This window comes from Aquisalimonas sp. APHAB1-3, from assembly GCF_048323695.1.
In the GTDB taxonomy this organism is placed as follows: Bacteria; Pseudomonadota; Gammaproteobacteria; order Nitrococcales; family Aquisalimonadaceae; genus Aquisalimonas.
The window spans coordinates 111,090-165,876 of record NZ_JBLWFT010000003.1 but is presented as its reverse complement, the minus strand read 5'-3'; the positions used below and the strand labels follow the sequence as shown (position 1 = coordinate 165,876).

The 54,787-nt window shown below is 67.4% G+C and carries 54 protein-coding genes (2 of these 54 only partly in view); 32 read left to right on the top strand and 22 right to left on the bottom strand.

The annotated features are described in order from the left end of the window. The 5 genes from ACNSTU_RS07725 to ACNSTU_RS07705 all read left to right on the top strand — a co-directional run. Window positions 1–239, top strand: the 3' portion of a protein-coding gene (locus tag ACNSTU_RS07725; RefSeq protein WP_290630659.1) for a DUF1499 domain-containing protein. Its footprint begins 532 nt before the window's first position; the window shows 239 of its 771 coding nt (coding positions 533–771); its start codon lies beyond the left edge, outside the window; its stop codon occupies window positions 237–239. Next, complete coding sequence (locus tag ACNSTU_RS07720; RefSeq protein WP_290630661.1) at window positions 239–1,033, top strand: metallophosphoesterase; 795 nt, start codon at window positions 239–241, stop codon at window positions 1,031–1,033. Before ACNSTU_RS07725 ends, ACNSTU_RS07720 begins: the two co-directional genes overlap by 1 nt. A 38-nt stretch (window positions 1,034–1,071) precedes the next feature. After that, a complete protein-coding gene (locus ACNSTU_RS07715; RefSeq protein ID WP_290630663.1) occupies window positions 1,072–1,377 on the top strand; it encodes an MTH1187 family thiamine-binding protein in 306 nt (101 codons plus the stop codon). After that, window positions 1,374–2,627 carry a DUF445 domain-containing protein gene (locus tag ACNSTU_RS07710; protein ID WP_290630665.1) on the top strand — a complete coding sequence of 418 codons (1,254 nt, stop codon included), beginning with the start codon at window positions 1,374–1,376 and terminating at the stop codon, window positions 2,625–2,627. The genes ACNSTU_RS07715 and ACNSTU_RS07710 overlap by 4 nt, the downstream gene beginning before the upstream one ends. Before the next feature lie 108 nt (window positions 2,628–2,735). Continuing rightward, a complete protein-coding gene (locus ACNSTU_RS07705) occupies window positions 2,736–3,566 on the top strand; it encodes an ion transporter (protein ID WP_290630667.1) in 831 nt (276 codons plus the stop codon). 35 nt (window positions 3,567–3,601) lie between these two features. Here the strand turns inward: ACNSTU_RS07705 and ACNSTU_RS07700 are convergent, their stop codons facing one another. The 7 genes from ACNSTU_RS07700 to ACNSTU_RS07670 form a co-directional block, all read right to left on the bottom strand. Beyond that, entirely contained in the window at window positions 3,602–4,537 is a 936-nt protein-coding gene (locus ACNSTU_RS07700) for a metal ABC transporter permease (RefSeq protein WP_290630668.1), read from the bottom strand. A gap of 5 nt (window positions 4,538–4,542) precedes the next feature. Then, the gene (locus tag ACNSTU_RS07695) at window positions 4,543–5,361 is read right to left on the bottom strand and encodes a metal ABC transporter ATP-binding protein (protein WP_290630670.1); all 819 of its coding nucleotides are present in this window, start codon (window positions 5,359–5,361) and stop codon (window positions 4,543–4,545) included. Between the two features lie 5 nt (window positions 5,362–5,366). Continuing rightward, window positions 5,367–6,266, bottom strand: a complete 900-nt coding sequence (locus tag ACNSTU_RS07690; RefSeq protein WP_290630672.1) for a metal ABC transporter substrate-binding protein — start codon at window positions 6,264–6,266, stop codon at window positions 5,367–5,369. A 96-nt stretch (window positions 6,267–6,362) separates the two neighbouring features. Then, complete coding sequence (locus ACNSTU_RS07685) at window positions 6,363–8,033, bottom strand: TolC family protein (RefSeq protein ID WP_290630674.1); 1,671 nt, start codon at window positions 8,031–8,033, stop codon at window positions 6,363–6,365. Next, window positions 8,030–11,098 (bottom strand): efflux RND transporter permease subunit, encoded by a 3,069-nt coding sequence (locus ACNSTU_RS07680; protein ID WP_290630676.1) that lies wholly within the window; start codon window positions 11,096–11,098, stop codon window positions 8,030–8,032. The genes ACNSTU_RS07685 and ACNSTU_RS07680 overlap by 4 nt, the downstream gene beginning before the upstream one ends. Then, window positions 11,095–12,282 carry an efflux RND transporter periplasmic adaptor subunit gene (locus tag ACNSTU_RS07675; RefSeq protein WP_290630678.1) on the bottom strand — a complete coding sequence of 396 codons (1,188 nt, stop codon included), beginning with the start codon at window positions 12,280–12,282 and terminating at the stop codon, window positions 11,095–11,097. The genes ACNSTU_RS07680 and ACNSTU_RS07675 overlap by 4 nt, the downstream gene beginning before the upstream one ends. 144 nt (window positions 12,283–12,426) lie before the next feature. Then, window positions 12,427–12,891, bottom strand: a complete 465-nt coding sequence (locus tag ACNSTU_RS07670) for a ProQ/FinO family protein (protein WP_290630679.1) — start codon at window positions 12,889–12,891, stop codon at window positions 12,427–12,429. Window positions 12,892–13,080: 189 nt separating this feature from the next. Here ACNSTU_RS07670 and ACNSTU_RS07665 point away from each other — a divergent pair, with 189 nt between their 5' ends. The 3 genes from ACNSTU_RS07665 (at window position 13,081) to ACNSTU_RS07655 (ending at window position 14,790) form a co-directional block, all read left to right on the top strand. Further along, a complete protein-coding gene (locus ACNSTU_RS07665) occupies window positions 13,081–13,764 on the top strand; it encodes a zinc metallopeptidase (RefSeq protein WP_290630681.1) in 684 nt (227 codons plus the stop codon). Window positions 13,765–13,841: 77 nt separating this feature from the next. Then, window positions 13,842–14,366 carry a macro domain-containing protein gene (locus ACNSTU_RS07660; RefSeq protein ID WP_290630683.1) on the top strand — a complete coding sequence of 175 codons (525 nt, stop codon included), beginning with the start codon at window positions 13,842–13,844 and terminating at the stop codon, window positions 14,364–14,366. 73 nt (window positions 14,367–14,439) lie between these two features. After that, a complete protein-coding gene (locus ACNSTU_RS07655) occupies window positions 14,440–14,790 on the top strand; it encodes a hypothetical protein (protein WP_290630685.1) in 351 nt (116 codons plus the stop codon). Here ACNSTU_RS07655 and ACNSTU_RS07650 read toward each other — a convergent pair whose 3' ends face one another. Beyond that, entirely contained in the window at window positions 14,791–16,101 is a 1,311-nt protein-coding gene (locus tag ACNSTU_RS07650; protein WP_290630687.1) for a hypothetical protein, read from the bottom strand. 240 nt (window positions 16,102–16,341) lie between these two features. Between ACNSTU_RS07650 and ACNSTU_RS07645 the strand changes: the two genes are divergently transcribed. The 10 genes from ACNSTU_RS07645 to ACNSTU_RS07600 all read left to right on the top strand — a co-directional run bounded on the left by ACNSTU_RS07645 (window position 16,342) and on the right by ACNSTU_RS07600 (window position 25,801). Further along, a complete protein-coding gene (locus tag ACNSTU_RS07645; RefSeq protein ID WP_290630689.1) occupies window positions 16,342–17,370 on the top strand; it encodes a metal-dependent hydrolase in 1,029 nt (342 codons plus the stop codon). Between the two features lie 75 nt (window positions 17,371–17,445). Beyond that, window positions 17,446–18,078 (top strand): TetR/AcrR family transcriptional regulator, encoded by a 633-nt coding sequence (locus ACNSTU_RS07640; RefSeq protein WP_290630691.1) that lies wholly within the window; start codon window positions 17,446–17,448, stop codon window positions 18,076–18,078. Then, window positions 18,075–18,839 (top strand): enoyl-CoA hydratase/isomerase family protein, encoded by a 765-nt coding sequence (locus ACNSTU_RS07635; RefSeq protein WP_290630693.1) that lies wholly within the window; start codon window positions 18,075–18,077, stop codon window positions 18,837–18,839. The genes ACNSTU_RS07640 and ACNSTU_RS07635 overlap by 4 nt, the downstream gene beginning before the upstream one ends. A 47-nt stretch (window positions 18,840–18,886) precedes the next feature. After that, a complete protein-coding gene (locus tag ACNSTU_RS07630) occupies window positions 18,887–20,407 on the top strand; it encodes an AMP-binding protein (RefSeq protein WP_290630695.1) in 1,521 nt (506 codons plus the stop codon). Further along, window positions 20,394–20,795 carry a MaoC/PaaZ C-terminal domain-containing protein gene (locus ACNSTU_RS07625; RefSeq protein WP_290630697.1) on the top strand — a complete coding sequence of 134 codons (402 nt, stop codon included), beginning with the start codon at window positions 20,394–20,396 and terminating at the stop codon, window positions 20,793–20,795. Before ACNSTU_RS07630 ends, ACNSTU_RS07625 begins: the two co-directional genes overlap by 14 nt. Next, on the top strand, window positions 20,792–21,172 hold the full coding sequence (locus ACNSTU_RS07620; RefSeq protein WP_290630699.1) for a hypothetical protein: 381 nt from the start codon (window positions 20,792–20,794) through the stop codon (window positions 21,170–21,172). Before ACNSTU_RS07625 ends, ACNSTU_RS07620 begins: the two co-directional genes overlap by 4 nt. A 68-nt stretch (window positions 21,173–21,240) precedes the next feature. Next, a complete protein-coding gene (locus ACNSTU_RS07615) occupies window positions 21,241–21,429 on the top strand; it encodes a hypothetical protein (protein WP_290630701.1) in 189 nt (62 codons plus the stop codon). After that, complete coding sequence (locus ACNSTU_RS07610; RefSeq protein WP_290630703.1) at window positions 21,429–22,088, top strand: ABC transporter ATP-binding protein; 660 nt, start codon at window positions 21,429–21,431, stop codon at window positions 22,086–22,088. The genes ACNSTU_RS07615 and ACNSTU_RS07610 overlap by 1 nt, the downstream gene beginning before the upstream one ends. After that, window positions 22,088–24,622, top strand: a complete 2,535-nt coding sequence (locus ACNSTU_RS07605; RefSeq protein ID WP_290630705.1) for an FtsX-like permease family protein — start codon at window positions 22,088–22,090, stop codon at window positions 24,620–24,622. The genes ACNSTU_RS07610 and ACNSTU_RS07605 overlap by 1 nt, the downstream gene beginning before the upstream one ends. A 3-nt stretch (window positions 24,623–24,625) precedes the next feature. Further along, window positions 24,626–25,801, top strand: coding sequence for a lipocalin-like domain-containing protein (locus ACNSTU_RS07600; RefSeq protein ID WP_290630707.1), 1,176 nt, complete (start codon window positions 24,626–24,628; stop codon window positions 25,799–25,801). Here the strand turns inward: ACNSTU_RS07600 and ACNSTU_RS07595 are convergent. The 3 genes from ACNSTU_RS07595 to ACNSTU_RS07585 all read right to left on the bottom strand — a co-directional run bounded on the left by ACNSTU_RS07595 (window position 25,798) and on the right by ACNSTU_RS07585 (window position 29,250). Continuing rightward, window positions 25,798–26,385: a TetR/AcrR family transcriptional regulator gene (locus ACNSTU_RS07595; RefSeq protein WP_290630709.1), complete on the bottom strand. Its 588-nt coding sequence runs from the start codon at window positions 26,383–26,385 to the stop codon at window positions 25,798–25,800. The genes ACNSTU_RS07600 and ACNSTU_RS07595 overlap by 4 nt on opposite strands. A 221-nt stretch (window positions 26,386–26,606) precedes the next feature. Next, entirely contained in the window at window positions 26,607–28,184 is a 1,578-nt protein-coding gene (gene gshA, locus ACNSTU_RS07590; RefSeq protein ID WP_290630711.1) for a glutamate--cysteine ligase, read from the bottom strand. Between the two features lie 67 nt (window positions 28,185–28,251). Next, a complete protein-coding gene (locus ACNSTU_RS07585) occupies window positions 28,252–29,250 on the bottom strand; it encodes an NAD(P)H-quinone oxidoreductase (RefSeq protein ID WP_290630713.1) in 999 nt (332 codons plus the stop codon). Between the two features lie 200 nt (window positions 29,251–29,450). Here ACNSTU_RS07585 and ACNSTU_RS07580 point away from each other — a divergent pair, with 200 nt between their 5' ends. Then, window positions 29,451–30,035 (top strand): GNAT family N-acetyltransferase, encoded by a 585-nt coding sequence (locus tag ACNSTU_RS07580; protein WP_290630715.1) that lies wholly within the window; start codon window positions 29,451–29,453, stop codon window positions 30,033–30,035. Between the two features lie 21 nt (window positions 30,036–30,056). Here ACNSTU_RS07580 and sufT read toward each other — a convergent pair whose 3' ends face one another. After that, window positions 30,057–30,608, bottom strand: coding sequence for a putative Fe-S cluster assembly protein SufT (gene sufT / locus ACNSTU_RS07575; protein ID WP_290630717.1), 552 nt, complete (start codon window positions 30,606–30,608; stop codon window positions 30,057–30,059). Between the two features lie 102 nt (window positions 30,609–30,710). Continuing rightward, the gene (locus tag ACNSTU_RS07570) at window positions 30,711–31,763 is read right to left on the bottom strand and encodes a saccharopine dehydrogenase family protein (protein WP_290630719.1); all 1,053 of its coding nucleotides are present in this window, start codon (window positions 31,761–31,763) and stop codon (window positions 30,711–30,713) included. A gap of 113 nt (window positions 31,764–31,876) precedes the next feature. On the opposite strand from ACNSTU_RS07570, the gene ACNSTU_RS07565 reads away from it, so the two are divergent. The 4 genes from ACNSTU_RS07565 (at window position 31,877) to ACNSTU_RS07550 (ending at window position 36,217) form a co-directional block, all read left to right on the top strand. Beyond that, window positions 31,877–33,052, top strand: coding sequence for an isocitrate/isopropylmalate dehydrogenase family protein (locus ACNSTU_RS07565; RefSeq protein ID WP_290637066.1), 1,176 nt, complete (start codon window positions 31,877–31,879; stop codon window positions 33,050–33,052). Window positions 33,053–33,166: 114 nt separating this feature from the next. After that, entirely contained in the window at window positions 33,167–34,432 is a 1,266-nt protein-coding gene (locus tag ACNSTU_RS07560) for an aspartate aminotransferase family protein (protein ID WP_290630723.1), read from the top strand. Window positions 34,433–34,557: 125 nt separating this feature from the next. Further along, a complete protein-coding gene (locus ACNSTU_RS07555; RefSeq protein ID WP_290630725.1) occupies window positions 34,558–35,226 on the top strand; it encodes a class I SAM-dependent methyltransferase in 669 nt (222 codons plus the stop codon). Window positions 35,227–35,284: 58 nt separating this feature from the next. After that, window positions 35,285–36,217, top strand: a complete 933-nt coding sequence (locus tag ACNSTU_RS07550; RefSeq protein ID WP_290630727.1) for an AEC family transporter — start codon at window positions 35,285–35,287, stop codon at window positions 36,215–36,217. Window positions 36,218–36,298: 81 nt separating this feature from the next. Here the strand turns inward: ACNSTU_RS07550 and ACNSTU_RS07545 are convergent, their stop codons facing one another. Both ACNSTU_RS07545 and ACNSTU_RS07540 read right to left on the bottom strand, forming a co-directional pair. After that, entirely contained in the window at window positions 36,299–37,750 is a 1,452-nt protein-coding gene (locus ACNSTU_RS07545) for an NAD-dependent succinate-semialdehyde dehydrogenase (protein WP_290630729.1), read from the bottom strand. Window positions 37,751–37,907: 157 nt separating this feature from the next. Beyond that, window positions 37,908–38,885: a D-2-hydroxyacid dehydrogenase gene (locus ACNSTU_RS07540; RefSeq protein ID WP_290630731.1), complete on the bottom strand. Its 978-nt coding sequence runs from the start codon at window positions 38,883–38,885 to the stop codon at window positions 37,908–37,910. 278 nt (window positions 38,886–39,163) lie between these two features. Between ACNSTU_RS07540 and ACNSTU_RS07535 the strand changes: the two genes are divergently transcribed. Both ACNSTU_RS07535 and ACNSTU_RS07530 read left to right on the top strand, forming a co-directional pair. Next, the gene (locus tag ACNSTU_RS07535; protein ID WP_290630733.1) at window positions 39,164–40,375 is read left to right on the top strand and encodes a pyridoxal phosphate-dependent aminotransferase; all 1,212 of its coding nucleotides are present in this window, start codon (window positions 39,164–39,166) and stop codon (window positions 40,373–40,375) included. Between the two features lie 134 nt (window positions 40,376–40,509). Beyond that, window positions 40,510–41,295, top strand: coding sequence for an enoyl-CoA hydratase (locus ACNSTU_RS07530; RefSeq protein ID WP_290630735.1), 786 nt, complete (start codon window positions 40,510–40,512; stop codon window positions 41,293–41,295). A 189-nt stretch (window positions 41,296–41,484) separates the two neighbouring features. On the opposite strand, the gene ACNSTU_RS07525 is transcribed toward ACNSTU_RS07530, so the two are convergent. Beyond that, complete coding sequence (locus ACNSTU_RS07525; protein WP_290630737.1) at window positions 41,485–42,273, bottom strand: enoyl-CoA hydratase; 789 nt, start codon at window positions 42,271–42,273, stop codon at window positions 41,485–41,487. A gap of 195 nt (window positions 42,274–42,468) precedes the next feature. On the opposite strand from ACNSTU_RS07525, the gene ACNSTU_RS07520 reads away from it, so the two are divergent. The 4 genes from ACNSTU_RS07520 to ACNSTU_RS07505 all read left to right on the top strand — a co-directional run bounded on the left by ACNSTU_RS07520 (window position 42,469) and on the right by ACNSTU_RS07505 (window position 46,662). After that, on the top strand, window positions 42,469–42,942 hold the full coding sequence (locus ACNSTU_RS07520; RefSeq protein WP_366213281.1) for a CoA-binding protein: 474 nt from the start codon (window positions 42,469–42,471) through the stop codon (window positions 42,940–42,942). 12 nt (window positions 42,943–42,954) lie between these two features. Then, window positions 42,955–44,232 (top strand): O-acetylhomoserine aminocarboxypropyltransferase/cysteine synthase family protein, encoded by a 1,278-nt coding sequence (locus tag ACNSTU_RS07515; protein ID WP_290630739.1) that lies wholly within the window; start codon window positions 42,955–42,957, stop codon window positions 44,230–44,232. 123 nt (window positions 44,233–44,355) lie between these two features. Further along, entirely contained in the window at window positions 44,356–45,762 is a 1,407-nt protein-coding gene (locus tag ACNSTU_RS07510; protein WP_290630741.1) for a DUF945 family protein, read from the top strand. 30 nt (window positions 45,763–45,792) lie between these two features. Beyond that, entirely contained in the window at window positions 45,793–46,662 is an 870-nt protein-coding gene (locus tag ACNSTU_RS07505; protein ID WP_290630743.1) for an SDR family oxidoreductase, read from the top strand. Between the two features lie 49 nt (window positions 46,663–46,711). Here ACNSTU_RS07505 and ACNSTU_RS07500 read toward each other — a convergent pair whose 3' ends face one another. Further along, window positions 46,712–48,208, bottom strand: coding sequence for a methyl-accepting chemotaxis protein (locus tag ACNSTU_RS07500; protein WP_290630744.1), 1,497 nt, complete (start codon window positions 48,206–48,208; stop codon window positions 46,712–46,714). 168 nt (window positions 48,209–48,376) lie between these two features. Here ACNSTU_RS07500 and ACNSTU_RS07495 point away from each other — a divergent pair, with 168 nt between their 5' ends. Then, entirely contained in the window at window positions 48,377–49,540 is a 1,164-nt protein-coding gene (locus tag ACNSTU_RS07495; protein ID WP_290637065.1) for an FAD-dependent oxidoreductase, read from the top strand. 4 nt (window positions 49,541–49,544) lie between these two features. On the opposite strand, the gene ACNSTU_RS07490 is transcribed toward ACNSTU_RS07495, so the two are convergent. Beyond that, window positions 49,545–49,988, bottom strand: a complete 444-nt coding sequence (locus ACNSTU_RS07490) for a CBS domain-containing protein (RefSeq protein WP_290630749.1) — start codon at window positions 49,986–49,988, stop codon at window positions 49,545–49,547. 135 nt (window positions 49,989–50,123) lie between these two features. Here ACNSTU_RS07490 and ACNSTU_RS07485 point away from each other — a divergent pair, with 135 nt between their 5' ends. Beyond that, window positions 50,124–50,777 (top strand): HAD-IA family hydrolase, encoded by a 654-nt coding sequence (locus tag ACNSTU_RS07485; RefSeq protein ID WP_290630750.1) that lies wholly within the window; start codon window positions 50,124–50,126, stop codon window positions 50,775–50,777. An 18-nt stretch (window positions 50,778–50,795) separates the two neighbouring features. Here ACNSTU_RS07485 and ACNSTU_RS07480 read toward each other — a convergent pair whose 3' ends face one another. After that, window positions 50,796–51,350 (bottom strand): PaaI family thioesterase, encoded by a 555-nt coding sequence (locus ACNSTU_RS07480; RefSeq protein WP_290630752.1) that lies wholly within the window; start codon window positions 51,348–51,350, stop codon window positions 50,796–50,798. A 115-nt stretch (window positions 51,351–51,465) separates the two neighbouring features. On the opposite strand from ACNSTU_RS07480, the gene ACNSTU_RS07475 reads away from it, so the two are divergent. Next, window positions 51,466–53,094 carry a long-chain fatty acid--CoA ligase gene (locus ACNSTU_RS07475; protein ID WP_290630754.1) on the top strand — a complete coding sequence of 543 codons (1,629 nt, stop codon included), beginning with the start codon at window positions 51,466–51,468 and terminating at the stop codon, window positions 53,092–53,094. A 192-nt stretch (window positions 53,095–53,286) separates the two neighbouring features. Here ACNSTU_RS07475 and ACNSTU_RS07470 read toward each other — a convergent pair whose 3' ends face one another. The 3 genes in view from ACNSTU_RS07470 to nthA are tightly spaced (each overlapping or abutting the next) and all read right to left on the bottom strand, a layout consistent with a single transcriptional unit that may run on beyond the window. Beyond that, window positions 53,287–53,649 carry a nitrile hydratase accessory protein gene (locus tag ACNSTU_RS07470; RefSeq protein ID WP_290630756.1) on the bottom strand — a complete coding sequence of 121 codons (363 nt, stop codon included), beginning with the start codon at window positions 53,647–53,649 and terminating at the stop codon, window positions 53,287–53,289. Beyond that, window positions 53,639–54,289: a nitrile hydratase subunit beta gene (nthB, locus tag ACNSTU_RS07465; RefSeq protein ID WP_290630761.1), complete on the bottom strand. Its 651-nt coding sequence runs from the start codon at window positions 54,287–54,289 to the stop codon at window positions 53,639–53,641. The genes ACNSTU_RS07470 and nthB overlap by 11 nt, the downstream gene beginning before the upstream one ends. Next, window positions 54,286–54,787, bottom strand: the 3' portion of a protein-coding gene (gene nthA, locus ACNSTU_RS07460) for a nitrile hydratase subunit alpha (protein ID WP_290630763.1). It continues 134 nt past the right edge of the window; 502 of the gene's 636 nt are visible here — the last part of the coding sequence; its start codon lies beyond the right edge, outside the window; it ends in the stop codon at window positions 54,286–54,288. The genes nthB and nthA overlap by 4 nt, the downstream gene beginning before the upstream one ends.

Sequence of the window (54,787 nt, the reverse complement as noted above, 5' to 3'; positions counted from 1 at the left end):
TGATGCAGTGGCGCATCGAGGCGGCCGACCGCGATGACGGCCGCATCGAGGCAGTGGCGACCACCGCCTGGTTCGGCTTCCAGGACGACGTGGTCGTCCGGTTGCGGGAGGGGGATGACGCGGTCACCGTGGATGTGCGTTCCGCATCGCGCATTGGCCGTGGTGATCTGGGCGCGAACGCCGAGCGTATTCGCGAGTATCTCGCGGCGCTGGATGCCCGCTTTGCGGGAGACGACTGATGCGGATTCAGGTGGTCAGCGATCTCCACAACGAAGTGGTGCGCCATTACTCCGGTGAGGAGCCGCCGGGGCTGCCTGATGTGGGGGCGGATGTGCTGGTCCTTGCCGGCGATATCGACAATGGCACCGAGGGGCTGCGCTGGGCGGCCGAGCAGTCGCGGGTACTGGATATCCCGTGCATCTACGTGGCGGGCAATCACGAATTCTACGGCAACCACTACCCGGATCTGCTGGACGCGCTGCGCGACGAGGCGCAGGGGACCGGGGTCCAGGTTCTCGAGCGGGATGCCGTCACCCTCGGCGGGGTGCGCTTTCTGGGGGCGACCCTGTGGACGGACTTTGCCGGCGACGGCCGGTTTCCGCCCTCGCGGGTCATGCCGGCGGTGGGGCAGTACATGCCCGACTACCAGCGCATCCAGGTCAACGGCGAAGACGACCCGCTGACCCCGGAGATGACCCGCGTCTGCCACCGGCAGACCCGCGCCTGGCTCTACGAGGAGCTGACGTCGGAGACCGCGCAGCCGACTGTGGTGGTGACCCATGCCGCGCCGCTGCTGGACTGCGCCCACCCCGAGTATGGCCTGAACGAGATCGCCACGGCCTTCGTCAGCGATCTGCATCCGCTGTTGGCGGAAGGCGCGCCCACCGCCTGGATCTATGGGCATACACACGCCAACGTGGACCTCTACCATTGCGGCGTGCACGTATTGAGCAACCAGCGCGGCTATCCGGACGAGACCGTGCCGGGCGCACCGTTCGACCCGACACGGGTGATCGAGATCAACGGCGCGTGACCGCCCGGGAAGTCGCGCGTGATTCGGAGGGTTCCGCCATGCATGTGCATGTAGAACTGTGTGTCATCCCGATCGGCACCGATCCGTCGCTGGGGGCGTACATCGCCGCCTGCCAGGAGGAGCTGGAGGCGGCCGGACTCGCCGTCGAGCTGCACGCCTACGGCACCAACATCGAGGGCGAGTGGGATACCGTGTTCGCGGCCGTCAGGCGCTGTCATGAACGGCTCCACGCCATGGGCGCGCCGCGGCTGTTCACCAGCCTCAAGGTCGGCACGCGCACCGACAGGGAGCAGAGCCTGGGCGACAAGGTCGCCAGCGTCCAGAGGCACCGGGCCGGCGAATGACGGCCACCGAAGACGACACCGTGCAGCGGGATGTCCTGCGGCGGCATCGCCGCGTGGCCACAGCGTCCCTGGTCGGGGCGGCCGGCGTCTACTTCGGCACCCAGTTTGTGGAGCAGCCGGACCAGTGGGTGCTGCTGGTGCGTGCGGGGGCGGAAGCGGGCCTGATCGGCGGTATCGCCGACTGGTTCGCGGTCACCGCACTGTTCCGGCGGCCACTTGGGTTGCCCATTCCACATACCGCCATTCTGCCACGCAACAAGGAGCGGCTGGGGCGCGGTCTGGGCCGTTTCGTGTCGCGGAACTTCCTGGATCAGGACGTGGTGATGGCGCGGCTGCGTTCGGCCGATCCGTCGCTGCATCTCGGACGCTGGCTCGCCCGCCCGGAGAACGCGGACCTGGTCGCCGATCGGTTGCTGGTGCTGGCGCCGGACATCATCAACGCCTTCGAGGATCAGGAGGTCCGCGGCTTCTACCGTGACGCCCTGGCCGGACACGTCCGTCGACTGGATCTGGTGCCTGTCGTTGCGCGGTTGCTGGAGCTGTTCCTGGAAAGCCGGGACCACCAGCGGCTGTTCGATCGTTCCCTGCATCTCGCCCGGGGCCTGCTCAATCGCAATCGCGAGACCATCCGCGCCCAGGTCAGTGCGCGCAGCCGCTGGTGGGTGCCGCGGCGGTTCGACCAGCGCCTCGCCGATGCCATCATGGAAGGCGTGGAGGAGTGGCTGGGTGAGCTCGCCCAGCACGACCATCCCGTGCGCCAGGATTTCGATCGCACCGTCCACGACCTGATCGGTCAGATGCGCACCTCCGGCTCCGTGCGCGAACGACTGGACGGCATACGCGACGCCATTCTCGCCAGCGAGGAGTTGCAGGGGCTGATGGAGCAGCTCTGGGGTGACCTGCGGCAGGCGCTGCTGGACGGCGTGACCGCGGGGGACAGCGGGTTCCGGCAGTCGCTGGTGGGCAGCCTGCAGCGGTTTGGTGATACCCTGCAGGCCGATCCCGAAGCGCGTGCCCGCCTGGACGAACGGCTGGAAGCGCTGCTGCGGGAGCTGGTGCTGCCTTTCCGGGACAGTATTGGCACCTTCATCGCGGATGTGGTTCGCGACTGGCCCACGGACAGCCTGGTGGACCGGCTGGAGCTGGCAGTGGGGCGTGATCTGCAGTTCATACGGATCAACGGCACACTGGTCGGCGCGCTGGTGGGCATGGCGCTGTTTCTGGTCACCGGTGCCCTGTTCGGTTTCTGACCGATCCCTGACACAAAGCGTCGCCGCGCCACGGTGAACCACGATCCGCGAGCCCCGGCTCGTTCGTATCCCGCCAGCGGCTGACCGATTTCGAGCGAGAGGTTCGCAATGGAGTACACATCAACGCCGGGGCTGCGCCAGCGCGTCGGGCAGTGGGTGGAAAGCCGCCCCGTTCAGAACTTCATCATCGTCCTGATCTGCTTCAATGCCATCACGCTGGGGCTGGAGACGTTCGAGATCGTGCAGCACTACGCGGCGGGCCCGCTGCTCATCATCGAGCGGGCGGTGCTGACGGTGTTCGTCATCGAGATCGGGCTGAAGCTGTTCGCCTTCGACTACCGGTTTTTCCGGGAAGGCTGGAACGTCTTCGACTTCGTCATCGTCGCCATCTCGCTGCTTCCCGACTCCGGGCCGTTCTCGGTGCTGCGTGCCCTGCGCATCCTCCGCGTGCTGAGGCTGGTGGCCAAGGTGGGGCGGCTGCGCATGATCGTGGAGTCGCTGCTGAAAGCGATCCCGAGCATTGGCTGGATCGCTTTTCTGCTGGGGCTGGTGTTCTACATCTTCGGCGTCATGGGCACCAAGCTGTTCGGGGAGAGCTTCCCCGAGGACTTCGGCCACCTGGGGCTGACGCTGTTCTCGCTGTTCCAGGTGATGACCCTGGAGAGCTGGTCCGAAGAGATCGCCCGGCCGGTGATGGCGGTCTACCCGCTGGCGTGGCTCTATTTCGTGGTCTTCATCCTGCTGTCGGCGTTCACGGTGCTCAACCTCTTCATCGGTATCATCGTCAACACCATGCAGGAGCGGCACATGGAAGAGGCGGACGCCAAGCATCAGCAGACCGAGGCCAAGGCGCACGAGGAGCGTGAGCGGATGCTCCGCCTGATCGAGGAGTTGCACGAAAAGGTAGAGCGGCTGGAGAACCGGCTGGGGAGGCGCTGACCAATTCCCATGGGGAAGCGCTGACCGCGGCGGGGTCAGTGGGCCCGGCGGATCGCCGCGTCCCGGAACCAGCGCCGCAGCAGTCCGTGGCGTGGTGAGAATACCAGCGCCAGCAGGAACAGCGTCGAGGCTACCACCACGATGCTGCCGCCGGAGGCGAGATTGAAGTAGTAGGCCAGGTACAGGCCGATGATCGCCGAGAACACGCCCACACCGATGGCGATGGCGAGCATCACCGGCAGGCGGTCGGTGAGCAGGTGAGCGGTGGCGCCCGGGGTGGCCAGCATCGCCACCACGAGGATGATGCCCACCGTCTCCAGGCTCGCCACGATGGTCAGCGTCAGCAGCAGGATCAGGCCGTAGTGGATGCGGCCGGAGTGGAAGCCGAGCGCCCGCGTCTGGACGGGGTCGAAGGTGTAGAGCAGCAGCTCCTTGTAGAACAGAGCCACCGCCGCCACGGCGATCAGGCCCGCGATGATGGTCAGCAGCAGCGCCGCGGGCTGGACCCCCAGGACGTTGCCGAACAGGATGTGCATCAGGTGCGTGCTGGAGGCGATCTGGCTGATGATGACCACGCCGATGGCGAACGCCGCGGTGAACATCACGCCCATGGCCGCGTCCGCCTTCAGGCGCGTGTGCCGCTCGATGGCGCCGATTCCGAGAGACGTGAGCGCGCCGGTTATGAACGCGCCGATGAAAAAGGGCCACCCCACCAGGTAGGCGATGGCGACGCCGGGCAGGACGGCGTGGGAGATGGCGTCGCCGAGCAGTGACCACCGCTTGAGCACGATGAAGCACGACAGCAGCCCGCAGGTCGCGCCCACCACGATGGCGGTGAGCAGGGCGCGCTGCATGAACGCGTACTGGAACGGCTCGGCGATGCTCTCGGGCAGCAGGCCCACCACGCCCATCAGCCCGCCCAGCAGGACGTCCACCACGTTACGGCTGAACGCATCGAATCCCTCCACCATGGCGCTCAGGCGTCCTCCTCGTCAGCGGCAGGCGTCTGCGTCAGCCAGTTGGGCGCCGCGGTGCGTGTGAGCATGTCGTCGCGCAGCATCTCCGCCGGCGGGCCGATATCGATCACCGAGCGGTTCAGCAGCAGCACCTGGTCCGCGTACTTCATGGTGTTCACCAGATCGTGGGTGACCATCACGATGGTCTGTCCGCGTTCGCGCTGGCGGCGCAGCACGTCCAGAATCAGGCGGCGACTGTCCTTGTCCAGTCCCACCAGGGGCTCGTCCAGCAGCACCAGTGGTGCCTCCTGGGTGAGCATGCGCGCCAGCAGGACGCGCTTTTTCTGACCCCCCGAGAGCTGTCCGATGGGGCGTCTGGCCAGGTGATCCATGCGCACCTCGGCCAGGGCGCGTGCACAGATCTCCCGGTGCCGGTCGGCACTCAGCCGCGCGGGCAGGAACCGGCGCCACAGGGCGTCCCGGCGCATGTGCCCGTAGCGACCGGTCATGACCGTATCCCACACGGAGATGGGGAAATCCCACTCTAGGTTCTCGTGCTGCGGCATGTAGGCCACTTCACTGCGCCGCCGGCACGCCTCCGGGTCGCCACCGAAGAGCTTCACGTCCCCGCGCACCGGTGTCAGGGAACCGGCCAGGATGGTCAGCAGCGTGGTCTTGCCCGAGCCGTTCGGGCCGATGACGGTGTGCCACTGCCCGGCGCCCAGTTCGAAGGAGACGTTGTCCAGCACCGGTGCACCGTCATAGGCCGCGGTCAGCCCCGATACGGACACGGCGCTGTCCGCCTGCGCTGACTGATACGGGGCGGGGTTCGCGGCCATGGCAGTCAGGGGGCCAGCCGGTCCGCAAGCATGCGCGCGTTGTGGCGCAGCATGGCGGGGTAATCGGGTGCATCGCCGTCGGCCGCGCTCAGGGAGTCCACGTACAGCGGCCCGTGGTAGGGGACGCCGGTGTCACCCGAGATGCTGCGCACGTGGCGGTCGGAAATGGTGCTCTCCCAAAATAGTGCTTTCGGCTGGCGCTCCTGAATGACGTCGGTCACCCGGGCGACCTGTCGCGGGGTGCCTTCCTCCTCGGAGTTGGTGCCCCAGATGCCATCGTGGTGGAAATCGAACGCATCGGCGAAGTAGAGAAAGGCCGCTTCGCTAGTGATGAGCGTGCGCTGATCATCGGGGATGACGGCCAGAATGGTCTCGATTTCGTTGAAAAGAGCGTCCATCTCCTCGGCAAACGCGTCGGCCCGCGACTGGAACCGGTCGGCGTGTTCCGGGGCCCGGTCGCCCAGGGCATCGGCGATGGCCTGACCGTATGCGGCGGCGGCGCGTGGGTCCATCCACAGGTGTGGGTCCGGATCCCCTTCCAGGTCGCCGGTGACGATGCCCAGGGTCTCCCGGCCGCTCTCTTCGGCAACCGGGACCACCGGCGTGCCGTCCTGGATGGTAGCCCGAACCTGACGCATCCACTGCTCCAGGTTGTAGCCGTTGTAGAAGATCACGTCGGCCTCTTCCAGGGCCGCGAAGTTGCGGGCGTTCAGCTCCCATTCGTGCACTTCGGCACCGACCGGCGTGAGGCTGGTGAGCTCGATGGCGTCACCGCCGATGCGGTCGGTGATGTCCGCGAGAATCGAGAAGGTGGCAACGACCTTGAGGCGCTCGTCAGGGGCGGCCTGCGCCGGAAGGATAACAAGCAGCAGACCGAACAGCGCAGCAATGGTGAGACGACGCATGGCTCTTCCTTTAGATTGAGTCTAATTCTCACTTATTATGACAGGCACACGCGTCTGGAAGTCAATGCGCGGGATGAGCGGGTACGCCGCCGCGCGTTAGTGGATCAGCACTTCCTCGTCGCCGGGCATGCCGATCCCCCGCCGGAGCAGCAGGGTGCCGCTCTGCCGGTGCAGTTCGGTGACCGCCTGGCGCCAGGAGATGGCGGCTTCCACTTCCTCCAGCTGGCTCTCCAGCAGGTCGCGCTGCGCCTGAGCGACCACCAGCGCGGTGGTCTCGCCCACCTCGAAGCGGGCCTGCTCGGCGCGCAGGACTTCCTCCTGCAGGCGCCGGGTGACGGCAACGGCGTCCACCTGCTCGCGGGTGCGCTCCACCTCCAGCCAGGCATTGCGCACGTCCAGGTCCACCAGTTGCCGCAGATTGGCCACCGCTTCGCCGGCCCGTTCGCGGTTGAACAGGGCGCGGTCGCGCTGGGCAGTCTCCGCCCGACGGAACACCGGCGTCTCCACCTGGATGCCGGCGCGGAAGTCGTACCCCGGGCCGTCCACGTCGCGCCAGGAGTCACCGAAGCTGTCGGCGTAACCGGTCTTGCCGAGGGTGACGAAGAAGTCCAGCCGCGGCAGCATGCCGTCGCGGGTGCGCACTACCTCCAGCTCGCCGCGCCGGATCTGCAGGCGGGCTTCGTTGAGGTCCGGGCGCAGGCCGCGGCCGAGCTGGACGTGCTCGCGGACCTCGCCAAGCGGCAGGGGCACCACGTCCGGTTCGTCCTCAGCCTCCAGCGCCGTATCCCAGGTGGCGCCGGGCGGGTTCATGAGGCGCAGCAGGGACAGGCGCGCGCTCTCCCGCTGGCTGCGTACATCGATCAACCCCTGGCGGCGCAGGGCCACTTCCGCCTGGGCCGCGGTCTCGTCGGTTTCCGGCCGGTCGCCCACGCTGATGCGCCGCCGGGTCTCCTCCAGCTGCTGTTCCGCCACATCCAGCGCTTCCTCGAAGATCGCCACCTGCTCCTCGGCGAGCACGTAGCTCCAGTAGGCGTTCTCCACCTCGGCCACCAGGGCTTCGGCAAAGCCGCGCAGCTCGTAGACGCTGGCGAGGGTGTCGATCTCCGCCTGGCGCAGGTTGGCGAGGTTGGAGTCGATGCGCCCACCCTGAAGCAGGGCCTGGGTGAGGGTGATGCCAAGGCGGCTTGCGTACTGTTCCTCGACTCCGGACCGGTCGGCGCGGTCACTACGCACGGACAGTTCCAGATCGGTGCCGGTGGGAAGCGACTGGCGCAGCCCGCCCTCGATGCGCTCGGTCTCCGTGCGTCGTTCCTCAGGGGGCTCGGCCAGTTCCTGGAATTGCTGCACGACCCGGTCGCGGCCGATGCTCATCTCGCCGAAGATCACCGGGTCGAAGACGGCGCGCTCCACCGCCTCGAAGGTGCCGGCGATGGCGGGCTGGAGCTGCTCCGAGGCCAGCGAGCGGTTGTTCTCCAGGGTCAGGAGGACGGCGTCCTCCACGGACAGGGACAGGGGCACGTCGTCCACCGGCTCGGGGCCCGTCCAGTCCAGCGGCAGGGACAGATCCAGCTCGGCGCCGGTTGCCTCCCGGGGCGGGTCACGGTCCAGCTGGTCCACGGTTCCATCCGGGGCCGTGACACCCGGATCAACCGGCCGGGCATCGATGAGCGCCCGCGCAGCGTCGCCGGGTTGATCCGCCGATAGCATGGGTACGGCCAGTGCGGTTGCAGCGAGCAGGGCGGCCGGCAGTGCGGTGGATGGCCTCATGGGCGATGCTCCCGATGGAACAGGGTGTAGAGCACGGGAATGACGAACAGCGCGATGGCGGTGGAACTCAGCAGTCCGCCGATGACGGCACGGGCCATGGGCGCCTGGGCTTCGCCGCCTTCACCGATACCCAGCGCCAGGGGCAGTAGGGCGAGAATGGTGGTCAGCGACGTCATGAGAATGGGCCGCAGGCGCCGCCGCGCCGCTTCCCGCACCGCGGCGCCCACGGCGAAGCCGTCGTGGGTCCGCAGGCGCGCGCTCTGGTCCACCAGCAGGATGGCGTTGTTCACGGCGATGCCCACCAGCATGATACAGCCGATCAGCGACTGGGTGTTCAGTGTGGTGCCGGTGGCGAGCAGCAGGCCCACTACGCCGATGGCGGCCATGGGGACGGCGCCCATGACGATCAGCGGGTCCCGGAACGATTCATACAGGCTCGCCAGCACCATGTAGACCAGGGCGATGGCCAGCAGCATGGACAGGCCTAGTTCGGAGAACGCCGCCTCCTGCTCCTCGTAATCGCCCGCGAAGGTGATGTCCACGCCGCGCGGCAGGGGCATGTCGGCCAGGGCCGCGCGGGCATCCGCCACCACCGACCCTAGGTCGCGTTCCGAGACGTTGGCGGAGACGGTGTTCAGGCGCTGCTGTTCCTTGCGGAAGATCTGGATCGGCCCCTCCGAAGGCTCCAGGGTGACGACGTTGCGCAGCGCGATGTTGCCGCCGTCGGGGCCCGGGATGCTCAGGGCCAGCAGGTCGTCGGTGCTCATGCGCCGGGCGTCCTGAAGCTGGACGCGGATCGGGTGTTCGCTGCCGCCGTCACGGAACTGGCCGGTGGTGCTTCCGCCCAGGGCCGTTTCGATGGTGCGGGCCACGCGGCCGACACTCAGGCCCAGGTCTGCCGCGCGTTCGCGGTTGACCCGCACCAGTTCCTGGGGCGTGCCGTCTTCCCGGGCCAGGGCGATGTCGGTGATGCCCGCCACATCCTCCAGGCGGTCGGCTACCTCCCGGGCCACGGCGTCCAGGGTCTCCAGCTCGAACCCCTGGATGTCGATCTCCAGCTGCTCCTCGCCGCCTCCGCCCAGGCGCCTGAACACCATGCCCTGGCTGGCACGCACGCGCACCGTGGCGCCGGCGGTGTCGGTGAGGCGGCGGCGCAGGTCAGTGGCGATGTCTTCACTGCTGCGGCTGCGCTCCGCCAGGGGGACGAGGCTCATGGTGATGTCGGCCCGGGCCGGGGAGCTGGCGCGGAAGGTGGACGAGCCCACGCTCACGACCGTGTTCTCGATCTCCGGTACGGCCGCATGGATGATCGCCTCGGCCCGCTGGACCTGTTCGTCGATCACCTCCAGGCGGGTGCCCGGCTCCATTTCGAAGCTCACGCGCACCTCGCCGTCGTCGGTGGCAGGCATGAACTCCGTGCCGAGGCGCGGCACCACCGCGATGGCGGCAGCGAACAGGATGACGGCGCCCAGCAGCACTGCGGCGCGGTTGCCGAGCACCCACTCCAGGGTGCGCAGGTAGCCGCGTTCGAGGCCCGCGATCAGGCGCCCGCAGCCGTTGGCCAGGGGCGCGAAGATCCCCGGCGCCGTTGCCAGTTCCACCCACGGGCGGGCCATGAGCATGGGCACCAGGGTCAGGGCCACCAGCAGGGAGCAGAACAGGGCGAACGCCACCACGAAGGCCAGCTGCCGGAACAGTACGCCGGCCAGCTCCTGGGCGAAGAACATGGGCAGAAAGATGGCCAGCGTGGTGAGCGTGCTGGCGATGATGGCGGCAGCCACATCACCCGTGCCGGCGACGGCCGCGGCGCTCTGCGCCTCGCCCAGATCGCGGCGGCGGCGTGTGATGTTCTCGATGACCACGATGGCGTTGTCCACCATCAGGCCGACCCCCAGCGCCAGCCCGCCCAGGGTCATGAGGTTGAGGGTGAAGCCGCCGAAGTAGATCAGCGCGAAGGTCGTGATCACGGAGACCGGGATGGCGGTGGCCGCCACCAGCGTGGACGGGATGTTGCGCAGGAAGAACAGCAGCACCAGCACCGCCAGGCTGCCGCCGTAGAGGATGGAGCGGCTGACGTTGTCGATGGAGCGCTGGATGAACACGGCGTTGTCCACTGCCGGCACGATCTGGAGCTGCGGGTAGTCCCGTCCCAGACGCTCGATTTCGGCGTTGACGTTGCGCGCCACCTCCACGGTGTTGGCGTCCGACTGCTTGCGCACGGCCAGCCGCAGGCCGGGATCGTCGTTGATGCGGATGATGCGCGTCACCCGCTGGTGGGTGTCCTGCACGTCGGCCACCTGACCGATGGTCACCGGGGCGCCGTTGCGCACGTCGATTACCGTCGCCGTGATGTCGTCCAGGCTGCGAAATTCCCCCGGTGTCCGGATGCGGATCTCGAACAGCCCGTCCATGATGTCGCCGCCCGGGACGATCACGTTGGCGTCGCGGATGGCGTCGCGCACGTCCTGCAGGTCCAGCCCCAGGGCCTGCATCCGCTCCGGCTGCACGTCCACCCGGATCTCCCGCTCCAGTCCGCCCCAGACGTCCACCGCGGCCACGCCGCTCTGGCGCTCCAGTCGCGGCCGGATCCGGTCGTCCACCAGTTGCCGCAGCTCGATGGGGTCGAGTGGCGCGGCGACACCGATCAGGAGAATCGGCGTGTCGGCGGCGTCGAACTTGCGCACCCGCGGCCGGTCGGCATCATCGGGCAGGGCGTTGATGATGCGCTCCAGGCGGTCGCGGATGTCGTTGGAGGCCTCTTCCAGATTCGTGCCCCAGCCGAAGGCGATACGCACATTGCTGCTGCCCTCGGTGGAGGTGGAGCTGATCTCTTCGACCCCTTCCACGGCACCGACGGCTTCTTCCACCGGGCGGGTGATGAGCTGCTCGACCTCCTCGGGCCCGGCATTGGGGTACTCGGTGGTGACCGTGATGGTGGGGTAGGTGATATCCGGCAGCAGGTCGATGGGCAGCCGGCTCAGGGCCATCACGCCGATGGTCACACTGATCAGCGTGACCATGAGCGTGAGTACCGGGCGCCGGACGGTGAAACCGGCCAGGTTCACGGAGTGTGCTCCGCCGTCGCCGCGGGCTCTTCAGCGACCTGTACCGGCGTGCCGTCGGTCAGCAGATGCCGACCCAGGGTGACCACGCGGCCATCCAGGTCCGGGTCCTGCACCTCCACCCACTGACCGTCACGCACCCCCGTGGTGACCGGCACGAACCGGGCGCGGTAGCGGTCGTCGTCCCGTTCCAGGCGGAACACTCCCCGGGTGCCGTCGCGCTCCAGCAGCGCGCCGGCCGGTACGGTGGTCGCCTGCTCCCGTGAACCGGTGATGACCCGGGCATCCACGAACATGCCCGGGCGCAGGCGGTGGTCGGGGTTCGGGATCTCGATCTCCACCCGCGCCTGCCGGGAATCCTCGCCGAATACCGGGGCGATGCGCGCCACTCGGCCCTCGAACGTCTCATCGGGGTGGGCGTCGCTGCGCAGCAGAACCGTCTGCCCCCGCTGCAGTCGCGCATACTCGCGCTCCGTGGCGAACACGACGCCGCGCAGGGGATCGAGATCCACCAGTGTGAGAATCGGTTCGTTGGCCTGGACAATGGTGCCGGGGTCGGCGAGCCGCTCGGCGACCAGCCGCGTGGCGCCGTCGCCGACCCGGTCGGCGCGGATGCGCGAGTAGCCCAGGCGGATCTCCGCGGCCCGCACCGCGGCCTCGCGCTGGCTGACCTGGGCCTGGGCCAGTTCCAGGCGGGCGCGTTCCGCTTGCAGTTCGGTCTCCGCCGCTTCCAGTTCCGACTCGGAGGCGACGCGCTGCTCACGCAGCTCGCGGGTCCGGCGCAGGCGTCGCTCCGCCGCCGCAAGCGCAGCCTCCGCCTCGTTGGTGCTGGCCCGGGCGACCAGCAACTCGGCGCGCACCTGGGCCAGTTCCTGGCGGAATTCCTCGTCGTCCAGCTCGGCGAGAATCTCCCCCGATTCCACCACGTCGCCGAGGTCCACGTGCAGATAATCCAGCCGCCCCGTTATCCGGGGAGCGATGCCGACGCGGGTGGCGGCCATCAGGGAGCCACTGAACCGGGCACGTTCGGTGAGGTCGCGCTGTTCGACCGCCACCACCTCGACGGGCACGCCGCGGGCTTCGCCCGGTGTCCTGGCGGGGGAGTCGTCGCCGCCCGTGTACCAGATCAGTGCACCCAGTGCGAGACCGAGAGCAAGCACGACGCCCACCGATCCGAATTGCTTCATTGACCACCCATGCCTGTGGAATCGTCGCCGTCTTAAGAAAGGAAGTCACCGGTACGACGCTGGCCCCCGGAAGCCCGCCGACCACCGGGCTCGCGATTTGACCGCGCTCGCGGCCATGTGTTCACCCCCGGATCGGCGTGGCGCTCAGGCGTTGAACTTGCGTGCCAGCGCCTCAAGTTTCTGCTGCTTGCGTTCCTCGGCCGTCGGCTTGCGTGGCTTCGCCGCCCTGGCGTGCTGTTTGCGTTTGGCAGCCCGGCGCTGCTTCTGTTCGTCCCGCCGCTCGCGGGCGTAATTGACCGCTTCATCGCTGACTTCGCCCGCATCGCTGCCATCCAGATGAATGCGGTTGCGGCGTGCAATGGTGGCGTCCAGGTAGGCAGGGGAGCGCGTGTACAGAGCCAGGGCCTGGCGCACCAGCCAGCCCGGGGTGTCCTGTGTCTCGGGGTTGTGGGCCAGAGCCTCGCGCAGCGACTTCTGAATGCCGATGGCCAGGGGGCGAATCTGCTCCCGGTCTCTGGTGAAGCAGTCGGGGTACTGTTCGATGAGGTGGTCGAGGAAGGCGCGCGTGCGCTCGGCCCGCTGCCGTTTCTGGGTTTCACTGGTCGCCATGCGTGTGTCCTGTTGCCCGGGGCTGCCCTGCCAGCACGGCGCGATCCTGATGCGCCCGTCCACTGACGTACACTGCTGCTGGCGGGTATGCTACTAACCTTCTCAGGCGTATTGCCAGCGTGCAAGTCGGGCGCTGGAGCGCGTCATCGGCCCTTGAGTGAGTGTCCATAGCGTCCGGATGAGTCCCTGATGATCCCTCTGCTGGTGCTCGGCGCCATCATTGTTGTTGCCGCGGGTATGCCCGGACTGTGGGTGCGCCGGGTGATGCAGCGTTATCGCACGCCTGATTCCCGCTACCGCATGACCGGTGCGGAGCTGGCCCGCGACCTGCTGCAGCGCCTGGAGCTGCCCCAGGTACAGGTGGAGCAGACGACCCGGGGCGACCATTACGATCCGCTGCAGCGGCGTATCAGGCTGAGCGAGGAGAACTACGCGGGGCGGTCGCTGACCGCGGTGACCGTGGCGGCGCACGAGGTTGGTCACGCCGTCCAGGATGCCATCGGTTACCGGCCGCTGCACTGGCGTACACACATGGTGCGCTGGGCCACTGCCGGGCAGCGCCTTGGGGCCGGGTTACTCCTCGGGTTGCCGCTGATCCTGGCGGTAAGCCGGTCGCCCGCACTGCTGCTGCCAGCTGCGGCCCTCGGGGTGGCGGGTCTTGCCATGGGCGTGCTGGTTCATCTGGTGACGCTGCCCACGGAATTCGACGCCAGCTTCCGCCGGGCCATGCCGTTGCTGGAGGCAGGGTATCTACATCCCGAGGATCGCCCCCACGCACGCCGGATTCTGCAGGCGGCCGCGCTGACTTACGTGGCCGCGGCCGCCATGAGCATGCTGAACGTCTGGCTATGGCTGCGGCTGCTGCGCCCGTGAGCATCTTGCCCACGACAGCGTGACAGCGGGTTGTTATTCTGAGCACGCGCAAGTGCGGTCACGAGAGGGTGCCGGCCATGGTCGATGACACAACGCGAATCGAGACCGTTACCGGCGACATTACCCGGCAGGATGATCTGGATGCCGTGGTGAATGCCGCCAACGCCCAGTTGATGCCCGGTGGCGGAGTGGCCGGGGCGATTCACCGTGCGGCGGGGGCGGAGCTCATGGACGCATGTCGACCGCTGGCGCCCATTTCGCCCGGGCAGGCGGTGGTGACGCCGGCCTTCGGCATGCCCAATCGCTGGATCATCCACTGTCTTGGGCCCCGTTTCGGAATCGACGAACCGGCGGACACGCTGCTGGCGGACTGCTATCGGAATGCCCTGAAACTGACCGCGCAATATGATATCCAGTCCGTTGGATTTCCGGCGCTGTCCACCGGCGCGTTCGGTTATCCGTTCCGCGAGGCTGCGGTCGTCGCGGTGCAGGCCGTTGAGGATATGCTGGAGACCCTCAGCGAGCCGCCGCGGCTGATCCGGTTCGTCTTCTTCTCGGAGGTGGATCAGCACGCATTCGATGACGTGCTGAGAGCGGGATGAAACGGCGGTGCCCCGGGGTGGCCGGGCTGGTATAATCCCGCGTCGTTTCTCCGCAGCAGTGGAAGGTCTGCAAATGGCTTACGTACAGGCATTCGGCACCGTCGTCGGCGGCTACTTCCGGCAACTGGGAGTGCTGCGCGTGGCGCTACTGATCGGTTCGGTCTTCGTCATGATTATGGCGCCCGGCGGCGATGTTCGCACTGTCTACGAAGGCATGGGGTTCGTGGAGACGGTGGTGATGCCCACCCTGGCCCCGCTGTTCCTGGTCGGCCTGCTGCTGGATGCCCTCATGTCCCGCGTCTGGATGAGCGACAGCACCCCCGATGAGATCGCCCGCCTGCGGGTCATCATTCGCTCCGAACTGCTCGTGGCGCTGGTGCTCGTCATTGCCTACGCGCCGTTCTTCATGAGTATCGCCGCCTGATCAGTTCGCTCCCGTCCACATGGCGAGCAGCGTGAGCGACACGGCGCAAAGGCCCAGCATCCACGCCGTGTAGCCGAGGTTCCAGCGGGTGATGCGGGTGCCGTCGACGCCGTAGCGCCCCTGGAACGCGAGGGTGAGCCCGGAGAGCGGGCTGACGCACACGCCGAGCGCCCATCCCGCGAGAAAGGTGGCGGCCAGCAGGCTGTGGTCCGGATTGAGCGGCTCCAGCATGGTGCCGAACGTCGCCACACTGATCACCGGGTGGACGCCGACCATGGCCAGTCCGATCATGGCGACCAGCGTCAGCCATGCCTCCACTGCGCCGAATGCCTGGAAGGGCAGCCACCCCTGCGTCGTTGCCAGTACACTGCCCAGTCCCGCCGCAAGCACGCCCGCTGCCAGGAACAGTGACAGTTCGTTGCCCATGCTCGGGAGGTTTTCTTCCACCTGTTGTTTCAGCGCCCGCCGTCCTGACCGCCCTCGGGGAATCAGGGCCGCCATGGTGATCATGGGGCCCAGCAGCGTAATCAGGGCGATGACCGAGACCTCCGGGTAAAAGGCGTGAACCACCAGAACGGTGACCGCCAGTAGACCGGGCAGTGCCAGGCTGTCGTAACGGATGGGGTAACCCTGGAACCGGTGATCCACCTTGCGCCCTTCCAGGAGATAGGTGCCCAGCAGCGCCGCCGTGGCCAGCGGCAGCCCGGTCGCGATCAGGTGGCCGATGCTGGCGTCCGGCGCGAACGCCAGTGCGGCGGCCATGGACGCGAAGAAGGGCGACCAGAACGCTGCAACGGAGAAGCTGCGAGTGAGCAGAATGGTGAGCCGGCGGTCCATGCTCTGATCCCGGGTCAGGCGGTCACCCACGATGAAGACGGTGGACAGATTGATCACCGAGCCGAAGAGCTGCACCCCGATCTGCGTGTTGCGGTAGGCATCGGGGCCCGTGGGCAGGGCCGTGGTGGCGGCGCGACGGGGCATTGCCACCAGCTGCAGAAAGCTGACGCCGATCAGCAGCGAGATCAGGCCGGTATTTGCGGCCACGGCGCGCTGCCACTGGATGGCCTCCCCCTGGAACAGCCCCCAGAGCATGCCGCCCGCGCCGAGCGCCATCAGCGCGCCGCTCTGCCAGCGCGAGCGCCGGGCTATGTCCGGCAGCACCAGCAGGCATGCGATCCAGGCAGTGATGCCGGCAGCCATGCGCCATTCCGCCGCCGTCATGGCAGTGACCACCGTGAACACGGCGGTACAGGCCAGCAGCCAGCCTGCCAGACGGCGGCGGCGGAATGGTTCGGGATGTGGAACGGACATGGGGGCTCCTGTTGCCGCGGCGATTATACCGCCGGTAGCAAGGGTCGTGGGCCTCATGGACAATAGCGTCGACACCGATCGATGGAGGGGATGTCGATGCTGCTGGATACCGCGACACTGGATGCGAACGCATACGACCGGGCCGCGCTCCTGAAGGGGGGTGGGCTGGCGGGGGCGCTTCGGGCGCCGGGCAACGTGTTCAGGTTACCTGCGGCGATTGTCGTGGCGGCTGGAGGCTGAATGGATACCGTCTCCCACCTGTTGATTGGTGGCGCCATTGGCCAGCTCGCTCTGGGGCGTCGTGCAGGCAACGTGGCGGTGGCCTGGGGCGCGGCCGTTGCGCTGGTGCCGGATGTGGATGTCCCTATCGGTGAGCTGATGGGAGACGCCGCGGCACTCACTTTCCACCGCGGCATTACCCATTCCCTGCTGTTCGTGACCCTGCTGGCGCCGTTGCTCGGCTGGCTGCTGGCGCGTATCCATCGGAGCCGCGGCGTGGGCTGGCAGGGGTGGTCGCTGATGGTCTGGCTGGTGTTGCTGAGCCACCTGGTCATCGACGCCTTCACGTCCTACGGCATTCAACTGTTCCTGCCGTTCAGCGACCATGCGGTGGCGCTCGCCAGCATCTCGGTGATCGATCCGCTCTACACTCTGCCGTTGCTGCTCGCCGTGCCGGCGTTGGTGTTCTTCCGCGAGCACTCCCGCTGGCGGAGTGTGCTCGCCTGGGTGGGCGTGGCGTTGTCCAGTGCATACCTGGTGTTCACGCTCGCCCACAAGTGGTGGGTGACCACCGTGTTCGAGACGGGTCTTGAGCGGGCCGGCATCGAACACGAGCGCCTGTTCGTCAAGCCGACGGTGTTCAACAACGTGCTCTGGCGCGGGATCGCCGAGGTCGACGACGGCTACTGGGTCGGTTTCCACTCGCGTCTGGATGACGGTCCGCCGGAGACATTCATTCACTTTGAACGGCGCGCGGAGCTGCTGGCGCCCTATCGTGACGCGCCGGTGGTTCAGGATCTGCTGCAGGTCTCCGAGGGCTACTACCAGATGGCGGAACACGACGGGGAACTTCTGTTCCGGGACCTGCGCTACGGGCAGGCCTTCGAGTGGATCGGGGACGATCGGCCGCACGTGTTCACCTACCGCATCATCGCCCCGGAGGGCCCCGACGGCCCGGTGGACATCGAAACCCTGAGCCTGGAAGTGGAGGGCGACCGGGATCGCGCCACCGCCAGGGCCCTGTGGGAGCGCCTGCAGGGGCGAGACTGATTCGCCCCTGCAGTCTTGACCTGCGGGTCTGTTGTTAATAAATTAATGACAATTGAGTCATGTTTCGGAACTGCCATGTCGGACCCGTCCCTGCCACGCGATTCCGTCCCCCGCACCCGCCGTGGTGCACAGACCCGTTCCCGCCTGCTGCGGGCAGCCGAAGAGGCGTTTGGCTCCCGCGGCTACCACAGGGCCGGCATCAGTGACATCACGCTGGCGGCGGGGGTGGCCCAGGGCACGTTCTACTCCTACTTCCGCAACAAGGAAGAGGTGCTGCGGGAACTGGTGCGGAACATGGGGCGCGATCTGCGTGCGCATCTGGCGGCGGAGGTCTCCGACGCCCGGGATCGTCTCGATGCCGAGGCGCGGGGTCTGCGGGCCTTCCTGGCCTACGTGGCCGGCCACCCCTGGATGTACCGGGTGCTGCAGGAAGCGCAGTTCGTGGACGAGTCCATCTACCGCGAGTACTACGAAGCCTTCGGCGATAGCTACCTGCGCCTGCTGGATGTGGCCGAAGCCGGGGGCGAGGTCCGCCCCGGGGATAACCGCATCCGTGTCTGGGCATTGATGGGCATGGCCCATTTCCTCGGGCTGCGCTACGGGCTCTGGGAGCGGGATGTGCCTCTGGACCGTGTCGTGGATACGGTGCGCGATCTGCTCCAGCACGGCCTGGTAACCGGCGAGGAGAACGAGGAGAACAAGGGATGAACGATCCCCTGGTAATCACGACCCACGCCGAAGGCGTGGTCCGGTTGACCCTGAACAGGCCCGAGCGCCACAACGCCCTGGTGCCGGAACTGCTGGAGGCACTCTCCGAGGCGTTGGCGCAGGCACCGGCGCATGCGCCCCGGGCAATCGTGATCGCGGCCAACGGCAAGTCGTTCTCCACGGGCGGTGACGTGGCCGGGTTCTACACCGTTCCCCGGGCGCAACGGGTGGAGTACGCCCGGCGCGTGGTGGGCGCGCTGAACGGCGTCATCCTCCAGCTTCTGCGTCTGCCGGTGCCCACCATCGCCGCGGTGCACGGCATGGTCACCGGCGGCTCCCTGGGACTGGTGCTCGCCAGCGACCTGGTGGTCGCCGGGCCGCGTGCGAGCTTCTCGCCCTGGTACACCCATGTGGGCTTCAGCCCCGATGGCGGCTGGACAGCGCTGCTGCCTGAGCGGATCGGACGCGCCCGGGCGCTGGAGCTGCAGCTCTGCAACGGCGCGCTGGACGCCGACACGGCGGCGGCGCTGGGGCTGGTCCAGCGGCTGGCCCCCCACGAGGGCGTTGTGGATACCGCCCTGACGCTGGCAGACGAACTGGAGAGCCGCTGGCCGGGGAGCGTGCGCCGGACTCTGGCACTGACGCGACCCGATCTGGCCGCCGTCGAGCGCCGGCTGGAGGCCGAACTGATCAATTTCCTCGAACAGATCGGCAGTGACGAGGCGGAACAGGGGATGGCTGCCTTTCTTGGCAAGGGGTGAGGGACAAAGACACCCCGGGGGAATTCAGCAACGCGGAGGGCAAGGCCATGGACATGTTCGACCTGCTCGCGCACCGGGCCCGGGTGACACCCGAGGCGCTGGCGGTGGAAGATCTGACCGACGGTACCCGTTACACCTACGCCCAGCTCAACGAACGGGCCGCCCGCGTTGCCGCAGCGGCGACCGGAACCTGGGGGCTCGATGCCGGCGACCGCCTCGCCTACCTGGGGCACAACCGCGCCGAGTTCTTTGCTCTGCTGTTCGGCTGCGCCAAGGCGGGCGTCATTCTCGTGCCGTTGAACTGGCGGCTTGCCGTGCCCGAGCTGGACGGTCTGCTGGACGACGCCACGCCCGCCGCGCTCATCCATGGTGCCGAGTTCGCCGACGCCGCCGCATCCCTTGCCGGCAGCCGCCCGGCGCTGGTCAGCGTGGGCATGGAGGGGGGTGTCACCGGCGCGCGGGTGTACGAAGACGACGTGGCGGCGGTGACGCCCGATCCCGGGCCCCATGCGCCCCGGTCCCCGGATACGCCCTGGTATCTGCTGTATACCTCCGGCACCACCGGACGGCCGAAAGGCGTGATCCAGACCTTCCGCATGATGATGGCGAATTACTGGAACATCGGCATTCCCGTGGAACTGCGGCAGGACGATGTGCTGCTCAACGTCCTGCCCATGTTCCACACCGCCGGGATCAACCTGTATTCCAGCGCCGTCTTCCTGGTGGGCGGGGCCGTGCTGGTGCAGCGCAGTTTCGAGCCGGAGCAGGCCCTGGACGTGCTGGAGCGGCGGGCCACCGTCTTCTTCGGTGTCCCGGCCGTCTACCAGATGCTCATCGAGCAGTCCGGTTTCAGCGGTGAACGGCTCGGGCACGTGCGCTCCTGGGGCTGTGGCGGCGCACCGCTGGCGCTGTCGGTGGCCGAACGCTACGTCGCCCACGGCATCTACGTGCGCACCGGCTTCGGCATGACCGAGACTGGCCCTACCGTGTTCCTGCTGGACGAGGAGCGCGTGCTCGACAAGACCGGCTCCGTCGGGCGGCCCCAGCTGCTGGCGGAGACCCGTATCGTCGACCGTGACGGCAATGACGTGCCGCCCGGCGAGCCGGGCGAGCTGCTGATCCGCGGGCCGGGCGTCACACCGGGTTACTGGCAGCGCCCGGACGCCACCGCGGAGACCATCGAGGCCGACGGCTGGCTGCACAGCGGCGACGTGGCCCGCTGTGACTCGGACGGCTACTACTTCATCGTCGATCGCTGGAAAGACATGTTCATCTCCGGCGGCGAGAACGTCTACCCCGCGGAGGTGGAGCAGGTGCTGCTGCAGCACGACGCCGTGGCCGACGTGGCCGTCGTGGGCATGCCGGATGAGCGCTGGGGCGAAGTGGGCTGCGCGTACGTCTGCCTCGGCGACGGCGGCGCAGCCGATGCCGACGCCCTGCGCGACTGGTGCCGCGAGCGGCTCGCCGGCTACAAGGTGCCAAAGGTGTTCACCATCCGCGATGCGCTGCCGCGCAATGCCCTGGGCAAGGTTCGGAAACAGGAGTTGCGCGACGATGCACGCCGCTGAACTGCAGTCCGTTCATGAAGAGCGGGTCTTCACCCAGGTCGACTTCAAGCGCTTCGGCGACATCTCCGGCGATCGCAACCCCATCCACGTGGACCCGGCCTTCTCCGCCGAGACCGCGTTCGGGGCCACCGTGGCGCACGGCATGCTGCTGTTCAGTGCGGTGCATGGCCTGGTCGCACGTAGCTGGCCTGGCGCGCGGCTGCTGCAACAGGATCTCATGTTCCCGGCCCCGACCTATGCCGATGAACCCGTGATCATCGCCCTGGAGCCCCTATGGCAGGAGGATGGCTGTTGCTGGCGCGTCGCCACGCGGGTGGAGAAGGCGGACGGGCGCCGCGGGCTCGATGGTCAGTGCCTGGTCGGGTTCGGCGGGGAGGAGCAGTCATGAGCGCCGCACTCGACGCGTTCCACCGGCTCGCCGTGGGTGACACCGCCTCTCTGGTGCGTACCTACTCCGCCGAGGATGTCCGGCAATGGGCGGCGCTGGCGCGTGCCCCGGAGCCGGCAGACGGCGTTCCGGAGCCCCTGCTGGCGGGCCTGTTCTCCTGTCTGCTGGGCGAGACCCTCCCGGGGCACGGGACCAACTACCTGAAGCAGCACCTGGAAGTGGTCAGTCCGGCGCGGGTGGGGGAGGCCATCACGGCCCGGGTTGCCATCACCCGGCTGCGCCCGGACAAGGCGCTGGTGAACCTGGACACCGAGTGCACCGGCGCCGATGGTCGTGTGGTGTGCCGGGGCGATGCACTGGTGCTGTTCAAGCGGTGACCGGCGCTCCCCCAAGCGACGCCGGCTCAGGCACAATGGGGCTTCCAGCAAGGTGATGGAGCCCCACCATGGCCGATGTGATTCCATTGCAGCGGCGTCAGCGCCGGCAGCGCAAACGCGAAGGTGACACCCTCTGTCGTGCGGGGCGCCACCGCTGGGAAGTGGTGACCGAGTCCCGCTTCGATGTGCGTGAAGGGCGCCTGGTGACCGTGCTGCGCTGTTCGCGCTGCGGCCGGGAACGGACCGAGCGGCGCTGATGATCGTCCTGGATCAGGTCTCCCGGGCGTTCACCGAGGGCGGTCGGTCGCGGGTCGTGCTGGACCGCTTCTCCGAGACGGTCGCCACCGGCGAGCGGCTTGCGGTGGTCGGGCGCAGTGGTGTCGGCAAGTCGACCCTGCTGAACCTGCTCGGTGGCATGGACGTGCCCGATGCCGGCCGGGTGCACATCGGTGATGCCGAGCTCACCGCCATGAACGAGCGCGAGCGCACCCTGCTGCGCCGCCACCGGATCGGCTTCGTGTTCCAGTTCTTCAATCTCATTCCCACCCTGACCGTCATTGAGAACCTGCTCATGCCGCTGGAGATGACCGGCGGTGTTGATGCGGCCGGCCGCCAGCGGGCGCGGGGCCTCCTTGAGCGTGTCGGGCTGGGGGATCGTGAAGGGGCGTTCCCCGATGCCCTCTCCGGCGGTGAACAGCAGCGCATCGCCATTGCCCGGGCGCTGGTGCATCAGCCGGATGTGCTGCTGGCCGACGAGCCTACCGGCACCCTCGACGAAGACACCGCCGAAGAGGTCCTGGCACTGCTGGACGAACTCACCGGCCAGGGGCGGGTTACCGTGGTGCTCGTGACCCACAGCATGGCCGTGGCCCGCCGCATGGACCGTGTGCTCAGACTCGGGGGCGGCGCTGGCTGATGGCGTTGCTGTTGCCGCGCTCCCTGCTGCTCCGCGCGAGCCTGCGCTACCTCTGGCGCCACCCCTGGCAGCTCGGGTTGGCGCTGCTGGGCGTGGCCATCGGCGTTGCCGTGGTGGTGGCCGTGGATCTGGCCAACCAGAGCGCCTCGCGGGCATTCACCCTGTCTACCGAGGCACTCACCGGCCAGTCCACCCATCAAGTGGTGGCCGGCCCGGAAGGCATCCCCGAGGACTGGTACGTGGGGCTGCGGCGCGAGCACGGGCTGCGGCCTTCGGCGCCGGTGGTGGAAGGGTTCGTGCGTCTGCCGGAGCGGGACGACCACAGCCTGCGGGTGCTCGGCGTGGATGTCTTCGCCGAGGCGGGCATGCGCCCCGCCATCGGCGCCATCACCGGCCGCGTGCCGGTGGGGGAGCTGCTGGCCTACCCGGACGGCGCGGTGATGCTGGCGTCGGACCTCGCCCGCCTGGGGCTGGAGCCGGGGGACCCGCTCACCGTCCGCCACCGCGGGCGCGATCACACCCTGCGCGTGCTGGAGGGGATGACGCCGCAGCGCGAGCTGGATGCCACCGGCCTGCGCGATGTCCTGATCATGGATGTTGCGGCGGCCCAGGAACTGCTGAGCCGTGAGGGGCGCCTGGACCGGGTGGATTTCGTGCTGGACGAGCGCCGTCTGGCGGTGCTGTCCGAGCTGCTGCCGGATGGCGCGCGGCTGGTGGAAGCCGATCAGCGCGCCGCCTCCCTGGCGCAGATGACCGATGCCTTTCAGCTCAACCTGCAGGCGTTCAGCCTGCTGGCCCTGGTGGTGGGTGCATTCCTGATCTACAACACCATGACCTTCTCGGTGGTCCAGCGCCGGCAGCTGCTGGGCATGCTTCGCGCCACCGGCACCACCCGCGGTGAAGTCTTCCGGGTGATTCTGCTGGAGGCCGCGGTCATAGGGGGTGTCGGCACGACCGCCGGGTTGCTGCTGGGGCTTGCCCTCGCCACCGTCCTGGTGGATCTGGTGACCCGCACCATCGACGACCTCTACTTCGCGCTGGCCATCCGGGAACTCAGCGTCGATCCCGCATCGTTGTTGCGCGGGGCCGCGCTCGGCATCGGCATGACCATTGTCGCGGCGCTCGCCCCGGCGCGGGAAGCGACCGCCATCCCGCCCCGGGCGGCGCTGAGCCGTTCGTTTCTCGAGCATCGCCGCCGCCGCTGGCTGCCGCTGCTGACTGTTGCCGGGGTGGTGCTGGGGGCGCTCGGCGTGGTGCTGCTGGCGGCCACCGGGGAGCGGCTGACGCCGGCCTTTGCCGGGCTGTTCGCGCTCATTCTGGGCATGGCCCTGCTGGTGCCGCCGCTGCTGTCCCTGAGCGTGCGCCTGCTGGCACCGGTGCTGGGGGCCACGGCCGGGTATCTCGGGCGCATGACCGCACGCGGCGTGGGCGCAAGCCTCTCGCGCACGGGCGTGGCGGCAGCCGCGCTTACGGTAGCGGTGTCCGCTGTGATCGGCGTCGGTGTCATGGTGGACAGCTTCCGCACCACCTTCGCGGACTGGCTGGATGCCACACTGCACGCGGACGTCTATGTCTCGGTGCCGGGCGGCGGTGCCATGGAGCCGGACCAGCGTCAGCGCCTCGAAGGCGTGGAGGGTGTCGACTTCGTCACCCGGTCGCGCTTCGTGCGCGTGGGTGCCGGTGACCACGATGCCCGACTGCGGGTGTTCGATATTCCGACGCCCGCCGAGGAGGGCTTCCGGTTCCGGGCCGGTGATCCCGACAGGGCATGGCGAGCGTACCGTGACGCCGGCGCCGTTTTCGTCACTGAGCCGTACGCCTGGCACCACGGCATTGCCGTCGGCGACACCGTCACCCTCAGCACCGCCCGCGGCGAGCGCCCCTTCCCGGTGGCCGCCGTGCTCTACGATTACGGCACCTCCGAGGGGGCGGTTATCATGGGGCGCCAGACATACGACAACCACTGGGATGATCCGGCCGTGGACAGCCTCGGCGTTTATGCCGGTGACGGTGTTTCCACGGAGGGGTTGCGGGAGCGGCTGCAGTCTGCGGCAGCAGAGGGCGAGCAGCTGTTGCAGTTCCAGTCCAACCGGGAGATCCGTACGCTGTCCCTGGAGATCTTCGATCAGACGTTCACGATAACTCAGGTGTTGCGGATGCTGGCGGTTCTCGTGGCGGTCACCGGCGTGTTGAGCGCGCTGCTGGCGCTGTCGCTGGAGCGGGCCCGGGAGTATGCCGTCCTCCGCGCGGTTGGTGTCACGCCGCGCGAGCTCGGCGGTCTGGTCACTGCGCAGAACGCCCTGGTGGGCGTGCTCAGCGGCCTGTTCGCCATGCCGCTGGGGCTGGGTCTGGCGGCGGCGCTGATCCTTGTGATCAATCAGCGCTCCTTCGGCTGGTCCATGGACCTGGCCGTCGACCCCTGGATACTGTTACAGGCCCTCGGGCTGGCTCTGGTGGCGGCGCTGGTGGCCGGGCTCTATCCGGCCTGGCGCATGGCCCGCACCACGCCGGCCCTGGCGATGAAAGAGGACTGATCCATGGCAACGGACCCGGAACACCGGCCCATCGGGCGCCGCATGCGCTGGCAACTTGGCATCACCGTCGCCGCGGTACTGGTGGTGCTGCTCCTGCTGCGGATGTGGTCCGGCGGGGACGACACCGAGGCCCCGGATGACGATGGTTTCGACGTGACCGGGGCGCTGTCCGGCGAAGAGGATGCGGCCGGGTTCGCGCGCGTCACCGGGCCGGAGCCCCTGTCGTTCCCGGAGGACCACGGCCCCCATCCCGACTACCGCCATGAGTGGTGGTATGTCACCGGCAATGTGCGTGACGCCGACGACCGCCACTTCGGCTTCCAGGTGACCCTGTTCCGCTTCAATGTTGCCGCCGATCCGCCGGAGCGGGAGGCAGCGCTGGCCACCAATCAGCTCTGGATGGGCCATCTGGCCATTACCGATACCGAGAGCGGCGCGTTTCACCACCGGGAGCGGTTCGTGCGCGGTGCGGCAGGGCTGGCGGGCGGTGTCGCCGACCCGTTCCGCATCTGGATCGAGGACTGGGAGATGACCGGAGACGGCGAAGACATGATGCCGTTGCGGCTGGATTTTCCCGATGACGACCTGGGTCTGGACATCACCCTGAAGCCGCGCAAACCGCTGGTGCTGCAGGGCGAGGACGGCTACAGCCGCAAGGGTCCGGAGCCGGGCAACGCCTCCCGTTACTACTCCTATACCCGTCTGGCGGCGTCCGGGGAGCTGATGGTGGGCGACACCACCCACGGGGTCACCGGCCAGGCGTGGATGGACCGGGAGTGGGGCACCAGCACCCTGAGCGAGGACCAGGCCGGCTGGGACTGGTTCTCCATTCAGATGGAAGACGACCGGGACATCATGTTCTACCACCTGCGCCGGAATGACGGTTCCATCGACCCGCTGAGCAAGGGGCTGCTGGTGGAGCCCGATGGCGATGCCCGCGTGTTGTCGTTGGACGAGGTAGAACTGGAGGCGCAGCGGCACTGGGAGAGTGGGGGCGGTACCCGGTATCCGGTGGCCTGGCGCATGCAGGTGCCGAATGAGGGGCTGGATCTCAGGCTCGAGGCGGTCATGGACGGGCAGGAGTTGCGCGGCGCCTTCCGCTACTGGGAGGGTGCCATCCGGATCACCGCCGAGGAGGGCCCGGACGGCGTCGGCTATGCCGAGCTCACGGGCTACTAGTACGCCTTGAGCACGGTCTCGCGTAGCTCTTCGATGATCGCCCGCCGGGTGGCGGGGCTGCGCCGGCGCAGGGGCAGCAGCACCGCCTCCATGAGTGTCATCAGGGTCTCGCTACGGGTTTCCAGATCGGCCACGGACCGCTCGCCGCGCTCCCGTGCCAGCGCGGCAAGACACTGCTGGAGCAGCTGCCGGAGTCGGTCTTCCTGGCGTCCGAGCTGCTCGCGAAACACACGGTTGACCGCGCTGTTGTAGGGCTCTTGCCAGTAGCCGGCGATGCCGTCGGTGATGCGCTCGTCCTCGGCCAGGGCCGCGACGCCCTGAAAGAAGGAGTAGAGCTGATCCCGCGGGGCCGCTGTCGTCTGCATCGGCGCGATGATGTGTTCCTCGAACAGAGACTCCAGTACCTCCAGGCACTCTCTGAACAGCGCTTCCTTGCCGTCGAAATGCCAGTAAAGGGCACCCTTGCTGAGGCCAACGGCCCGGGCAATGGTGTCGATGGAGACGCCGTCGTAGCCGTGCCGGCCGAACAGCCGAAAGGCTGCATCGCGGACAGTGTCCCGAGTCTGTTTCTGGGTGCTCTTCATTCCATCGTGCGTAACCGGCAACGGCGTGGCTGTTGTCATCTTGGCATCGCTTCAGATCGGGTTGCCCGCGAAGCGGTCGGGCAACGTCTATAGTATCAGGCCTGTCAGAAGTTACAGGTATGCCAGTCCATCGGCCGACAGACTGTGATCTGGTTGGCACAACGGGTAATCAAGCGATCATTAAGGGTTTTTGATCGCGTAACAGAGTTATGGGAGGGAGGTCAGGAGACGGCGGATTGGCTGAAGTAGCGTTCCAGATACTGCTCGAAGCTGAGGGTGTCGGCCTGTTCCACCGCCGCCTGTTCGGCCAGGGAGTCGCGGCTTGCCGTCTCGAAACGTGCGCGGGTGCCGGCGTCCAGGGGATGGTTCTTGAAGGCCTGTTCGTGCAGGCGTGACTGCCGCATGGCGAACTCGATGAAGTTCTCGCCGTTGCTGCGCATGCTGTTGAGGACCCGCGCCGAGGGTGTGCGGTCGGCGTCCCGGACGCTGGCATGGTAGAGCGCCACGGCGTCGCCGTAGGGAGTCTCCGTGCGCGTCTGGTCCAGCAGTTCGGCGATGCAGGCCAGGTCGCGGCAGATGGTGTCGGCCCACTCCTGCAGGCGGATTCCGCCCTGGCCATCGTCCAGCATCAGCTCCGGGTCGCGGCCCTGGCGGGCCACCAGGCCCTGGTTGTGGTTGATGCGGCCCTGCTCGCGGGCCGAGATCGGTGGGCTGTCTTCCAGCAGGCAGTAGACCAGCAGCGCTTCCAGGAAGTGCAGCTGGCTGGCCACCACGCCCACCGGGGCGAAGGGGTCCAGGTCCAGGGCGCGGATCTCCACGTACTCCACACCCGCGCGGCGCAGCGCCCGGGTAGGTTTCTCGCCGGAGCGCGCCACGGCCTTGGGGCGCACGAAGCTGTAGTATTCGTTCTCGATCTGCAGCACGTTGGTGTTGAGCTGCCGCCATTCGCCGCCCACCCGCGTGCCGATCTTCGCCCACTCGGGGTCTTCGGTGCTGATGGCGCGCTCCAGGCTGCCCACGTAGGCGTCCAGGTCGTTATAGGAGATGTTCAGTCCCGCCTGTGCCTTGTTCTTGTAGCCCACGTCACTCATGCGCAGCGAGGTACCGTAAGGCTCGTAGAAGGTGTAGGCGTCGAATTCCCGGAACCCCGGGTTGTCGCCGCCGGTGAACGACTTGCACACCGCCGGCGATGCACCGAACAGGAACGGGATCAGCCAGCCGAAACGCTGGAAGTTGCGGATCAGCCGGAAATAGGCGTCGGAAACGAACGTTTGCAGGTCGCGCGTGTCATCCTCGTGCTCCTTGAGCACCTCCCAGAACGCGGTGCTGAACGAGTAGTTGAAATGGATGCCGGAGATCGCCTGCATAGCGCGGCCGTAGCGCCAGTCCAGCCCGCGTCGGTAGACGTGCTTCATCATGCCCACGTTGGACTCGCCGTACCAGGCGATGGGGATGGCGGCGTCGCCACCGACGATGCAGGGCATGCTCGTGGCCCACAGGAGCTCGTCACCGATGTTCTGGTAGGTGAACGTGTGGATGTCCTCGAGAAACGCCAGCGCCGTGGAGATTTCGTTCTCCGGCGGCGTGATGAACTCCAGCAGCGCCTCCGAATAATCGGTGGTGATCCACGGGTGCGTGAGATTCGAACCCAGCGCCCGGGGGTGGGGCGTCTGGGCGATATGGCCGTCCCGGTCCACGCGCAGGCTCTCTTTCTCCAGCCCTTTCAGACTCCCGCGCAGTAGCCCGCGCTGATGGGTGTTCAGAAGACTGGCTAGCCGTTTCTCTGCGTTTCGGACCATTGGTCGCGATGCCCCCAGCTGGTGCGCGAACCGGGATTGTGCATGGACTGTGCAGGAATTGGAATGCTCAGCCGCCGGTATCGCCTTCGTTGGCAAGCACGATCTTGCCGGTATGGGTTCCGGATTCCATCAACTCGTGGGCTTCACGGGCCTGGTCGAACGGTTTCACGGTGTCCACCACGGGCTTGAGGCGCCCCTCGGCGAAGAACGGCGCCAGGCGCTCCGTGAACAGCTGCGCCAGGCCGATGCGCCGCTCCAGGGGCAGCGAGCGCATGGTCATGGCGCGCAGGGTGAGGCGCTTGAAGAGCAGGGTACCCATGTCGATGGTGTCGTCTCGGCCGGCCATGATGCCCACCACCACTTGGGTGCCCTCCGGGCGAAGGCAATCCATGTTCTCCTTCAGGTAGCCGCTGCCGCCGACCAGATCGAGGATGACGTCGACTCCCGTGCCGGTATGCTGGCGTACGGCGTCCGCCAGCGGGCCGTCCTGCTCCGCGTGCACGGCGTCCAGCCCCCAGTGCCGTACGCTGTTGAGCCGTTCCATGGACCGGCTGGTGCCCAGGGAGCGCGCACCGAGGGCGCGGGTGAGCTGCATGGCGGCGATGCCGATGCCCGATGTGGCGGCGCGGATCAAGCACCAGCCGCCCGGCTGCAGTCCGCCCTCCAGGAAGATGGCGCGGTACGCGGTGAGAAACGCCTCGGGCACGGCGGCGGCGTCCGTGATGCTGAGGGATGCGGGCACGGCGATGGTCTCGCGCTCGTTCACCACCACCTGTTCGGCATAGGCGCCGCCGCCCACCAGCCCCATGACGCGGTCGCCGGGCTGGCGGCCCTGGACATTGCTGCCCACCTCGGTGACAACCCCTGCGTACTCGAGGCCGGGCACGTCGGGGTTGGCGCCGGGCGGGGCGGGGTAGAGGCCCTGCCGCTGGAGGATGTCGGCGCGGTTGAGGCCGATGGCCTGGACGGCAATGCGGACATCCGTGGGGCCCATCTCCGGGGCATGGGTCTCACGCAACTCCAGAACGTCGGGATTGCCGGGCTTGGTAATGGTCCAGGCCTTCATGGTGGTCTCCTCCGGTTTCTGTGACCTTCTCGCAAGTATCATCAGCGGTCTGTGGCGCGCCAGTGAGTGGGTCAGTCTCGGGAGGATCGGGGGTGGCGTCAATGGCTGTCGGAAACGTGACCCGGTTCACTTGCCGCGGTGTCCGTGTGCGCGGTATGATGCACCGCATCAATGGACAGACTAGTCTAGCTGAGGCAGACATGGATACACCCGCGAACATGTTGGGATTCTGGGGCTCCGAGCCGGTTGTCCGGCGTCTGTGGGCGAGTGAACGCAAAGAGTGGTGCGAACACCTTCTGCGGCTGGGGCCGGAAGACCGGCGCGACCGCTTCGCAGGTGTGGTGAGCGACGAATTCATCCGCGGCTATTGCGAGCGTGTGGACCCGTTCTCGCTAACCCTGTTCGGGGCCTTTGTGGACGGTGAACTGCGCGCCGTGGGCGAGTTCGCTATGCTGGGCAACGACGGCCCACGGCGGGCGGAGCTGGCATTCAGTGTGGAGTCGGGCTGGCAGAACCGCGGCCTGGGTACTGCGCTGTTCCGGCGGCTGGTGATGCATGCCCGCAACCGCGCCGTGGCGCGTGTCTACATCGTCTCCGAGCCGGGCAACCGCCGCATGCACCGCATCGCCCGCAAATTCGACATGACGCTGTCCGCAGAGTACGGCGAGACCGCCGGTCGAATGGAACTGCTGGGGCCGTCGTACATGTCGGTCATGGAAGAGATGATGGAAGAGGGCATGGCGCTGTTCCGCAATGCCCCGAGGCTGCCCCTGCCGGGCGATTGACGGAACCCTCCGGGGGTGCCGTCAGAGCATCCCCGTCTGCAGCTTGGCAGCATCGGTCATCATGTCCGCCGACCAGGGTGGGTCGAAGACCAGCTCCACATTGCAGACTTCCACGGTGGGGACGAGCTCCACCTTGTGCTTGACGTCGCTGGCGATGATGTCGCCCATGCCGCAGCCCGGCGCGGTCAGCGTCATCTGGATGTCCACCTTGCGGCGGTCCTCGTCCAGCCGCTCGATATTGCAGTAGTACACCAGGCCCAGTTCCACGATGTCGATGGGGATCTCCGGGTCGAAGCAGGTGTGCATCTGATCCCAGACCAGATCCTCCACGTCCTTGTCGGACGCGTTTTCCGGCAGCTCCGGCAGCGGCGTGGGCTCCTTGCCGATGGCGTCGGCGTCCACACCCGCGATGCGGAACAGGTTGCCCTGGATGTACACGGTGTAGCTGCCGCCCAGCGCCTGGGTGATCACGCCCTCGACACCTTCCGGGATGGTGCCCGACTCCCCGGCCGGGATGACCACCGCGTCACAGTCGCGATTGAAGATAACGGGTTCACCGTTGGGGCTGTACATGCGTAATCCTCCGGCGGCCGGCAGTGGTGCTAGTTGGCGTTCCGAATCCGTACTCAGCGGGTCCGGATTATACCAGTCCGTGTGCCACCGTGTCCCGACGGGTCAGTCCAGATCGATACTGGTGCTTCCCGGCAGCTGCGTCACGAAATCAGGACCCATGAGCCGGGACGGTGTCGTCGCGCCGGGCGCCACCTCCGTATCCAGCAGATGCCGCACCACCGCCAGCGCTCCGTGGGTGGTGACGTCGTAGCCGTTTGCGGTGCGCACCCGCGCCGTGCGGATGTCACCCCGCTCGTCCACCACCTCGCCCCAGACATAGGTGGGCGTCTTCGCCCGGCGCTCCGCATCCGGCCCCTGAATCCGTCCGGCACGCTTCCGCAGGAAGCGCTGCACCGGTCGGGTGCCGAGCAGTGGCCGGATCCAGTTTGCCCGTGCCAGGCGGCGTGCCGTGCGGGGCGCCATGGGGATATAGGTCTCGATATTGGGGATGCCGGTGGTGTAGTAGGCGGTGGCGATGTCGCCCCAGGGAATGGTGACCGCGGTTTTCGGCCCGTCGCCGAAGTCGATGTTGAGGGTCTTCCAGCCCAGCGGCACCTGACGGATGACACCGTCGATGCGCGCACGTCCGCCGCCGGCAAGCCCTTCCATGGCGGTGCGGGCGGTGCCCGGGCTTGGGCCGGAGCGGGAGTCGAAGCCGAGCCGCAGGTGGGTGGCTCCCGGCAGCGCCGCCTTGAGGGTGGCGGCAATGCAGTCCGTCGGGATGACATCGAAACCGACGCCGGGGCAGACGACGATGCCCGCCTCGCGGGCGTCGGCATCGCGCCCGTGGGCGTGTTCGAAGACATCCACCTCGCCGGTAATGTCCAGGTAGTGCGCGCCGTTGCGCAGGCAGGCGTCCAGCATGGGTGCACTGGTGGCCGAGAAGGGGCCGGCGGCCAGCAGCACCAGGTCGATGTCGCGAAGCCCCTCGTCGAGCGCCGCCGGGTCGTCCAGCGTGAACGCCCGCCAGTCCAGTCCGAGTTCGTCGGCCATTGATTCCAGCGCCGCCGCGTTACGCCCGGCGAGTATCGGCGTGAGCCCCGCGTCCCGCGCCGCCGCGGCAATCAGCCGTCCGGTGTAACCGGTGGCCCCGTAGAGCACCCAGGTCCTGCCCATGAACCGCTCCTTCGTTGTTGCATTTTGGAAAGTGGTCGGTGACCGTAATGAATCGAAGAGTCGATTTCCATGCAGGCGGTCACAGCCGCCGGTCACCAGGGGGAAGAAGCGCGATGTGGAACCGTGATGGCGGTCGCCGGAAGCAGTGGAAGATCGCCGTGCTGCCGGGCGATGGTATCGGGCCCGAAGTCATGGCCGTGACGTTGCGCGCCCTCCGGGCCCTGGCGGAGCAGGGCGGCCCCTCCATGGAGCTGGCCGAATTCCCCTGGCCGTCGCACCAGTGGCATCGCGAGCACGGCCGCACCATGCCCGAGGACTGGAAAGCGACCCTGGGGCAGTACGACGCCATTCTCCTGGGCGCGCTGGGCGATCCCGGCCCCACCAGCGACCCGGATCGCTACCTGCTGCCCGACGCCGTCTCCCTGGGCCCGTTGCTGGATATCCGCAAGGGCTTCGATCAGTGGGCGTGCGAGCGTCCGGCGATGCTGCTGGAGGGGGCGCCGCAGTACCTCGCCGATGAGCGGGCCCGGGATCTCGACATGATGGTGATCCGCGAGAACAGCGAAGGCGAGTACGTGGGGCAGGGCGGACGCCTGGCACCCGGCACCCCGCGGGAAGTAGCCACGCAAATGGAAGTGTTCACGCGCGCCGGCGCCGAACGGATCTTCCGCCACGCCTTCGAGCGCGCCGTTGCCCGCGCTGCGGAGCGCGAGGCGGGGGCCCGGCGCAACCGCCAGTTCCCGCTGCCGGGTGGTGGCATCGCCCGGGCGCAGGTCTGCCTGATCACCAAACGCAACGCCCTGCGCTACTGGGGCGAGATGTATACCGAGGTGTTCGAGCAGGTGGCGGCGGAGTATCCGGCCATTGCGACTCACCACGAACTGGTGGATGCGGCCTGCATGAAGTTCGTCATGAGCCCGTGGAACTTCGACGTGGTGGTGGCGAGCAACCTGCAGGGCGACATTCTCACCGACCTGGCCGCGGTGCTGAGCGGCGGCATGGGCGTGGCGCCGTCATGCAACCTCAACCCTGCCGACCGCCGGCAGCCGCCCATGTTCGAGCCGACCCATGGCAGTGCGCCGGATATTGCCGGCAGGAACCTGGCGGGGCCGCAGGCCATGCTGCTCACGGCGGCCATGATGCTCGCCTGGATGGGCGAAGAGGACAGCCGCGCGGCGCGCGCCGCAAAGCGGCTCCGGGAGGCGGTGGAGGCCGACCTCCGGGTGCACGGCACCATACAGCGCGAGACAACCGCCATTGGCGATGCCGTGCTGGCTGCACTGTCGTAATCGTCAGCGCGCCGCACACGGCGGTCTGCGCGCACATGGGCCGGTTTGAAGCCCCGCGAAACCGGGGTGTACACTCACTGACTCATTTTTCTCTCCGATTCAAGGAGGTTCACCATGGCTAATGCCGCTGGTCAGCTGTCGCCCCTCATGAAACAGTCTTCCGGCATCAACGCAGCCCGTGCCGAAGGCATGTATATCTACGATGAGTCCGGCCAGCGCTACATGGACTTCACCTCCGGCATCGGCGTGACGGGCACCGGCCACTGTCATCCGAAGGTGGTGGCTGCGGCGCAGAAACAGGTGGCCACGCTGGTGCACGGCCAGTACGCCATCATGAAGCACCCGCCCCTGCTGGAAATGGCGGAGAAGCTCGGTGAGCGCATGCCCGAGGGACTCACGTCGGTCTTCTTCTCCAACGCCGGCACCGAAGCGGTGGAGGCCTCCATCCGCCTCGCACGGCAGGCCACCGGGCGGCCGAACATCATCACCTTCCAGGGCTGTTTTCACGGCCGCACCATGGGGTCGCTGTCCACCACCACGTCCAGCGTGGGGCTGCGTGCGGGGGTTCAGCCCATCATGGGTGGCGTGGTGGTTGCGCCGTTCCCCAATGCTTTCCGGCTGCGGATGGACGAGAAGACCGCCACCGAGCACTGCCTGCGCGAGCTCGACAACATCCTGCATACCCAGTCGGCGCCGGCGGAGACCGCCGCGATGCTGATCGAGCCCATCCAGGGCGAGGCGGGCTACGTGCCGGCGAACACCGAATTCATGAAGGGTCTGCGCGAGATCTGCGATCGTCACGGCATCCTGCTGATGATGGACGAGGTGCAGGCGGGATACGGTCGCAGCGGCCTGTTCTGGGGGCACCAGCACTTCGACGTGGTGCCGGACGTGGTGATCAGCGCCAAGGGGCTTGCCAGCGGGTTTCCGCTGTCGGCCATGGTGGCGCGGCCGGATATCATGGAAAAGGGCTGGCCCGGATCCCAGGGCGGCACCTATGGCGGCAACGCCGTCGCCTGTGCCGCGGCGCTGGCGACTCTGGAAGTCTACGCTGAAGAGAATCTGGTGGAGAATGCCGCCGTGCAGGGGCAACGGCTGCGCAAACATCTGGACGAGATTCAGGCCGACAATCCGGCTATCGTCGACGTGCGTGGCAAGGGCCTGATGATCGGCACGGAAATCGCCGATGCCGACGGCAACCCCGACGGCGAGCGTGCGGCGCGGATTCTCCAGGAAGCGGAGAAGCGCGGCCTGGTGATGATTCGCTGCGGTGCCTATGGCGGCCAGATCATTCGCTGGCTGCCGCCGTTGATCGTCAGCGGTGATCAGATCGACGAAGGTGTGAACATCTTTGCTGACGCGCTGAAGGCATCGGCGTAGCATCCCCCAGTCGGTGGGGGCGGGGCGAGCTGCCCCGGCCCGCCGTATCCCGGGTCGGCCCGTCGCCGCCCGTCGCAACTGAATGGAACGGGTTTGCCAGGCAAACCGAGGAGAACCGGAGACCCATGGATCTTGCTTCGATTCGCAACGCGTATCGCCGTTACGCCAACCACTACGATCGTGTCTTCGGCCCGGTCTTTGCGCAGGGGCGGCGTTTCGCCATCGAGACGCTGAACGAGAAGCCGGGCCAGCGGGTGCTGGAAGTGGGCGTGGGTACCGGGATTTCCCTGCCGGACTATCACCCGAGCACGCGCATCGTCGGTATCGATATCTCGCCGGAGATGCTGGCGAAGGCGGAAGTCCGCGCCCGGGAGGAGTGCCCGGAGGGCCAGGTGGAAGACCTGCTGGTCATGGACGCTGAGGAACTGGATTTCCCGGACGACAGCTTCGACAGCGTCGTTGCCATGTATGTTGCCTCGGTGGTGCCGAATCCGGACCGCCTGGTCAGCGAAATGCGGCGGGTCTGCAAGCCTGGCGGCGACATTCTCATCGTCAATCACTTCGCGTCACGCAACCCCGTGCTGCGTGGCCTGGAGAAAGGGCTGCGACCCCTGTCCAAGCTGGTCGGTTTCCGCCCCGACATGGATCTGGACACCCTGCCGCAGCACGAGGGCTTCGAGCGCCTGTCCGTGCGCAAGGCGAACCTCTTCGGCTACTGGAAGCTGGTGCACTACCGCAACGGCGATGTCGCCGACGAGCAGGATGACGCGCCGAAGGCGGCCGTGGGCCGGTAACCTCCCACGCCCGCCGCTGGCCGGCTTGGCCGTCGCCTGATCGGAGCACGTCTCCACCGTGGACGTCATTCTCACCATCGCACTGCCGTTCTTCGCCCTGATCTTCACCGGGATGATCGCGGGGCGCACCCCGCTGATGCCCGGTGAAACCATCACCGGGCTCAACAAGTTCGTTTTCTTCTTCGCCCTGCCGGCGCTGTTGATCAGCAGCATCGCCGAGGCGCCGGTGGAGGATCTCGGTGACCCAGCGCTGTTTCTGGCGTGGCTGTTGCCCGGGGTGGCATTGTTCGTCCTGACGTACTGGCTCATGCGCGCCCTGTTCGGCGGTGGCGCCGGGCGGCGCGCGGTGCAGGCGCTGGCAGCCAGTTTTGCCAACGTGGGCTTCGTCGGCCTGCCGCTGGTGATCGCGGCGCTCGGCAACGAGGCGACGCCGGCGGCCGCGGTGGTGATCGTGGTGGACACCGCGATCATGATCGGCATTGCCACGGCCATCATCGAGGTGGACAAGGGCGGCAGTGGCAGCCTCATGCGGGCCGTGCGCACGGCGGTTCAGGGCGTGGTCCGCAACCCGCTCATCGTCGCCTCGGTGTTCGGGACGCTGCTGAGTGCCTTCGCCGTGTCCATCCCGGGGCCGGTGTTCTCCTACCTGGAGTTGCTGGGCGCGGCTGCCGGACCGGCGGCACTGTTCGCCCTGGGCGCCACCCTGGCGCGTCAGCCCCTGGGCGAGCAGGTGGGTGCCACCGGCGTCATCGTCTTCCTCAAGCTGGTGGTCCATCCGGCGCTGGTGTGGGGTGCGACGGTATTGTTCGGCCTGCCGCCCACATGGCAGGCCGCGCTGGTGATCATGGCCTCGCTGCCCGTGGCGGCGAACGTCTACGTCCTCGCCCAGCGCTACCAGGTGAACGTGGCCGGTGCGTCCACCGCGATCCTCGTCTCCACGGTCATTGCCGTGGCCACGGTCTCCGTGGTGCTGCACCTGATACTGGAGTGACTGGGGGGCGGCCACGCACGATGGTGCGACCGCAAACTGACGCCCGGCGGCGCCCGGGCAGGGCGCCGCCGGGGTTGCCGATTACGCGCCGCGCGGGACCGTCTGCGGCTCGATGAACTCGAACAGCCCTTCCAGACCGCCCTCGCGGCCGTAGCCAGACTGTTTCATGCCGCCGAACGGCGCTTCCGGCGCCGGGCCGGTGCCGGTGTTATGGCCTACGTGGGCGAATTCCAGGCCGGCGATGACGCGCTGCGCCCGGGCGTCGTCCGCCGTGAACAGGTAGGACGCCAGCCCGAACTCGGTCTGATTGGCCATCTCGATGGCCTGCGCCTCGTCGCTGAATGTGGCCACGGGCACCAGCGGGCCGAAGGTCTCTTCCTTCCAGCACGCCATCTGCGCGGTAACGCCCAGCACGATGGTGGGCGGGAAGAAGCCGGCCCAGTCGTTCTCGAGGGAAGGGGGTACGTCGCCGAGAACGGGTTTCGCGCCCTTGTCCAGTGCGTCGGAGAGGTGGCGGCGGACCTTCTCATAGCCGTTGCGATCGATGAGCGGGCCGATGTCGGTGTCCGGCTCCATGCCGTCGCCCACCTTCAACTTCTCGGCGCGTTGCTTAACCCGCTCGGCGAAGTCCTCGGCCACGCTCTCCTGCACCATGACCCGGTTGGCGCACACGCAGGTCTGGCCACCGCCGCGGAACTTGTTGCCGATCAGATTATCGGCGGCGGCATCCAGGTCCGCGTCCTCGAACACGATGAACGGCGCGTTGCCGCCCAGTTCCAGGGTGAGCTTCTTCACCTGCGGCGCGCTGCGCTCGATCAGCTCGCGCCCGACCTCCGTGGAGCCGGTGAAGCTGAGCACCCGCACGTCGGGGTGGTCGCAGAGGGTATCGCCGATCGGTCCGGCCGAGCCGGTGACCAGATTCACCTTGCCGGGCGGCATGTCCAGCGCCTCGTCCAGCAGGGTGAACAGCGCCACCATGGTCAGGGGCGTCTTTGACGACGGCTTGATGACACTGGGGCAGTCGGCAGCGATGGCCGCGGAGAGCTTCTTGGCGATCATGCCGATGGGGAAGTTCCAGGGCGTCACCAGCGCGACGACGCCGGCCGGGCGATAGTGGATGGTCCAGCTGCAGTTGCGGGGCTTTTCGGCCAGTTCCCGCGGCGCCAGGGCATCGAGGTTTTCCGCGCAGTAGCGGAAGAAGCCCGCCGCGTAGTCCACTTCGCCCTGGGCCTCTTTCCAGGGCTTGCCGTGTTCCATGCACAGGATACGGCCCAGCTCCTCGCGGTTCGCTTCCAGCGCCTTGACGATGTTCTCGAGCCAGCGCCGGCGTTCGGCGATGGTAGCGGGGGTCTTGAGCGCCTCGCGCGCGGCTTCCACGGCCCGGGTGGTCTCTTCGGGGCCCATCCCCGGCACATGCCCCAGCGCCGCCCCGTCCACGGGGTTGTAAACGGTCAGGGTCTTGCCGCTGTCGGCGTCCAGCCACTGGCCGTTGATGTAGCCCCGGCAGTTCTTGAGCAATGGCGATTCGAGCATGCTGCCCCCCTCGGTGTTCCGTGGATTCGGCGTCATGGGCCATTTTGCCAGGCGTGGCCATGGAGCCGTGCGGCCTCCGCCACCTGGTCGCCCGTGACGCGGGTATTCAATCATGTTGAATGGATAATGCGGTTACGTCCAGCAAACGCCCGGCAGTTTACTTCGTGGGCGGCACGTAACCGCGCTCCTTGTCGACAACATTGTGCAGTGGTTCACCGGCTTGCCAGCGGCGGAAGTTCGCAAGGAACTGCTTGGTCAGCGCTTCGCGCCAGCCGACGACGTCGCCGGCCATGTGTGCGGAGAGAATCGCCTGCGGGAACGCCCACAGGGGGTGGTCTGCCGGTAGCGGTTCCTCTTCGAAGACGTCCAGCCCGGCGCCGGCAATGGCACCGGTGCGCAGGGCGGCCACCAGGGCGTCGGTGTCGACAATGGGGCCGCGGCCAATGTTGATGAAGCGGGCGTCTGGGTTCATGGCGGCGAACGCCTGGTTGCTGAACAGGCCGCGGGTGTCGTCCGTCAGCGGGGCGGCCACCACCACGAAGTCCGCCCCGGGGAGCTCCTCCAGCAGGGTGTCCTGGGCGTGGACGCGGCCGAAGTCGGGGTCGTCCTGCCGAGCCGAGCGGGCGACCGCGTCCACCTGCATGCCCACGCCGGCCAGGAGCCGGCCGATCTGGCGGCCGATGGAGCCGGCGCCGATGATCAGTGCGCGCTTGCCGTTGACCGTTTCGGTGTCGCGGTGCTGCCAGCGGTGCTGATCCTGGTAGCGCACCGAGGCCGGCAGGTCCTTGGCGAAGGCCAGGACCAGGCCGAGCACGAATTCGGCGATGGGCCGGTCGAAGATTCCCCGGGCGTTGGTGATCGGGATGCTGCTCGACTGCAGCTCCGGGAACATCAGCGCATCCACGCCGGCGCTGGTGGCGTGGATCCAGCGCAGCCGGGTGGCAAGGTGCCAGCACTCGGCGAGCATCTCGGTGCGGAAATCGGTGACCAGCAGAATGTCCGCCTGTGTCAGGGCCTGTTCCAGGCTCTCGCGATCGTTGGCGAGCAGCAGCCGGGCCTGATCCGCAACGCCATCCAGCCCGGGAGGGAGGGATTCGTCTTCCGCCGTGAGAACGGCGATGACCGGCTGATCCATGGTGAACTCCGATTGAAACACGGGTGGCCAGCGCGTGCGGATGCAGTGCTCCGGATGCGCTGTTCTTCCGGCGACGTTATACAGGGGGTGGAGAAGCGTCAACCGAACGCTTTGCAGGCCCCGTCACACGCCTGTTTCAGGGCGCTTGACCCGCCAGCGCGCAGAGGCATAGTCTCGCCGAATGGGAGCCGGCTGCATCCGTGCGCAGCGCCCGTCGTGGCGGGCGCCGTTCCCATCAAGGGCCCAGTGCTCACATCAGCTGTCAACGTGGAGGAGTCATGGCAGTCAATCCGATCGAAACCGAAGCACAGGACCTGGACGATGTTCGCGACGCCAGCTGGGCCCCGGCGCTGCGCGCGATTCCCGTTGCGGGCATTCGCAAGATGGTCAATATGGCCGCCAGCATGGAGGATGTCATTCATCTGTCCATCGGCCAGCCCAACTTCCCCACGCCGCGCCATATCATCGATGCGTACATCGAGGCGCTGGAGGAGGGGCATACCGGTTACACCATGGACGCCGGCCTGCCCGAGCTGCTCACGGCCCTGGCGGAGTACTACAGCCAGCGCTACGGTCGGACCATCACTGAAGACAACATCCTGATCACCGCTGGTGCGACCGAGGCAATCTACCTCGCGCTCACGGCCACGTCCGCGCCCGGGCGCCAGTTCCTGGTCACGGATCCCACGTTCCTGCTGTACGCGCCGCTGATCCGCATGAACGGCGGGGAGGTGAAGTACATCCCCACGCGTGCCGAGCACGGGCATCAGCTCGATCCGCAGGAAGTGATCGACAACATCGGCATGCGCACCTACGGCATCGTGCTGAACTCGCCGAGCAACCCCACCGGCACCGTCTACCCGGCGGAGACCATCGACGCCATCTGCCAGGAAGCGGCCTACCGCGGTGTCTACGTCTTCAGCGACGAGGTTTACGATCACCTGCTGCTGGATGACATGGAATACCCCAGCGTGCTGCGCCACGCCATGGACCTGGACAACGTCATGGTGGCGAGCAGCTTCTCCAAGACGTTCAGCATGGCGGGCCTGCGCATCGGCTGGATCATCTCCAGCCAGGGCGCGATCAAGAAACTGCGCCGGTATCACATGTTCACCACCACTGTGGCGAACACCCCGGCCCAGTGGGCCGGCATCGCCGCCCTGAAGGGGGATCGCAGCTGCATCGATGACATGGTGCAGGAGTACGCCCAGCGGCGGGACCGCGTGGTGCAGCTGGTGAGTGAGACGCCGCATCTCACGGGTTACTGGCCACAGGGGGCGTTCTACATCTTCCCATCCCTGCCCCACGGGGCCAATGCCAACCAGGTCTGCCTGCGGATGCTGCAGGAGACCGGCGTATGCACCGTGCCGGGCGATGCCTTCGGCGAGCACTGCAGCAACTCGCTGCGGATCAGCTACTCCACGTCGCTGGACAAGATCGAGGAAGCTTTCGAACGCATGGTGCCGTGGCTGGCCAAGCAGGACTTCTGACCGTCGTTCCGATCGGATTGCATTAGCGCTATCCATGACCTCCGCCCCGGACGCCGGGGCGGAGATTGTCTTTTCTGCCCGTTTCCATACGCTATAGTACGGACACCGCTTTTCACAGACTCCGGGGGAGCCCAATGACCAGTACCATCGTCACCGAGCGCCAGGATGGCGTGCTGACCATTACCCTCAACCGCGCCGACAAGCGCAACGCGCTCACCGGCGAGATGTACGACTCGATCCGCGAGACCATGGCCGCTGCGCGCCAGGACGGCGACGTGCGCGCCGTGCTGCTGAAGGCCGAGGGTGAGCATTTCACGGCCGGCAATGACCTGCAGGACTTCGGTCCGAAGGCCGCCGAGCGGGTGGCCAGTGGCGAGAAGGCGCCGGCCATGAAGCTGATCGATGACATGGTCGACTTCGACAAGCCGGTGGTCGCCGCCGTGCGCGGTCATGCCGTCGGCATTGGCACCACGCTGCTGCTGCATTGCGACGTGGTCGCCGCCAGCGAGACGGCATCGTTCGCGTTGCCGTTCACGCGCCTGGGGCTGGTGCCGGAGTTTGCGTCGTCCTACGTGCTGCCGCTGCTGGCGGGGCGGGTGCGGGCCAGTCACACACTGCTGCTGGGGGAGCCCTTCGATCGGGAGCGTGCCCGGGAGCTGGGCATCGTCTCCCTGAGCTGCAGCGATGCGGAACTGGACGAGACGGCGCTTGCCAAGGCCCGCGCCCTGGCTGCGCTGCCGCCGAAGGCGCTGCGTGCGACCAAGCGGTTGATCAACAGCGCGGCGTACACCGACCGGTTGCGGGAGGTGATTGCCGCGGAGGGCGAGTCGTTCGCCGCGGGTCTGGTCTCGGACGAGCACCAGGAGGCGGTGGCCGCGTTCTTCGAGAAACGGCAGCCGGATTTCAGCCGCTTCAGTTGAGGGGATCCAGGTGGCGCGGCGTTCGGGTTTGAGGTGGTGGACCTGAAGGTCCACCCTACGCCGGATTCAAGCACCTATCGGGATCAAGGCGTAGGGTGGACGTTCACGTCCACCATCCAGCGTCGGGTAACCGCCCGGGCCCAGCCGTAGGGTGGACCTTCAGGTCCACCATCCTGTGCTCGCTCCGTCTCACCACCGCGGCTTGCGCTTCTCCAGAAACGCATCCACGCCTTCCCGCGCCGCATCCGTATCCATGTTGCACGCCATGGTCCGCGAAGCATCCGCATACGCATCCGCCAGGTCCGCTCCGTACTGACGGTAGAACAGCGCCTTGCCCGCCTGGATCGCCTCCGGCGGCTTCGCGGCGATCTTCGTGGCCAGTGCGTCCGCGGTGTCAGCCAGCGCATCATCGTCGACCACATGGTTCACCAGCCCGATGCGCTGGGCTTCGTCGGCGTCCACGAAATCGCCGGTGAACAGCATCTCCAGTGCCGCCTTGCGCGGCACCACACGGCTGACCGCCACGGCGGGCGTGCTGCAGAACAGGCCGAGGTTGATGCCGGAAGTGGCAAAGCGTGCGGAGCGGCCCGCCACCGCCAGGTCGGCGGTGGCCACCAGCTGACAGCCCGCGGCCGTGGCAATCCCTTGGACCCGCGCGATCACCGGCTGCGGCAGACTGACCACGCGCTGCATGAACGCGCTACACCGGTCGAACAGCTCCCGGTGCGCCTCGGCGTCTTCCATGCCGCGCACTTCCCGCAGGTCGTGGCCGGCGCAGAACGCCTTGCCCTCGGCCTCCAGGATGACCGCGCGCACGGTCTCGTCATCCGCGATCACGTCCAGGGCCCGGTGCAGCGCATCAATGACGTCGCCGCGCAGGGGGTTGTATCGCTCCGGCTCGCCGAAGGCCACCCGGGCCACAGCGCCGTCATGTGTGACACGGATCGGGGAACCGGTTTCAGGTGCGGGCTGGCTCATGACATCCTCCATACAGCAACGGCCGACCGGGTCGCCGGAGTTGCATCGTTGTATCCACCTCACGTACCCGTGAGCGTAACACCGTGATCGACACAGGTGGAGCCCACCCGGTTGCGCCCCACGACACGAGATGACAGCGGCGCGGTGGTGGGTCAGAATCCACTGCCAACCGTTGCTAGTGTATGAGGGTTTCCAATGGCGGACGAGATCAGCCGTTTGCGGCACATTCTCGCCGATTACCGCAATGTCGCGGTGGTCGGCCTGTCGGCGAACTGGTATCGGCCGAGCTACTTCGCGGCCAAGTACCTGCTGGACCACGGCTACAACGTGATCCCGGTGAACCCCGCGTACCCGGAAGTCCTGGGCTGCACCAGCTACCCGGACCTGCGCAGCGTGCCCGGGCCCGTGGACGTAGTGGACATCTTTCGCAGGCCGGAGGAGGTACCGGCGCTGGTGGACGACGCCATCGCCATCGGCGCGAAGGTGATCTGGATGCAGATCGGCGTCGTGCACGAGGCTGCCGCGGCCAGGGCCCGGGAGGCCGGGCTGGAGGTGGTCATGGACCGCTGCATGAAGATCGAGTACGGCCGGCTGTTCGGCGGCCTGAACTGGATGGGCGTGAACACCGGGGTAATCTCCGCCAAGCGCCAGCCCAATGTCCCTTTCTAGAGTGTTCAAGCAATGAGTGATCGCGAGTTCGGTTTCGAGACCCTGTGCCTGCATGCCGGGCATATCCCCGACGCGGCTACCGGCGCCCGCGCCGTGCCCATCTACCAGACCACGTCCTACGTGTTCGACAGCACCGACCACGCCGCGAGCCTGTTCAACCTGCAGACGTTCGGCAACATCTACGGGCGCATGAACAACCCCACCACCGCGGTGCTGGAGGAGCGCATCGCCGCGCTGGAGGGCGGCCGTGCCTGTCTGGCGGTGGCCTCGGGCATGAGTGCGCAGATGACGGCGCTGCTGACCCTGTGCGAGCAGGGTGACGAGATCGTCGCCGCGCGCACCCTCTACGGCGGCACGTTCAGCCAGTTCAACGTCACCTTCCGCAAGATGGGCATTACCGTCCACTTCGTGGACCCCGACGACCCGGAGAACTTCCGCCAGGCCATCACCCCGCGCACCAAATGCGTGTACGCGGAGACCATCGGCAACCCGCTGGGCAACGTGCTCGACATCGAGGCGGTTGCGGCCGTCGCCCACGACGCGGGTATCCCGCTGGTGGTGGACAACACCCTCGCCAGTCCGCACCTGTGCCGGCCCATCGAACACGGGGCCGATATCGTGGTGCACTCCGCCACCAAGTTCATCGGCGGCCACGGCACCACACTGGGTGGCGTGATCGTCGAGTCGGGCAAGTTCCCCTGGGACAACGGCAACTTCCCGCAGATGGTCGAGCCCTCCGAGGGCTACCACGGCGTCAGGTTCTACGAGACGTTCGGCGATTTCGCCTTCATCACCAAGTGCCGCGTGGAGACCCTGCGCACGCTGGGGGCGACGCTTTCCCCCATGAATGCCTTTCTGCTCATTCAGGGCGTGGAGACACTGGCGCTGCGCATGGAGCGCCACTGCGAGAACGCCATGAAGGTCGCGCGCTTCCTGCAGGAGCACCCCCAGGTGAGCTGGGTGAAGTTTGCGGGGCTGGCGGACAACCCCTACCACCACCTGGCGCAGAAATACCTGCCGCGTGGTGCCGGCTCCATTCTCACCTTCGGCGTGAAGGGCGGACACGAAGCAGGGGTGCGGTTCATCGAAAGCTGCCAGTTCCTCAGCCACCTGGCCAACGTCGGCGACGCCAAGACCCTGGTGATCCACCCGGCGTCCACAACCCACCGGCAGATGGACGAGGAGCAGCAGCGCACGGCCGGAGTCAGCCCGGACATGATCCGCCTGTCCGTGGGCATCGAGACCGCCGACGATATCCTCTGGGATATCGATCAGGCGTTGCGTGCCTGACCTCTGCGGCTGGTGCCACGAGGCCTGGTTCGGCACGATACGGCCTGTTCAGAACCGGAGCCCGGCGCCGGCCGCCGGGCAACGCAATCACGGATGTATCCGTAAACCAGGGATGATGCAGTCATGAAACGACTAGTGATCGGTTGTGGCCTGGCGGCCGTTGTCGCCGCGGTTGGCCTCGGTGCCGGGCCGGTGTGGACCGGCGCCGTGGCGGAGCGCCAGCATGAGCGTGCGCTGGAGTTCCTCGAACGCGAGCCGCAGGTGCGGGTACTGAGCAGCGAGTACGACCGCGGCTACCGTGGAGCGACCTCGCGGGTGGAGGTGGAACTCCTGGGGTCTGCCGCGGACGACTTCGCGGCCTTCATGGAGCAGGAGTACGGCGTCCGCCAGGCGCCGGTTCTGGTGTTCCATGACGGGGTCAGCCACGGACCCATCCCCTCCGGCAGCGGCGGGGTGCCCGGCGCTGCGTTTGTGACCAGCCGCGTGGAGGTGGCGGACGCCATCGGTGCGCACCTGCCGCTGTTTGCCGGCGATCCCACGCTCATGACCGCCGAAACCCGGGTCGGATTCGATGGCGCCAGCCGCATGACGTTCGCCACCCCGGCGTGGGAGGTGGAGGGTGACGAGGCCGCGTTCAGTTTCACCGGACTTGAAGGCACTCTCAGCCTGGATGCGGACATGGCCAGCGGCGAGATCGACATGGGCTTCGATCAGCTCGTCCTGTCCGAGTTCGGCAGCACGTGGTCTGCGCGGGGCGTGCGACTGCAAGCGGCGCCCGAGAATCTGGGTGCGCACATCTGGACCGGTGATTCGGTCCTGGAGGTGGACACCGTAGGTGTCGACGACTCGGAAATCGAGGGGCTGCGCATTGTCTCCGGGGCCGAGCTTGATGACGGTGCGCTGGACGTCACCTTCGACGCTACCATGCATGGCGCGGTCGCCGGCGGCTACCGGATCGAGGAATCCCGCCTCAAGGCGGCTCTGTACCGGGTCGATCAGCACGCCATGGAGCAGCTCGTGGCGCTGGGGGATGATCTGGAGCTCGGCCATATCGATGAACACACCATGGGCCTGCGCTTTCTCGGGCTGATTCCGCAGCTGCTGGAACGTGAGCCGGAGTTCGTGATCGAGGAGTTCACCATCGGCATGCCGGAAGGGCCTTTCCGCGCCAGTGCGCGTCTGGCCTGGGAGGGGCAGACGCCGTCGCTGGAAGACGCCTTTGCCGCGATCAACGGACTGGCCGCAGAAGTGGAGATGAAGGCCCCCCGGGATGCTGTGCACCGCAGTCTCCGCGCCTACCTGCGCCATGACCTCGAAACCGATGCCGCCACGTACGGCCAGAACCTCTCCGGTCAGGAGCTGGATGAGCGGGCAGTGGAGCTGGCCGACGCGCGAGTGGAGGCCATGGTGGCCGAGGGTGTGTTGCAGCACCAGGGCCAGGATTTGCAGGGGCACCTGTTGATCGAGGACGGTCTCGTCCTGATCAACGGCAGGAACTACGGCCCGGTCTGGGCGTTGCTGGCACGGTAAGCACGACGGCATTTGCCGAGGAGAGACGACATGTTCGAGAGCGGCCTGTTCAAGGGCAAGCGCATTCTGGTCACCGGCGGTGGCACTGGTCTCGGCAAGGGAATGGCCGAGAAGTTTCTGGCGCTGGGTGCGGATCTCTACATCTGCGGCCGTCGCCAGTCCGTGGTCGAGGGCACTGCCCGCGAACTGATGGACAGGCACGGCGGCAGCGTCACGCCGTTCGCCCTGGACATCCGGGATGCCCAGGCGGTGGACGACATGGTGGGCACCATCTTCCAGGACGGCCCGCTGACCGGTCTGGTGAACAACGCCGCCGGCAACTTCATCAGCCGCACCGAGGACCTCTCCCCGCGCGGTTTCGACGCCATCGCCAACATCGTCATGCACGGCACGTTCTACGTGACCCAGGCGGTGGGCAAGCGCTGGATCGAGGGCGGGCACCCCGGCAGCGTGGTCTCCATCGTGGTCACGTGGGTGGAGAACGGCGGGCCGTTCGTGGTGCCATCGGCCATGAGCAAGGCTGCGGTCAACACCATGACCAAGTCACTGGCCACGGAGTGGGGTGGCTACGGTATCCGGCTTAACGCCATCGGCCCGGGCGAGATCCCGACGGAAGGCATGAGCAAGCGGCTGAGTCCGGGGGAGAAGCCCGGTGAACGGGCCGCACGCACCAACCCAATGGGCCGGGTCGGTTCGATTGAGGAACTGCAGAATCTGTCCACGTTCCTGCTCTCTGACGGCTGCCCGTGGCTCAACGGCCAGACTATCATGATGGACGGGGGCGGTTACCTGGCCACCGGCGGCAACTTCTACGAGCTGCGAGAGTGGACGGATCAGCAGTGGCAGGACGCCCGTGAGGCGATCGAGGCCCAGAATCGCAAGGACCGCAGCCAGCGCTGAGCGGCGGTCGGGCCCGCGGACGCCATCCTCCGGAGTGTCGACCCGGCACTTAACGTGTCGCGCTCGCCTCCAGGGCGTCCTCGTCCTGCTGATGGACGGTGCGGCGCAGATCCCGCACCGACGCCATCAGACTGGACATGCTGTCGTCGATGGCTTCGGCGCCGGCGTGCACCACCTGCACGCTCGAATGGATGCCCTCGATGTTCGAGGCCAGTGACTGGTTGGTATCACGCTGTTCGCCGGTAGCCATGACCAGGTTCTGGATGCCGTCGTCCACCGCCTCCGAGGCGCCGATGATGGCTTCAAGGGCCCGCTCGGCCCGTCCTGCTTCCTCGCGGTTAGCTTGCATGGACTCGGCCACTCCCTGCATGGCCTGGTGGGCGTCATCCACGCCGGCAGCAATGCGATTGAGGGTAGTGCCGATGGTGTCGGTGGATTCGCTGGCGCGCTGCGCGAGGCCGCGTACCTCTTCCGCGACCACGGCGAATCCGCGCCCCTGCTCCCCGGCGCGGGATGCCTCGATGGCGGCATTAAGCGCCAGCAGGTTGGTCTGCCCGGCAATGCCCTCGATCTCCGAGAGGATGGACCGGATGCTCTCGGCGTGGCGGGTGAGTTCGCGCACGGCGATGGTGGTGGTTTCGATGCGTGCTGCGGTCTGCTCCATGCGCTCGCTGTTGGCGCGCATGGCCTCGCCGCCGGCCTGGGCCTGATGACTGGTCTCGCTGGCCTGGGCTGCGACATGGCTGGCCGTGGCCGCATTCTGGTCGGCAATGCGGGAGCTCTCTTCCACCGCCGACGCGATGTTGGCCGACTGGTCGCTGGCGGCGCGTGCAGTATCCGCGAGTTCCGAGGCGCGCTGCTTCACCGACTCTCCGTGCTCGCTGGCGGCGGTGACCGCCGTGGCTGCGTGCTCGATCAGTGTCTCGTTGCGCGCCAGTGTCTCGCGGGCGCTTGTCATGGCGGCCTCGGAGGCGGCCAGACTGTCGCGTTTGTCTCGGTCGAACACCCAGGCGAAGATGAACACCACCACCCCCAGGGCGATAGCGCTGCTTGCCTGAAGGCGCGCCTGGTGCGCCTCGGGCACCGCGCGCAGGGGCTCGATGACGCCATTGGCCTCGAACACGGCGAGCCCGGCGATCACGGCAATGCCCAGGACCATCCACAGGGCGCCCTCGAGGCGCCCGGCACCGGTGAACAGGGCGAGAATGCCCAGAAGGCCAAGCCAGAAGATGTTCGAACTCATGACGCCGGTGTTCACGATCGCCAGCCAGATCATCACCACCGTCAGCGCCAGCACTGCGAATACCCGGGCCACCGCCACGCGTCCGGTGGCCCGCATGAGCGTCGGCCCCAGAACGGCCATGACCAGGCCCAGACTGAGGCCGTAGACCGCCTCGTCGGCACCCACGGCGCGGTACTGTAGGATGAATACAAGCGATGCCAGCCCCATGGAGAACGACATGACCGTAATGATGCGGGCACGCCCGCGGGCCTGGTCGTCAGTGAGGCCGCGCGGGGTGAACCAGTCCAGCACGGAAGTGGCCATGGGGATGCCTCCAGGAGTCCGTGAACAGTCAATACGCTATCGTATGTTGACAACGGACAAGCGCGCTGTCCACTCCGGCGGGCATCCGTCGGCCAGCAACGCGATCCGGCTCGCTACGAGGTCCGCGGGCTGCTGATACCGTCAATACCCACCACTGGAGGAAATCCCATGAACCAGGCGCCGGCGTGTGACGTGGTGCTGCTCGGCGGCGGGCACAGCCATGTGGGCGTGCTGCGCCGATTAGGGCTGGCGCCGATGCCGGGCGCACGCCTGACGTTGGTCAGCCGCGATCGGTTTACCCCGTATTCCGGCATGTTGCCCGGCTATGTCGCCGGTCACTACAGCTTTGACGATGTGCATATCGATCTTTCGCGGCTGGCGGCGTTCGCCGGAGCGCGATTCATTCAGGACGAGGCTGTGGCGCTGGACCGTTCGCGGCAGCGGGTCATGACGCAACGCAGTGGCAGCGAGCACTACGACTGGTTATCCATCAACACCGGCGCCACGCCCGGGATGCGCGACGTGTCGGGTGCGGATGCCCACGGAGTCCCGGTGAAGCCGATCCACCGGTTCAACGAGCGCTGGCTGCAACTGCTTCAGCGTGTGCGTGATGGCCGCGGCCCTGTCCGGATCGTGGTGGTCGGGGCGGGGGCCGGCGGTGTGGAGCTGGTCCTGGCCATGCACTACCGCCTGCGTGGCGAGCGCAAGGCCCTGGGAGAGAACCCGGATGATCTGCAGTTCCACCTGGTCAGTGGTACGGCCACCATTCTGCCTACCCACAATCGTCGCGTACGGCGGTGGTTTGAAGCGGTGCTCGCCGACCGGGGCGTGACGGTACACCGGGGAGCGCGCGTCGCCCACGCCGGCCCCGAGGGGCTGACAACGGTCGATGGGATGATCATTGGCGCGGACGAGGTGGTCTGGACAACCAGTGCAGCCGGTGCCGCCTGGCTGGGCTCCACGGGACTGGCTCTGGACAATGACGGGTTCATCCGTGTGCGGCAGACGCTGCAGGCCGTGACTGACCCGCGCATCTTCGCCGCCGGGGACACCGCCACCATGGACGGGTTCGGGCGTGAAAAGGCAGGCGTGTTCGCCGTGCGTCAGGGGCGCCCGCTGGCGGCAAACCTTCGCCGCGTCGTGGCCGGGGACGCCCCGACACGCTATCGCCCCCAGTCACGCTGGCTGGCCCTGATCAGCACCGGCGATCGCCACGCCGTTGCGTCCCGGGGCGCCGTTAGCCTGCGCGGCCGCTGGGTGTGGCGATGGAAAGACTGGATCGACCGCCGCTTCATGGAGCAGTTCGCGCGCCTTCCCGTGATCGGCCGCTGATGCGCTAGGCCCGTTCGCCGTAGATGTAGCGGGTCAGGTCGTCGATCGTGTGCTCCTGGTCCTGGATCGCCCACTTGGTGAGGTCGCCGGCTGACACAATGCCGAGCAGGGTGGTGTTGTCCTGGTAGACGGGCAGGTGGCGCAAGCGCTTGTGCGTACACAGCGCCATGGCCTCACCCACGGTCATCTTCGGGGTGGCGATGGCGATCTCTGTGGTCATGACGTCACGTATGGGCGTGATGGACGCGTCCAGCCCCGGATGCACCACCCGTTTCATGAGATCACGTTCCGTGAACAACCCCTCCAGGTGGCCCTGGTTCATCACCAGGATGCAGCCCACATTGCTCTCCGTCATGACCTGGACGGCTTCCTTGACGGTCGCCCCCGGAGCGATGGTGTACAGGGCATCGTGCTTGTCCTTGATGATGGCGCTGAGCAACGTTTCCATGAATCTCTCCTTCTGGATTGAAAGGCCGCTCACTGAAAGCATAGCGCAGAGCGGCCGGCGTGGTGGCCTGTTGCAGCAGGGCGTCACCACCCCAATAATGCCTGCTTCCTCAGCGACCATGACGAGAAGGCAGGCATGACCATCAAGGCCGTATTCTGGGATTTCGGCGGTGTCTTCACCACCAGCCCCTTCGAGAATTTCCGCCGGTACGAAGAGCGGCACGGTTTGCCCCGGGATTTTCTCCGTACGATCAACGCCACCAATCCGGACCAAAACGCCTGGGCGCGCTTCGAGCGCAGTGAGCTGAGCCTGGATGCGTTCGATGCGGCGTTCGCCGAGGAATCCGGAGCCGCCGGACATGCGGTTCCGGGGCGGGACGTGATTGCGCTGCTGGCCGGTGAACTGCGACCCGAAATGGTGGCGGCGCTGGAGCGGGTCCGCCACACGTATCGGGTGGCGTGCATCACCAACAACGTCAGCGCCGGCGAGGGGCGCGGCATGCAGACCACCGCCGAACGGGCGGTGGAGATCGAGTCCGTCATGGAGCGATTCGAGCACGTGGTGGAGTCGTCGAAGCTCGGGCTGCGCAAGCCCGACCCACGCATCTACCAGCACACCTGCGACCTGGTCGGCGTGCGCCCGGAGGAGGTGGTCTACCTGGACGACCTGGGCGTCAACCTGAAGCCGGCCAGCCAGCTCGGCATGACCACCATCAAGGTGGTGCGCGCGCACGACGCCCTGCAGGAGCTGGGCGAGGTGCTGGCGCTGGATCTGCTGCCCCGGCAGTGAAGCACGGCCGGGGTTGCTTCAGTCGCCCTGTGGCAGCTCCATGACCATGCAGGTGGTGGAGGCGTGGGCGTAGAGCTTGCCGGCCGGGTCCGTCAGCCGCCCTTCGGCGGTGGCGACCCGGCCGCCCACATGGATCACCTTGCCCTCGGCGCGCACCGGCCCTGTCTCCGGGGTGAGCGCGCGGACGTAGTTCACTTTCAGCTCCAGCGTCGTGTAGCCCTTGCCCCGGGGCAGCGTGGACTGGACGGCGCAGCCCACACAGGAGTCCAGCAGCGTCGCCGCCCAGCCGCCGTGAACGGAACTGATCGGGTTGTAGTGGGCGGCCAGTGGGGTGCCCTGGAAGACCACCCGACCCTCTTCGGCCAGTATGGGCAGAAAGTTCAGCGTCTCGCCGATGGGCGGGTGGGGCAGCTCGCCGCTGAACATGGCCTGAAGGAACTCCAGGCCGGAGTACTGGCCGATGGTGGCGAGGCTGTTGGTGCTGGCCTGGTGCAGGCGCCGGCGGACCGTTTCTGCTTCGTCCTCCCAGCGCGCGCGAATGGCGGCCGGGTCACTGTGATCGTTCGTCGTCATGGTTATGATCTGCCTCGGGTGCATTGTTGTCTCGGCTCATGCACCCTACAACGAAACAGCGTTATTGCGCAGCTTCGGCGGCCAACAAGAACAGTCACGCGAGGAGAAAACCACCATGATTCAGGCGACCATGCAGGATGCCCCACTGTCATTGAACCACTTCCTGGAGCGGGCCGGCCGGCTCTACGGCGAGTCGGAGCTGGTGACCCGCCGCCCAGACAAGTCCCTCGTGACGCACACCTACGCTGCATTCCACCAGCGCAGCCTGGCTCTGGCGAGCGCCCTGCAGGCCGCCGGCCTCAAGCCCGGCGACCGGGTTGCGACCCTGTGCTGGAATCACCACGCGCATCTGGAGTGCTATTTCGGCATCCCGGCCGCGGGCGGGGTGATGCACACGCTGAATCTGCGCCTGGGGGCGGATGAGCTTGCCTGGATCATGAATCACGCCGAAGACAGGTTCCTGATCGTCGACGATGTCCTCCTGCCGCTCCTCGAACAGGTGCGTGATCAGGTGAGCCTTGAGCGGGTCATCGTGTTCCCGTTCAGCGGCATGGCCGTGGACGACGCGTTCACGGACTACGAGCAGTTCCTGGCCGGCGCGCCGACGGGCTTCCAGTACCCGGAGCACGACGAGAACGACCCGGTGGCCATGTGCTACACCTCCGGCACCACGGGGCGGCCCAAGGGTGTGGTCTATTCCCACCGCTCCGCCGTGCTGCACACGCTCTCCGCCTGTCTGCCCGACAGCTGGGGGCTGACCGCCGGTGATGCCGTGCTGCCGGTGACGCCCATGTTCCACGCCAACAGCTGGGGCGTGCCTTATGCCTGCGTCATGCTGGGCCTGAAGATGATCTTCCCGGGCCCCCACCTTCACCCGGAGGACCTGCTCGACCTGTTCGAGCAGACCCGGCCCACCTATTCACTGGGTGTGCCTTCCATCTGGCTGCCCATGGCCGATCTCATGGATAAACAGCCGGAGCGGTGGGCACTGCCCGCGCACATGCGCATGCTGGTGGGCGGCTCGGCGATGCCGGAGTCGGCAATCCGCGCCTTCGCCCGGCACGGCATGGAGGTGACCCACGGCTGGGGCATGACCGAGACTAGTCCCCTGGCCAGCGTCGCCTCCATCAAACCGGAGCTGCAGCACCTGGACGACGACGCGCGCTTTCCCTATTACGCCACTGCCGGGCTTCCGCAACCCCTGGTGGACCTGCGCATCGTGGGCGACGACGGCGTCGAGCCACCCTGGGATGGCGAGGTCACCGGCGAGATCCAGGTGCACGGCCCGTTCATTACCGGCAGTTACTACCAGGCGCCGGACGCGGCCGACAAGTTTACGCCGGACGGCTGGCTGCGCACGGGGGATGTGGCCAGTATCGATCGCCACGGCTACATCCGAATCGTCGACCGCACCAAGGATCTGATCAAGTCCGGCGGCGAGTGGATCAGTTCGGTGGACCTGGAGAACGCCATCATGGCGCACCCGCGCGTGGCCGAGGCGGCGGTGATCGCGGTGCCGCACCCGAAGTGGGCTGAACGGCCGCTGGCGTGCGTGGTCCGCAAGCCCGGGCAGGACGTCTCGCCCGAGTCCATTCGCAATCTTCTGGCCGAGCGGTTCGCCCGCTGGCAGCTCCCGGACGATTACATCTTCATGGACGAACTGCCGCACACCTCCACGGGCAAACTCTCCAAGGCGACCCTGCGACAGATGCACGAGGCGGGGCAACTCCCGAAAACGGAGTAGGGTTGTAACCGTAGGTTGGACCTTCAGGTCCACCATCGAGATTTCCAGGCAACGGTCCATGACGTCAATGCACGGTCCGCCCGATGGTAGATCTGAAGATCTATCCTACGCCTACGCCCCGACGCAGTCTGGCGGGACGCATTGCCGTGGTAGCCGTAGGGTGGACCTTCAGGTCCACCAACCCAACGAGGCCTACCGTCGCGCCCCCTCCGGTGCCGGTTTACCAAGCGCCTCGAACCCCTTCTCCAGGTGGACGGGGTGACCATGGGGCGTGGTTTCATAGGCGGCGACCCAGGCCTCGCGGAAGGCGGTAAGGTCCTCGGCCGCCGCTTCGCCCCTCCGGGTGAGCAGGCCTTCCAGTGCCCGCAGCCAGTCCAGGTAATACTGGTCCGGCGCGTCCGCGATGCCGGCGTCCGCGGAGCGTTTGCGCTCCGTGGCCAGGGCGTCCGCCCACTCACTCCAGGTGAACACGCCGCACTCGTTCAGGTGGACGGTCATGGCGAAGGCCTGGGCCTGCCAGGGCGCTTCGAACGGAGGCTGTTCGTCACTGCGCATGGAGATAGGTCTCCCACAGGTCGAGCATCACGGTATCGCCTTCAGTCGCCTCGGAACCCCACAGATCCCGCGCCTGGAACTGCACCGTGTAGAGGTGGTCGGGGTGTTCGCCCTGGAAGTGGGCGTTGGTGTCGGGCAGTACGTGGCCGCCGTGGTGGCGCAGGATGATGCCTTCGTGACCGCGGGCGTAACGGGGCAGCCGGGTGTGCCCCTGCGGATGCTCGTTAGTGGTGACCACCCGGTCGCCCACCCGGAACCGGGGCTGCGTGTCGATGTCCCGCTCCGTCGGGCCGCCGCGGCGTAGCATGGCGCGGGCGCCGGCAGCATCCACCGGCGGCGTGAGCGACTCTCCGGCGGGCTCGCCGGTGCGCAGCTCCTCCTCGGTGACCAGGCCGGTTTCCACCATGAGCCGCTCCAGGGCGTCGACCCAGCGCTCGTAGTAGCCGTAGCCCAGGTAGCGTGCCGGGTGCATGTCCTCCCGGGCCCTGCGGCTGGCGTCGATGTTCCAGCGCCCCCAGGCAGCCATGACCACGGTCATCGCCATGGCGCGGTTGTACCAGTCCGGGTGGGGGTGGGTGTCGAGGACGTCCGGCACGGCGCCGAAGCCGTGCATGCCGCCCAGGTCGTGTGCGCCGTTCATGCGTCACCTCCTGCAGTGTCCGGCGTCAGCGCGCGGCCGGCGCCGACCATGGCGTCACGGGTGACCAGGTCCGCCAGCGCTTCTTCGTTCCAGTCGTCGGTCCCGGCGGGGCGCTGCGGGATGACCAGGTAACGGATCTCCGCGGTGCTGTCCCAGAGGCGAATATCGACACTGTCATCCAGGTCCAGGCCGAACTCCCGCAGGACCGCCCGGGGCTCACGGACCGCCCGCGCCCGGTAGGCCTCCGACTTGTACCAGGTGGGCGGGATGCCGAGAACGGTCCACGGGTAGCAGGAGCACAGCGTGCACACCACCAGGTTGTGAACGCGGTCGGTATTCTCCACCGCCACCATGTGCTCGCCCTGACGCCCCTGGTAGCCCAGGTGGGCAATGGCGGCGGTGGCGTCATCCAGCAGCCACTGGCGATACTCGGGGTCCACCCAGGAGCGGGCCACAACGCGTGCGCCGTTGCGCGGCCCCACATCGTTGGAGTAGGTC

Coding starts and splice junctions, on each gene's coding strand:
- ACNSTU_RS07720 (WP_290630661.1), top strand. CDS start 239: ATGCGGATTCAGGTGGTCAGCGATCTCCACAACGAAGTGGTGCGCCAT.
- ACNSTU_RS07715 (WP_290630663.1), top strand. CDS start 1,072: ATGCATGTGCATGTAGAACTGTGTGTCATCCCGATCGGCACCGATCCG.
- ACNSTU_RS07710 (WP_290630665.1), top strand. CDS start 1,374: ATGACGGCCACCGAAGACGACACCGTGCAGCGGGATGTCCTGCGGCGG.
- ACNSTU_RS07705 (WP_290630667.1), top strand. CDS start 2,736: ATGGAGTACACATCAACGCCGGGGCTGCGCCAGCGCGTCGGGCAGTGG.
- ACNSTU_RS07700 (WP_290630668.1), bottom strand. CDS start 4,537: ATGGTGGAGGGATTCGATGCGTTCAGCCGTAACGTGGTGGACGTCCTG.
- ACNSTU_RS07695 (WP_290630670.1), bottom strand. CDS start 5,361: ATGGCCGCGAACCCCGCCCCGTATCAGTCAGCGCAGGCGGACAGCGCC.
- ACNSTU_RS07690 (WP_290630672.1), bottom strand. CDS start 6,266: ATGCGTCGTCTCACCATTGCTGCGCTGTTCGGTCTGCTGCTTGTTATC.
- ACNSTU_RS07685 (WP_290630674.1), bottom strand. CDS start 8,033: ATGAGGCCATCCACCGCACTGCCGGCCGCCCTGCTCGCTGCAACCGCA.
- ACNSTU_RS07675 (WP_290630678.1), bottom strand. CDS start 12,282: ATGAAGCAATTCGGATCGGTGGGCGTCGTGCTTGCTCTCGGTCTCGCA.
- ACNSTU_RS07670 (WP_290630679.1), bottom strand. CDS start 12,891: ATGGCGACCAGTGAAACCCAGAAACGGCAGCGGGCCGAGCGCACGCGC.
- ACNSTU_RS07665 (WP_290630681.1), top strand. CDS start 13,081: ATGATCCCTCTGCTGGTGCTCGGCGCCATCATTGTTGTTGCCGCGGGT.
- ACNSTU_RS07660 (WP_290630683.1), top strand. CDS start 13,842: ATGGTCGATGACACAACGCGAATCGAGACCGTTACCGGCGACATTACC.
- ACNSTU_RS07655 (WP_290630685.1), top strand. CDS start 14,440: ATGGCTTACGTACAGGCATTCGGCACCGTCGTCGGCGGCTACTTCCGG.
- ACNSTU_RS07650 (WP_290630687.1), bottom strand. CDS start 16,101: ATGTCCGTTCCACATCCCGAACCATTCCGCCGCCGCCGTCTGGCAGGC.
- ACNSTU_RS07645 (WP_290630689.1), top strand. CDS start 16,342: ATGGATACCGTCTCCCACCTGTTGATTGGTGGCGCCATTGGCCAGCTC.
- ACNSTU_RS07640 (WP_290630691.1), top strand. CDS start 17,446: ATGTCGGACCCGTCCCTGCCACGCGATTCCGTCCCCCGCACCCGCCGT.
- ACNSTU_RS07635 (WP_290630693.1), top strand. CDS start 18,075: ATGAACGATCCCCTGGTAATCACGACCCACGCCGAAGGCGTGGTCCGG.
- ACNSTU_RS07630 (WP_290630695.1), top strand. CDS start 18,887: ATGGACATGTTCGACCTGCTCGCGCACCGGGCCCGGGTGACACCCGAG.
- ACNSTU_RS07625 (WP_290630697.1), top strand. CDS start 20,394: ATGCACGCCGCTGAACTGCAGTCCGTTCATGAAGAGCGGGTCTTCACC.
- ACNSTU_RS07620 (WP_290630699.1), top strand. CDS start 20,792: ATGAGCGCCGCACTCGACGCGTTCCACCGGCTCGCCGTGGGTGACACC.
- ACNSTU_RS07615 (WP_290630701.1), top strand. CDS start 21,241: ATGGCCGATGTGATTCCATTGCAGCGGCGTCAGCGCCGGCAGCGCAAA.
- ACNSTU_RS07610 (WP_290630703.1), top strand. CDS start 21,429: ATGATCGTCCTGGATCAGGTCTCCCGGGCGTTCACCGAGGGCGGTCGG.
- ACNSTU_RS07605 (WP_290630705.1), top strand. CDS start 22,088: ATGGCGTTGCTGTTGCCGCGCTCCCTGCTGCTCCGCGCGAGCCTGCGC.
- ACNSTU_RS07600 (WP_290630707.1), top strand. CDS start 24,626: ATGGCAACGGACCCGGAACACCGGCCCATCGGGCGCCGCATGCGCTGG.
- ACNSTU_RS07595 (WP_290630709.1), bottom strand. CDS start 26,385: ATGAAGAGCACCCAGAAACAGACTCGGGACACTGTCCGCGATGCAGCC.
- gshA (WP_290630711.1), bottom strand. CDS start 28,184: ATGGTCCGAAACGCAGAGAAACGGCTAGCCAGTCTTCTGAACACCCAT.
- ACNSTU_RS07585 (WP_290630713.1), bottom strand. CDS start 29,250: ATGAAGGCCTGGACCATTACCAAGCCCGGCAATCCCGACGTTCTGGAG.
- ACNSTU_RS07580 (WP_290630715.1), top strand. CDS start 29,451: ATGGATACACCCGCGAACATGTTGGGATTCTGGGGCTCCGAGCCGGTT.
- sufT (WP_290630717.1), bottom strand. CDS start 30,608: ATGTACAGCCCCAACGGTGAACCCGTTATCTTCAATCGCGACTGTGAC.
- ACNSTU_RS07570 (WP_290630719.1), bottom strand. CDS start 31,763: ATGGGCAGGACCTGGGTGCTCTACGGGGCCACCGGTTACACCGGACGG.
- ACNSTU_RS07565 (WP_290637066.1), top strand. CDS start 31,877: ATGTGGAACCGTGATGGCGGTCGCCGGAAGCAGTGGAAGATCGCCGTG.
- ACNSTU_RS07560 (WP_290630723.1), top strand. CDS start 33,167: ATGGCTAATGCCGCTGGTCAGCTGTCGCCCCTCATGAAACAGTCTTCC.
- ACNSTU_RS07555 (WP_290630725.1), top strand. CDS start 34,558: ATGGATCTTGCTTCGATTCGCAACGCGTATCGCCGTTACGCCAACCAC.
- ACNSTU_RS07545 (WP_290630729.1), bottom strand. CDS start 37,750: ATGCTCGAATCGCCATTGCTCAAGAACTGCCGGGGCTACATCAACGGC.
- ACNSTU_RS07540 (WP_290630731.1), bottom strand. CDS start 38,885: ATGGATCAGCCGGTCATCGCCGTTCTCACGGCGGAAGACGAATCCCTC.
- ACNSTU_RS07535 (WP_290630733.1), top strand. CDS start 39,164: ATGGCAGTCAATCCGATCGAAACCGAAGCACAGGACCTGGACGATGTT.
- ACNSTU_RS07530 (WP_290630735.1), top strand. CDS start 40,510: ATGACCAGTACCATCGTCACCGAGCGCCAGGATGGCGTGCTGACCATT.
- ACNSTU_RS07525 (WP_290630737.1), bottom strand. CDS start 42,273: ATGAGCCAGCCCGCACCTGAAACCGGTTCCCCGATCCGTGTCACACAT.
- ACNSTU_RS07520 (WP_366213281.1), top strand. CDS start 42,469: ATGGCGGACGAGATCAGCCGTTTGCGGCACATTCTCGCCGATTACCGC.
- ACNSTU_RS07515 (WP_290630739.1), top strand. CDS start 42,955: ATGAGTGATCGCGAGTTCGGTTTCGAGACCCTGTGCCTGCATGCCGGG.
- ACNSTU_RS07510 (WP_290630741.1), top strand. CDS start 44,356: ATGAAACGACTAGTGATCGGTTGTGGCCTGGCGGCCGTTGTCGCCGCG.
- ACNSTU_RS07505 (WP_290630743.1), top strand. CDS start 45,793: ATGTTCGAGAGCGGCCTGTTCAAGGGCAAGCGCATTCTGGTCACCGGC.
- ACNSTU_RS07500 (WP_290630744.1), bottom strand. CDS start 48,208: ATGGCCACTTCCGTGCTGGACTGGTTCACCCCGCGCGGCCTCACTGAC.
- ACNSTU_RS07495 (WP_290637065.1), top strand. CDS start 48,377: ATGAACCAGGCGCCGGCGTGTGACGTGGTGCTGCTCGGCGGCGGGCAC.
- ACNSTU_RS07490 (WP_290630749.1), bottom strand. CDS start 49,988: ATGGAAACGTTGCTCAGCGCCATCATCAAGGACAAGCACGATGCCCTG.
- ACNSTU_RS07485 (WP_290630750.1), top strand. CDS start 50,124: ATGACCATCAAGGCCGTATTCTGGGATTTCGGCGGTGTCTTCACCACC.
- ACNSTU_RS07480 (WP_290630752.1), bottom strand. CDS start 51,350: ATGACGACGAACGATCACAGTGACCCGGCCGCCATTCGCGCGCGCTGG.
- ACNSTU_RS07475 (WP_290630754.1), top strand. CDS start 51,466: ATGATTCAGGCGACCATGCAGGATGCCCCACTGTCATTGAACCACTTC.
- ACNSTU_RS07470 (WP_290630756.1), bottom strand. CDS start 53,649: ATGCGCAGTGACGAACAGCCTCCGTTCGAAGCGCCCTGGCAGGCCCAG.
- nthB (WP_290630761.1), bottom strand. CDS start 54,289: ATGAACGGCGCACACGACCTGGGCGGCATGCACGGCTTCGGCGCCGTG.